This window comes from Streptococcus sp. 3.1, assembly GCF_016648915.1.
GTDB classification, from domain to species: domain Bacteria; phylum Bacillota; class Bacilli; order Lactobacillales; family Streptococcaceae; genus Streptococcus; species Streptococcus salivarius_E.
On the sequence record NZ_JACLQV010000002.1, the window covers coordinates 115,344 to 173,014 of the forward strand.

A 57,671-nucleotide genomic window follows, 5' to 3' on the forward strand; every position below is an offset into this window, starting at 1 on the left:
CTCATTGGTATTGTACTAGTTTAAGATAGAAATATCAAAATAAGATTGTATCTCTAATGTAAAGCGACACTCTAGGTTAGATGTCGCTTTTTTTGCGCTTTGATGATAAGATAGAAGTGCTATAAGAAAATTCTTTAGATTGGTACTCTTTGTCTCCTTTGAATCCATGATTGACCTTGAGTCACCACTAGAATCTGTATGAAAAATCTAGAAAGACACTCGCCTGCAAATTCGTCTGTGAGTGTGTGTAATTTATGACTAAGAAAGTAGGAGTGGGCAAAGCTCACAGTAAGATTATTTTGATGGGGGAGCACTCGGTCGTTTATGGTCATCCTGCCCTTGCCCTCCCTCTTAAGGATATTGAGGTTGTCTGTCAGATTCAGGCGGCTGAAACTCCTTTGACGCTCAAGGCTCAAGATCCCTTGACGACAGCGATTTTTTCAGCGCTTAATTATCTGGAAATCAAGAATCAGCCTATCAGCTATGCTATTAAGTCTAGTGTCCCTGAAAAGCGTGGCATGGGTTCGTCTGCGGCTGTAGCCATTGCGGCAATTCGAGCGGTCTTTGATTATTTTGATCAGGAGCTTAGCCAGGAGACCTTGGAAATGCTAGTCCATCAGGCGGAGACCATTGCCCATAGTAAACCTAGTGGTTTAGATGCAAAGACCTGCTTGAGTGACAAAGCTATTAGCTTTACGCGTAATATCGGTTTCAAGGAAATCGAGGTCAATTTAGGTGCCTATCTGGTCATTGCTGATACGGGTATCCATGGAAATACCCGTGAGGCCGTGGAAAAGGTTGAGGCTATTGGTTTAGATGCCTTGTCAGATCTCAACCAACTGGGCGAATTAAGTCAGAAGGCAGAACGTGCCCTCAAAGCCAAGGATCAAAAGCTTCTTGGTCAGCTCATGTCTCAAGCCCATAATCACCTTAAATCTTTAGGGGTGTCTTGTGATTTGTCGGATCTTCTAGTAGCAACTGCTCTGGAGCATGGTGCACTGGGAGCCAAGATGTCAGGTGGAGGATTGGGTGGTTGCATTATTGCCCTAACAAGTACTAAAGACCAAGCCCGAACGATTGCTAAAAAACTTCAAGAAAAAGGAGCCGTAAACACGTGGATAGAAAGCCTGTAAGCGTCAAATCGTACGCAAATATTGCTATTGTCAAATACTGGGGTAAGGCGGATGCGGAGCGTATGATTCCTTCAACCAGTAGTATCTCACTGACTTTGGAAAATATGTATACGGAAACCAAGTTATCTTTTCTGCCTGATGATGCGACTGGTGATGTCATGTATATCGATGATGAGCTCCAAGGGGAAAAAGAAACAACCAAGGCCAGCAAGGTTTTAGATCTCTTCCGTACTAATCCAAACCAACATGTCAAGATTGAAACTTGGAACAACATGCCAACAGCGGCGGGTCTATCCTCAAGTTCCTCAGGGCTTTCTGCCCTAGTTAAAGCAGCTAACGAGCTCTTCCAAGTCGGAAAAACGCAGTCTGAATTAGCTCAAATTGCCAAGTTTGCTTCAGGTTCGTCATCACGTTCCTTCTTTGGACCATTGGCAGCTTGGGATAAGGATAGCGGTGAGGTTTACCAAGTTGAAACAGGCCTCAAATTGGCCATGATTATGCTGGTTTTAACAGATCAAAAGAAACCCGTATCAAGCCGTGATGGTATGAAATTGTGTACCGAAACATCGACCTCTTTCCCAGAGTGGATTAAACAGTCTGAGCAGGATTACAAGGATATGTTGGCTTATCTCAAGGCTAATGATTTCCAAGCGGTCGGTGAGCTCACTGAAGCTAATGCTCTTCGTATGCACCAAACAACAAGTACGGCTAACCCTCCATTTTCATATCTAACGGAAGCCTCTTATCAGGCTATGGACAAGGTTAAGGCCCTCCGTGCCTCTGGTGAGCAGTGTTACTTTACTATGGATGCAGGACCAAATGTTAAGGTGCTCTGTCTGGAAGAAGACCTAGACCGCCTAGCAGACCACTTCCGTAAGGACTATCAGGTCATCGTTTCACGCACTAAGGAGTTGCCAGATGCCTAAGCAGTCGGTCAATCAGGTCACAGTAAAAACAGGTGGGAAACTCTACATTGCTGGAGAATACTCAGTCTTAACAGCTGGGCAGACAGCCCTAATCCAATTTATTCCTATTTTCATGTCAGCAGAGGTCAAGGAAGCACAAACTACCCAGTTGTCCTCAGACATGTTTGACTATAGTGTTAGTCGTGAGCCAGCCGCAAATTACGCCCTCATTCAAGAGTCTTTGAATACTTTTGAGGCCTTTTGTGGTGAGAAGTTACCCGCTCTGGACCTTTCCATCACTGGAAAGTTGGAACGAGATGGGGTTAAATTTGGTATTGGTTCTTCGGGTTCTGTTGTGGTATTGACCCTCAAGGCCTTGGCAGCAGCCCTTCAGAAAGACTTATCCAAAGACATTCTCTTTAAGCTAGCTAGCTACACCCTCCTCAAGCAGGGAGATAATGGTTCTATGGGAGATTTAGCTTGTATCGTATACGAGGATCTGATTTCCTATCGTTCCTTTGACCGTGAAAAAATAGCAGAGCTTATAGACCAAATAACTCTATCAGAGCTTTTGGAAAAAGACTGGGGCTATCGTATCAGTCCTGTAGTGCCAGTTCTCAAAGCTCACTTTTTGGTGGGGTGGACCAAGCAAGCTGCCATTTCAAAAGACATGGTTAAGATGGCTAAATCTCGCATATCAAGCAAGTATTTAAGTGAAACAGAAGTTGCCGTCCAAGATGCCATCAAGGCTCTGGTAACAGGAGATAAGAACTTGCTTAAGGGCAGCCTTCAAACTGTCAGTGACCAGTTGGAATCACTTAGTCCAGATATTTATGTGGACAAGCTGAAAAAACTCAAAGAAGCTGAGCAAGGCCTAGATGCCATTGCTAAGTCCTCTGGAGCAGGAGGTGGCGACTGTGGTATCGCCTTTGCCTTTGACCAAGCAAGCCGAGATAGCCTAGTTGATCGCTGGCAACAGGAAGGTATAGAGCTCTTGTATGAGATTTAGGGATCAGCTAAGTAGACATTATCACGCAAGAAAGTAAAGAAATAACCTATGACAAATCGTAAAGACGATCACATCCGTTATGCCCTCAAGTACCAGTCGCCCTACAATAGTTTTGACGATATGGAACTTATCCACAAGTCTCTACCGACTTATGATTTAGATCAGATTGACTTGTCCACACATTTTGCTGGACGAGATTGGGATTTTCCCTTTTATATCAATGCCATGACAGGTGGTTCTGCCAAGGGTGGTGCTGTCAATCGAAAACTAGCTGAGGTGGCCAGCCGCACAGGTATTCTCATGGTGACGGGTTCCTACAGTGCTGCCCTAAAGGGAGAAGAACCAGAATCCTTTGACTATCGCCAAGAGTTTCCAGACTTAGACCTAGCGACTAATATCGGTGTGGATAAGTCTGTGGACCTGGGCATTAAGACGGTGGAAGCTATGAAACCAGTCTTTTTACAGCTCCATGTTAATCTTATGCAGGAGCTTCTCATGCCTGAGGGAGAGCGTATTTTCCATACCTGGAAGGAAAATGTGGCGGCTTATGCACAGAAAATAGAGGTTCCTCTTGTGCTTAAGGAGGTCGGCTTTGGTATGGATGTGGAAACCATTCGTTACGCCATGTCTCAGGGCATCAAAACTGTGGATATCTCAGGTCGTGGTGGGACTAGCTTCGCCTATATTGAAAATAGTAGAGGTGGTGACCGTGATTACCTCAATGACTGGGGACAAAGCACCGTTCAGACCCTCTTGCAAGCCCAAGACCTTCGTGATAATGTGGAAATCCTAGCCTCTGGTGGCGTGCGGAACCCACTTGATATGGTCAAATGTCTGGTTCTAGGAGCAAAAGGTGTAGGCCTCTCACGAACTGTCCTTGAATTGGTGGAACGTTACCCTGTGGATAAGGTTGTGTCTATCGTTAATGGCTGGAAGGATGACCTTCGTCTTATCATGTGTGCCCTTGATTGTCGAACTGTTGATGAGCTCAAGTCTGTGGATTACATCTTACATGGTAAGCTACAAGGGATTTATATCAAGCAAAGAAAGTAGGAAAGAGCCAAGTGCTCTTTTTTAATTTTTAAAGATGGTAAAACAATTTCTCTAGGCGATGATATTATGGAGACATCATTTTAACACCGGTCAAGGATAAATAATGACATTCTTGATTTGATTTGTTTCTAGCGAGCAAAGCGAGCACTTAATGAGACTTTCCGCTGTGAGAAAAGTTCTAGAAATACTTGTATTTCTAGAACTCGGAATTTTTGAGAGTAAAACAGTTTGGGGAACTGTTTTAGCCTGAGCCTAGAAATTAAAAAGTGAAGGGGCTCAAAAATTAGTCATGGAGCTTCGAAGAAGTTCGCTGACGTCCGCACTCACTTAAGGAAAGTCTAAAAAAATCCATTTTACAAAAGAATATCTTACAAAAAAGAGCGGAAGCTCTTTTTTTATTACCCACTCAAGCAAAAAGTAACTTTTCCCCTTGACAAGTTACCGCCTTAGGAGTATTATTTTCAGTGAAATACGGTAGGTGAGGCTACCACAAGGATACGGATGACTACCGCAAAGCAGTGGAGACACTACTCGTTGGTCAACAGTCCTGATCGTCAAGGTCAAGACTAAGCTCATTTCATCGCCTTGCGGAGCTAAAGCTTGAACGGTCCATTTTTTGACAGAATCTATTAAAAAATCAACCTCGAGTTTATAGAGTCTTACCTGTATATGGGTAGGACTCTTTTCTTTTGTCTGAGGTCCACCCACTATGTAAAAAAATGAAAGGAGAAACCTATGAGACTAATCGACGATCACCCCGAACCGCACCTAACCAGTCAATCGCTGATTAGTGTCTTAGGGACTCCATAAGTGATTGGCTCCTGATTAAATAAGGAGATTCCAATGTCAACAAATAAAGAAAGACTTATTGCTGCTCTTCAAGAGCCACTTGAAACAACCCTTACTCGCTACAAGACTCATTTGGATGGCTTGAAGGAAGACCAAGTAGAAGAAAACCGTGACCTTTATGGGGAAAATGTCATAACCAAAGGACAAGAGGATTCTATCATCAAAAAGATTTATGAATCTATCATCAATCCCTTTACTGTCATTCTCTTAGTCATTGCTCTGGTTTCCTTTATCACCAATGTCTGGCTTGCTAAACCGGGTGAAGAAGACCCAACGACTTCTATCATCATTGTCACTCTAGTTTTGATATCTGGTGGTATCCGTTTTATTCAAGAACTTCGTAGCGACAAGGCTGCCAGTAATTTGTCTCGCATGATTGTCAATACAGCAACAGTACTTCGAGATGGCAGTGAGCAAGAAATCCCAATTGATGAAATTGTGGTTGGTGATGTGGTCAAACTAAGTGCGGGAGATATGATTCCGGCTGATGTGGTCTTACTAGATTCTCGTGATTTCTTTGTTCAACAGTCTGGCTTGACAGGTGAAAGTGATGCTGTGGAAAAAGCTTGTCTGGCTAAAGCAGATGGTCAAAATCTAGAGAGCCTGCTTGAAAGTGAGAGCCTTGCTTTCATGGGAACTAATGTTATCTCTGGTCGTGCAACAGCCTTGGTTTTAGTTGTTGGTGATGAAACCATGATGGGAGCAATTGAGCAGACCATCAATACTTATGACGAACCAACTTCATTTGAACGTGAGATGAATTCCATTTCTTGGCTCTTGATTCGACTCATGTTGGTTATGGTTCCTGTTGTTTTTGTGATTAACGGTTTAACAGATGGGGACTGGCTTGAAGCCGGCGTCTTTGCCCTTAGTGTGGGAGTCGGTTTGACCCCAGAAATGTTGCCGATGATTATCACAGCCAGTCTTGCCAAGGGTTCTATCATTATGGCCAAGGAAAAGGTGGTCATCAAAAAACTTAATGCTATTCAAGACCTAGGGGCTATCGACATCCTTTGTACGGATAAGACAGGAACCCTGACTCAGGATGAAATCGTTCTTGAGTACCCTCTTGATATCCATGGTGACCTTGACCTATCAGTACTTCGGAGAGCCTATCTTAATTCTTATTTCCAAACTGGCTTAAAAAATCTTATGGACCGTGCCATTATTAGCCGAACTGAAAGAGAAGCTAAGAAACATGACATCGTTCGTGACCTTGACCAGACCTTCCACAAGATTGATGAGCTACCTTTTGATTTTGAACGTCGTCGCATGAGTGTCATTGTTCAAGACACTGATGGATTTGTTAGCATGGTGACAAAAGGTGCCCTTGAAGAAATGCTCTCTGTTTCTAACTATGTGGAATACAAGGGAGACATTATCCCATTGACTGACGATGTTCGTGAGGAAGTCCTTGCGGAAGTTGCACAGTTGAATGAACAAGGTTTGCGTGTTCTCGGTGTTAGCTACAAATCACAGCTTAATGAAAATGACGTCTTTAGTGTCGAAGATGAAAGTGATATGATTTTGACGGGATATCTTGCCTTCCTTGACCCACCAAAACCATCAGCAGCACCTGCTATCAAGGCTTTGGCGGAATATGGTGTGACCACAAAAATTTTGACTGGAGACAATGATAAGGTGACACAGGCTGTCTGTGAAAAAGTTGGTCTAGATGTGACGCACATTCTACTTGGAAGTGATCTTGATACCATGTCAGATCAAGATTTGGCTAAGGCTGTGGAAACGACAACAGTCTTTGCTAAGTTATCCCCAGACCAAAAGGCACGAATTATCCTAAGCCTTAAGGAAAATGGGCATAAGGTAGGCTATATGGGTGATGGTATCAACGATGCCCCATCCATGAAGGTGTCAGATGTGGGGATTTCTGTGGATACAGCTGTTGATATCGCCAAAGAAACTGCAGATGTTATCTTGCTTGATAAGGATTTAATGGTCTTGGAAAAAGGTTTGGTTGAAGGACGGAAGGTCTATGCTAATATGACCAAATATATCAAGATGACCGTTTCTTCAAATTTCGGGAATATCTTTTCTCTCCTCTTTGCCAGCATTTTCTTACCATTCCTACCAATGGCACCTGTGCATTTGATTGTCCTAAATCTTGTCTATGATATCTCTTGTATCGCCCTTCCATTTGACAATGTGGACAAGGAATTTCTTAAAGAGCCACATATCTGGGAAGCTAAATCAATCATGCGTTTCATGGCTTGGATAGGACCTATTTCGTCCGTATTTGATATTTTGACATATATCTTGCTCTATTTCATCATTGTGCCAATGATTTTGGGGCATGGCTATGTTCATGGTTCACCAGAAGCAGCAGCCTTTATCATTATTTTCCAAACAGGTTGGTTTATCGAATCTATGTGGTCTCAAACCATGGTTATCCACATGTTACGTTCACCAAAACTACCATTTATTCAAAGTCACCCAGCACTATCAGTTGTTGTGACAACCTTATTTGCTGCTTTCTTTGTGACTTCTCTTCCATACAGTCCATTGGCTAGTCTCTTAAAACTCAGCCATCTAAACGGTCTCTATTTCATTCTCTTGTTTATCATCATTACTTTGTATATGCTTAGTGTTACCTTTGTGAAGCATATCTATATTAAGAAATACAAAGAATGGTTATAGGATAACTATTCTTATAAAAAGAGCGTCAGCTCTTTTTTCATTACCTTTCATTCTGCCAAAACCTTTTCATTTATGGTATAATAGGGCGATTATAGATAATCAGAGGCCCTAAAAAACGTCAGTTATGAGGACATATTTTCTAAGAAATGAGAGACTATGTTTTCAAGGCCCCTTTCTTTCGTAGGCTATCCCAGTGGGAGGTTGAGGCCCTGAGATTTGGGGCTCAAGGCTAAGACCGCCTCGAAGGAAACCATCACAAATAAATCTTAAGAAGGAAAAAGAAAATGAGTAATTACGCTATTATCCTTGCTGCGGGTAAAGGAACTCGCATGAAATCAGATCTTCCAAAAGTATTGCACAAGGTTTCAGGCATCACTATGCTTGAGCATGTCTTCCGTGCAGTTTCAGCCATTGATCCAGCTAAGAACGTTACTGTTATTGGTCACAAGGCTGAACTTGTTCGTGAGGTTTTGGATGGTCAATCTGCCTTCACTATGCAAACTGAGCAGTTGGGGACTGGTCACGCAGTAATGATGGCTGAAGATGAGTTGGCTGGACTTGAAGGTCAAACGCTTGTTATTGCTGGTGACACGCCTTTGATTACTGGTGAAAGCCTTAAAAACCTTATTGATTTCCACGTTAATCACAAAAATGTTGCCACTATCTTGACTGCAACTGCGGACAATCCATTTGGTTATGGTCGCATCATCCGTAACGAAAATGGCGAAGTGACTAAGATTGTTGAGCAAAAAGATGCCAACGAGTTTGAACAACAAGTCAAAGAAATCAATACAGGGACTTACGTTTTTGACAATAAACGTCTTTTTGAAGCACTTAAAAACATCAACACTAACAACGCTCAAGGGGAATACTATTTGACTGATGTTATTTCTATTTTCCGTGAGAATGGTGAAAAAGTAGGTGCCTTTACTCTTCGTGACTTCGAAGAAAGCCTTGGGGTTAATGACCGTGTTGCCCTAGCTACAGCAGAAGATGTTATGCGTCGTCGTATCAACAAGGCTCACATGGTCAACGGTGTTACTTTCCAAAATCCAAACGCTACTTATATCGACGTGGATGTGGAAATTGAGCCAGATGTTGTCATTGAAGCTAATGTGACACTTAAAGGACAAACTAAGATTGGTGCAGAGTCAGTGCTTACTAATGGTACTTATATTGTTGATTCAACTATCGGTGCCAAAACGGTTATCACTAACTCTATGATTGAGCACTCAGTGGTTGAAGAGGGCGTTACCGTTGGTCCATTTGCCCATGTTCGTCCAGATTCAACCCTCAAAAAAGATGTTCATATCGGTAACTTTGTTGAGGTTAAGGGTTCTACTATCGGTGAAAATACCAAAGCTGGTCACTTGACCTACATTGGTAATGCGGAAGTTGGTTCTGACGTTAACTTTGGTGCTGGAACCATTACCGTTAACTATGATGGCCAACACAAGTTCAAGACACAAATTGCTAACAACGTCTTTATCGGAAGCAATTCAACCTTGATTGCACCGCTTGAAATTGGGGCTAACGCTCTTACAGCGGCTGGTTCAACCATCACAGATGATGTTCCAGCTGACAGCGTAGCCATTGGACGTGGCCGTCAGGTCAATAAAGAAGGCTATGCCATTAAGAAACCTCACCACCCAAGCCAACAAAAGTAGGCTTAAGGCTATCTGAGCTTGGTTGTTCTTATAAAACCAGCTTAGAATGAGGTCAGAAGTAAAAGGAGTCAATTCATGGAGTTTGAAGAAAAAACACTTAAACGTGAGTCAAAATTTAAGGGACATATTTTTGAAGTTGCAGTAGACGAAGTCCTCTTGCCAGACGGAAAGACAGCTGGTCGTGAACTCATCTTCCACAAGGGAGCAGTAGCTGTTTTAGCGGTTACCCCAGAAGGGAAAATCATTATCGTCAAGCAATACCGTAAGGCTATTGAGGCGGTTTCCTACGAGATTCCTGCGGGTAAACTGGAAGTCGGTGAAGCTGGCGATGAAATGGCTGCAGCAGCGCGTGAACTTGAAGAGGAGACTCAGTATAAGGGTGATCTCGAATTGATTCATGAGTTTTACACAGCCATTGGTTTCTGTAATGAAAAAATCAAGCTCTATGTGGCGACCAATCTTAAACCTGTGGAAAATCCACGTCCACTTGATGATGATGAGTTCCTTGAACTCTATGAATTGACTTATGAAGAGTGTATGGAACTTGTAGCGTCAGGGGCTATCCAGGATGCCAAAACTATCATCGCACTCCAATACTATGCACTTCATTTCGGAGGAAAATAAGCTATGGGAAAACCACTTTTGACCGAAGATATCATTGAGCAGGCCAAGCGTGGGGAAATCGATTTAGAGGAACATCCTTATTATGAGGACTATGATCAAGAGTTCTACGATGAGGATTATGAGGCTGATTACCAGCCTTCTGCCTACAAGAGCCGTCGAATTGAGAATGCTAAACGCAATCAATTTCAACACAAGCTTAATCGCATCCTCTTTTGGGTTGTGGTCCTCTTGATTATTCTCTTCATTGCTGTCTTTTATTTCTAAAAAGTCTATGAGTCAGATAGCCCTAGCTACTTATTCAGGAAAGATTACAAGCTGAAAAGGAACTATATGAAAATCGGAATTATCGCTGCCATGGAGCAGGAGTTAGTGCTTCTAGTGGAGCAATTGGAAAATAAGGTTGAAGAAACTGTTCTTGGCAATACCTACTACACAGGACGCTTAGGAAAACATGATGTTGTTTTGGTGCAATCAGGTGTTGGTAAGGTTATGTCAGCCATGTCTGTGGCTGTCTTGGCAGACCATTTTGGCGTTGATGCCCTCATTAACACTGGTTCTGCTGGAGCAGTAGCACCTGGACTTAAAATTGGAGATGTGGTTGTGGCGTCAAAATTAGCCTATCACGATGTTGATTTGACAGCCTTTGGCTATGATTATGGGCAAATGTCTATGCAGCCACTTTACTTTGAAAGTGACTCTACCTTCGTAGAGACTTTCGAAAAGGTCTTGGCTCAGGCTTCCATTGATTCTAAGATTGGGCTTATCGCTACGGGTGATAGCTTCATTGCGGGTCAAGACAAGATTGATGCTATTAAGGGGCATTTTCCAGAAGTCTTGGCTGTAGAGATGGAGGGAGCAGCTATTGCTCAAGCCGCACACAGTGTCAAAAAGCCTTTCATCGTTGTACGTGCCATGAGTGATACAGCTGCTCATGATGCTAACATTACCTTTGATGAATTCATTATTCAGGCGGGAAAACAATCAGCTGCTATCTTGGTTGAGTTTCTCAAAGAACTTGCCTAAAATACATTAAATGAGTGCTTATGCTCATTTTCTTAATTAATTTAAAGACGACTGCTATTCATTTAAGAATGGCAGTTTTTTTCTGCTTTTAGATAAGAAAACCTTCTCATTTTTTAAAGAAAAAATCTGAATTTTAGCATTTTTCAGACGGAAATTTAATTAAAATTATGTCAATAAAATGAGAAAGAAAAACAATATTAAAAGAGAGACTCCGATAGAAAGCTTATAATATAAGGGTTTGAAAATTTCACTATCTATTGATATCTTAGAAAGCTTTACAAAACCTCCAAAGGGGTAAATAATTATCTTGCAAAGTTCTGAAAATAGTGTATAATTCAGAATGAAAAGGGTTACAAAAATGTTAAGATTTGTAAAAATGGGAGGATAGAATCATGAATAACCGATTCGGTGATTCGAGGCAGCGTTTCTCCATCCGTAAGTTTACGGTGGGCGTTGCGTCGGTCTTACTTTCGTCTGCAGTTTTTGGCGTTAGTACCGCTAAAGCAGAGCAGGCTGAAGAACCTACAGGGCAGCCAGCTACGAGTGTACTTGAAGAAGCTAATGTGTCTGATGATGGGGGTCAAAGGGCAAACACTAGCTCATCAAGCCAGGAAGTGACAGCTGAACCTACCGTTCAAGCAGAAAGTACCAGTGCTATCTCAGTGACTGCTGTTTCTAGTGAAGTTACGCTTCAAGAGCAAACGGTTGCAAGCTCTGAACAAAAGAGTACATCACAAGATAAGACTAGTGAGGGGCTCAGTGAGAAGCCAGTTACAGTCAATGAAACACGAGAAGCTAGCGCTAGCGACCTCGCTGCAGCAAACAATACGAGTTCCGCTTCGTCAGATAATTTCGGACTTAAGGTTACCAACCTAAGTCGCCCGATTCCAGCGGATGTCAAGGTGACAAAGACAGGAACTGAAATCACTGTTCAAAATCCTGATGTGGAAATGGAATTTCCGAACGGAAATAGTAAGTACGCTACTAGCAAGGTTGTCTACCACAATATTCCTTTCCCTGATGATATGACCATCAATGAAGGGGATCAGGTCATTTTTAATTTGCCTGAGCAGTTGCGATTCCGTACTAGCTACGATATCAATGTCTATAATCCAGACAATCAAATTGTAGGTCTGGCTCAAATTGATCCTGAGAAGAATCGTGTCACTACGACCTTTAATAACTATTTCCAAACACATCCTAACAATAAGCTCATGAGTTTGGAGTTGGATACCCTTTATTCTGAAGAAGTAGATGAAGGGGAACATCTTACTCTTGATTTTGAGGGACGTATCATTCATGTTTCAGTGGGTAAAGTGCAGTCACCTCCTCCAGGTCAAGAGGTTATTTCTAAGTGGGGTAGTCAAGACAAGCATGATCCAACTATCCTAAATTGGCAGATGCGTCTTAATTACTCACGACGTCTCCTTAACAACTTGAAACTGGTTGATACTTGGTCTGACAATCAAAGATTTGTGGACGGTTCTTTGCAACTTCGCTACATTGATTCGGCAGATCCTTGGATTGACAAGGGTTCAGCTATGGATTTGATTAAGAGTTTCTCTTATGATGATAGCCATTTTGAGCTTAAACTCAATCAGTTGGACCGCATGGTTTATGTTTGGTATCAAACCCGTTTGACACAACCTGTTGAAGAATCAGCTAACCCTGTCAACCGTATTAAACTTCATGCTGATGTTGTTTCCGATTCTTACAAGTCAACTATTCGCTTGGTTGGTGGCCGAGGAGATGCCATCGGAGATAACCTCGCTCATTTCAATCTTGAGCTTGAGAAGGACTTGACGGGTAGAGACCTTAAGGATAAAGAATTTACATTTAAATTAGTTGATGTGACTGATAGTGCCAATCCTGTTGACTTAGGGGAAACCACTAATGATGGCAAGGGTAAAATCGTCTTTTCAGATCTCTCACTCAGTAAGCCAGGTATCTATCATTATCGTGTGACAGAGGTTCCAGGTAATGACGAAGATGTGGTCTATGACAAACTAGAGGCCAATATCACCATTCAGGTTGTTCGTGAAACTGTGGACAATCAAGTCAAATTAGTTGCCAAGGTTGCCTATCCAGAAGACATTATCTTTAACAATAAATTGGTAACACCAGCCAAGGCCAAAATTGCATTTGGTAAGGAATTGACCAAGGCAGGCGTTAAACAAGATCTAAAAGCAGATCAATTCCAATTTGTTCTCAAAGACCGTTTTGGAAAAGTCCTTGAAACTGTTGGCAATACAGCTGATGGTCAGGTTGCCTTTAGTGAGTTAACCTTTAACAAGGTAGGTACTTACAACTACACTGTTGAAGAGCTTACAGGTAAGGATGATTCAATTGTTTATGACAGCATGAAAGCTGCTGTTTCTATCACGGTAACACGTGATGGCGACGCCCTTGTTTCAACCGTGGTTAATCCTAAAGACACTATCTTTAACAATAAGTTTGTGACTCCAGCTAAAGCCGCTATTCAGTTCAGTAAGGAATTGACTAAGGCAGGTGTCAACCAAACTTTGACTGCTAATGAGTTCCAATTTGTTCTCAAAGATAGTGCCGGTCATATTGTCGAAACAGTTGGTAATACAGCTGATGGTCGTGTTGCCTTTAGTGAACTTCACTTTGATAAGGCAGGAACTTACACTTATACTGTTGAAGAAGTTAAGGGAACTAACGAAGATATCATCTATGATGGTATGAAAGCGACTGTCTGGATTACAGTGACACGAGATGGTGATGCTTTGGTATCAACAGTCGCTAATCCAAAAGATACTGTTTTCAATAACTATGTGAAAGACGTGCAACCAGCTAAGGCCAAATTCGAATTGACCAAGGTTCTTACAGGTCGCAACCTCAAAGATGGTGAGTTCAGTTTCGTCCTCAAGGACGACAAGGGTAATGTTATCCAAACAGTGACCAATAATGCACAAGGAAACATTAGTTTTGAAAATATTGTCTACGACAAACCAGGTGTTTACTACTACACTGTTGAAGAAGTCAAGGGCAATGAAGCTGACGTGGTTTATGATAACATGGTGGCTAAGTTCCAGGTGACCGTTACTAAGACTGTAGGTGAAAAGGAAAATCTGCTTGTAGCAGCTGTCCTTCTTCCTTTGGATACAGAATTTAACAATAGTTACATTCCTCCAAAACCTCCTACACCGCCAACACCACCGACACCACCAAGTGTCCCACCTAAACCACCAGTGGTTCCGCCAACACCACCAACTCCGCCTACTCCACCGGTGACTCCAAAACCAGCTAAGCCAGTTCAATCCTCTGAGAAATCAGGACCTCAACTTCCAGAGACTGGTCAAGCTAACGATACTGCCTTGCTTGCCCTTGGTGTGGCAGCAGAAGTGGCAGCAGTCATGGGTGTAGCATATAGCCATCGTCGCCGTAAAGACGTTTAAGATGATGACCTAAAAGATCGAGTATTCTCGATCTTTTTTAGTATTTGGCCACCCATCTCATTAAATGAGAAATCAAGATAAAGCCAACTGCAAGATGAAATTTCTACTAAATTAAGCTATAATGAAGAGTATGAAAGTTCTACTTTATCTTGAAGGAAAATCGGTTCTTGAAAAATCAGGAATCGGACGGGCTCTCCACCATCAGATGCATGCCTTGGACTTGGCGGGGATTCCCTATACAACGGACATCTTGGGTGATTACGATGTCGTTCATATTAATACTTATGGGCCACGCAGCTTGATGTTGTTGCATGCTGCAAAACGCCGTGGCAAGAAGGTCATCATGCATGGTCATTCGACACGTGAGGACTTTGAGAATTCATTCATCGGTTCTAACCTTTTGGCCCCACTTTTTGGAAAATATTTGGCCCACATGTACCAAAAGGCCGATTACGTGATTACGCCATCTGAGTATTCCAAAAAATTGATTCAGTCTTACGGAGTTACCACACCAATCATTGCTGTTTCAAATGGGATTGATTTGAAAAAATACGGTAAGGATCCACGTAAGGAAGAAGTTTTCCGAGACTACTTTGGTATCGAGGAAGGACAGCCAGTGGTTATTTGTGCGGGGCTTTATTTCCAACGCAAGGGAATTGAAGACTTCGTCAAGGTGGCCGAAAAGATGCCTCATGTTCGTTTTATTTGGTTAGGTAGCATCAGCAAATGGTTGATTCCTAAGAAGATTCGAGACATTGTCAATGGTAAGCATCCTGATAATGTCAGCTTCCCAGGTTATTTCAAGGGAGCCGTCTTCCAGGGGGCTATGAGTGGTGCTAATGCCTTCTTTTTCCCATCTTACGAGGAAACTGAAGGGATTGTGGTGCTAGAAGCCTTTGCTAGTCACCAGCATGTAGTTTTGCGTGATATTCCTGTTTATGAAGGTTGGGTTGATGACAAGTCGGCCTCATTTGGGCACAACGTGGACGAATTTGTAGTAGCCTTGCAAGATATTATCGATGATAAAGTGGACAAACGTGAAGAAGGCTATAAGGTTGCAGAAAGTCGCTCGATTGATGATGTCGCCCAAAAGCTTGTTGAAGCCTACAAAGAAGTATTGGAGATTTAAATGCGTATCGGATTGTTTACAGATACCTATTTTCCACAGGTATCAGGTGTTGCGACCAGTATTCGCACGCTGAAGACGCAGTTGGAAAAAATGGGACATACAGTCTTTATCTTTACCACCACTGATAGAGATGTTGACCGCTATGAAGACTGGCAGATTGTCCGTATTCCGAGTGTGCCTTTCTTTGCTTTTAAGGATCGCCGTGTAGCTTATCGTGGCTTTTCCAAGGCACTAGAGATTGCTAAACAATATAAGCTTGATATTATTCATACGCAGACAGAGTTTTCATTAGGTCTGCTAGGGATTGCCATTGCACGCGAACTTAGGATTCCTGTTGTGCATACCTACCATACTCAGTATGAAGACTATGTCCGCTATATTGCCAAAGGTATGGTTATCCGTCCAAGTATGGTTAAGTACATTGTTCGTGGCTTTATGAGCGATTTAGATGGAGTCATCTGTCCGAGTGAGATTGTTTATGACCTTTTGCTCAAGTACAAGGTTGCAGCTGAAAAACGTGTCATTCCAACTGGCATTGAACTTGAAAAGTTCCAACGTCCAGAGATTACTGAAGATGATGTGACGGACTTGAGAACTAAGCTTGGTATCGCCTCTGATGAGACTATGTTGTTGAGCCTTTCTCGTGTGTCCTATGAGAAAAACATCCAGGCTGTACTGGCTGCTCTCCCTTCTGTTTTGGAGGAAGACGACAAGGTGCGTTTGGTTGTGGCTGGTGACGGTCCTTACCTACCAGATCTTAAGTCTCAAGCCAAAAAACTTGGTATTCAGGACAAGGTGGTTTTCACTGGTATGATTGCGCCTAGTGAGACAGCACTTTATTATAAGTCTGCTGATTTCTTCATTTCGGCATCAACCAGTGAGACTCAGGGCTTGACCTATCTGGAAGCCTTGGCTAGCGGTACCCCTATCATTGCCCACGGAAATCCTTATTTGGATAATGTGATTACAGACCAGATGTTTGGAACGCTCTATTATCATGATAATGATTTAGCCGGGGCCATTTTGGAAGCTGCCATTGCAACACCAGAAAAAGACGAAACTAAGTGGGCTGACAAGCTTTATGAAATTTCTGCGGAAAACTTCGGAAAACGTGTCTATGAGTATTACTTGGACCTTACGATTTCTAAGGATTTCCACAATGACTTGAATGGTGAAGACAGTACCATGAAACGCTTGACGCGTATGGTAACTTATTTGCCGACTAAGGCTATTACCTTGCCTGTTAATGGCTCTGTTCGTATCCTTAAAGGATCAGCCAAACAGGTCAAGAAAATCAGAAATATCACGAAACTTTTGGATTAGGAAAGCTACCAGATTTTCCTAGTCAGATAAAATCTTAGAATTGATTAATAAAAGAGATAATTAGCTTGAAAAATTACAGTTTCATGCTATAATAACGCATAGAGACATATCAGTCATGGGAAATCTTTCAGAGAGCGTGTGGTGCTGGAAATCACGCAGAGGACATGATTGGGACTACTCGATTAACTTTTTATGCAAACATAAAACGGTGGCCACGTTAGAGCCAATCAGAGGTGTAGGACAGACTCGTTTTTTGTCGTACATGAACTAAGGTGGAACCACGTTGCGACGTCCTTTTTAGGATGTCGCTTTTTGTATTGTTTGGTATGCTTTACAATTTTTAGAATGTCTAGTTTAGATAGAAAAGCTTTACTTTGTGACTGAATATTTTCTCTTTGATTACTAAAAGGATTGTTTAGAACGGGGTGACACTATCTTTTTAGTTGAGGGAGAATTTTATGGGGTTCAAATATGAAGCTATCAAGGCCTACCTGATTGACCACGGTGTGGATGCTAGTCTTGCTGAGACCATGCACGCTATCTATGCTACTAGGAGAATCGGTAGGTCAACTTTTGAGTATTTCCTAATTGTTTTTACAGAAACAGAGGTTTTGATTATTTCTCTTACTCTTTTAGGAAAATTAGGAGATATTATCGCCAAATTTCCTGAAGAGACGATTAAGTCTTATCAGTTTAAAAAACGCTTGTTTATTGGTTATAAACTTCGCATTTTTCTAAATGATGGCAGGGAGCTAGACTTTAATGTCAACAAGATATTGATTGGAGCGGGTTGGCATAAGACGGAATTGCAAAGCATCCTAGAAACAAACTATTACAACAAAAACATTAAATAGAAAGGAAGAAGGGGCTCATCCTTTAGAGCTCTGACATCTTAATTATGATTAACATTACTTTCCCAGATGGCGCTGTTCGTGAATTCGAATCTGGCGTTACAACTTTTGAAATTGCACAATCTATCAGCAACTCTTTGGCTAAGAAAGCACTTGCTGGTAAATTTAACGGTAAATTGATTGACACAACTCGTGCGATCACTGAAGATGGAAGCATCGAAATCGTGACACCTGATCACGAAGATGCCCTTCCAATCTTGCGTCACTCAGCGGCTCACTTGTTTGCCCAAGCAGCTCGTCGCCTTTTCCCAGATATTCATTTGGGTGTTGGTCCAGCGATCGAAGATGGTTTCTACTACGATACAGACAATGAAGCTGGTCAAATTTCTAACGAAGACCTTCCTCGTATCGAAGAAGAAATGAAGAAAATCGTTAAGGAAAACTTCCCATCAATCCGTGAAGAAGTGACTAAAGACGAAGCGCGTGAAATCTTCAAAAATGACCCATATAAATTGGAATTGATTGAAGAACACTCAGAAGACGAAGGTGGTTTGACTATTTACCGTCAAGGTGAGTATGTTGACCTTTGCCGTGGCCCACACGTGCCATCAACTGGTCGTATCCAAGTCTTCCACCTTTTGAATGTTGCAGGTGCTTACTGGCGTGGAAATAGCGACAATGCTATGATGCAACGTATCTACGGTACAGCTTGGTTCGATAAAAAAGATCTCAAGGCTTACCTTAAACGCCTTGAAGAAGCTAAAGAACGCGACCACCGTAAACTTGGTAAAGAACTTGATTTGTTCATGATTTCTCAAGAGGTTGGTCAAGGTCTTCCATTCTGGTTGCCAAACGGTGCGACAATCCGTCGTGTCTTGGAACGCTACATCGTGGACAAGGAAGTAGCAGCAGGCTACCAACACGTCTACACTCCACCAATTGCCTCAGTTGAGCTATACAAGACTTCAGGTCACTGGGATCACTACCGTGAAGATATGTTCCCAACAATGGATATGGGAGATGGTGAAGCCTTTGTTCTTCGTCCAATGAACTGTCCTCACCACATCGAAGTTTACAAACACCATGTGCATTCTTACCGCGAATTGCCTATCCGTATCGCTGAAATTGGTATGATGCACCGTTATGAAAAATCAGGTGCCCTTACAGGACTTCAACGTGTGCGTGAAATGTCACTTAATGACGGTCATACTTTCGTAACACCTGAACAAATCAAAGATGAGTTCCAACGTACGCTTCAATTGATTATCGACGTTTACGAAGATTTCAACTTGACTGACTATCGTTTCCGTTTGTCATACCGCGACCCTAAAGATACTCACAAATACTTTGACAATGATGAAATGTGGGAAAATGCTCAAAGCATGTTGAAATCAGCTATGGATGACATGGAACTTGACTACTTTGAAGCAGAAGGTGAAGCTGCCTTCTACGGTCCAAAACTTGATATCCAAGTGAAGACTGCCCTTGGTAATGAAGAAACCCTTTCTACTATCCAATTGGACTTCTTGCTTCCAGAACGTTTTGACCTTAAATACATCGGAGCTGATGGAGAAGAACACCGTCCAGTTATGATTCACCGTGGGGTTATCTCAACAATGGAACGCTTTACAGCTATTCTTATTGAAAACTACAAAGGAGCCTTCCCAACTTGGTTGGCACCTCAACAAGTAACTGTTATCCCAGTTTCAAATGAAGCCCACACAGATTATGCTTGGGAAGTTGCTAAACAACTTCGTGACCGTGGTATCCGTGTTGAAGTGGATGAACGTAACGAGAAAATGCAATACAAGATTCGTGCGTCTCAAACACAAAAAATCCCTTATCAATTGATTGTTGGTGATAAGGAAATGGAAGACGGAACTGTTAACGTTCGTCGTTATGGACAAAAACAAACACATACAGAAGCTGTGTCAGAATTTGTAGAAAATATCCTTGCTGATATCGCTCGCAAATCACGCCCAGATGCCGAATAAAAAAGGGTCGGTTAGCTAAGCTAACTGACTTTTTAGTAGGATAAACCATGCATGTTTTTATGAAAAGACTTTTATTTCTGATGGGAGCAGTTCTAGTCTTGTTACTGGCTAGCTTTATCTATCATAGATTAGCCTTGCAAAGAGAAAAGGCTTCTCTCAACCCTATGGGGCAAATGGTGTCTGTGAATGGCCATGACATGAGCGTCTTTGTGAAGGGAAATGGTCCACAAACCTTAGTTTTTCTATCTGGTGCTGGAACGGCCTCTCCCATTCTAGATTTTAAAGACTTGTATGATGGGCTTTCTAAGCAGTATAAGATAGTCGTTGTAGAGAGAGCTGGCTATGGTTATAGTGAGGACACATCTAAGTCCAGAGATGTGTCTGAGGTTCTTTCTGAGACACGTCAAGCCCTAGCCAAGGCACAAGTATCAGGTCCTTATATTATTCTTTCTCATTCGATGGCCTCCTTAGAAACGCTTTTGTGGCAAGAAAAATATCCAAGTGAAATACAGGCAGTCATCGGCTTAGATTGGGCTCTACCAGAGAGTTATTCACAATTGAGAATGCATTCCCAGATTTTACGTATGGCTCGTTTGGGAAGTCAATTAGGTCTTTTAAGGTATATACCGAGTCGCTTATATGTGCCTAATGAAAATCTAAGTAGTAGTGATCGACGCCTCTATCAACGAATAGCTTATCGTCAAATACTGTCACAAGCTATGTTAAATGAGAGCCTATCTGTTAAGGAAAATGCTAAAAAGGTTGATGATAAGATAGATTCACAAATCCCCACCTTACTTTTGGTTTCTAATGGAGAAGGCACGAGTTTTAGCAAGGAGGAGTGGCGAAATTATGCGGCCAGATTTGCAAAGGACCAGAAAAATATCGCACTGACTTTTTATGATGCCCCACATTATCTTTATCACTATCAGACCAAAGAGGTAGTTGCTAAGATAGAGGACTTCATAAAAGGGACCACTGATTAAACTAACTTATGTTATTGAGGAGAGATGAGATGCTCATAGGCTCAAAAGCCTTTTCTAGCTTATGGAAGGAATGGCAAAAGGAATACCAGCCACTGCAGGTGCTGAAGTTATTGCTTGCTTATATAGAGATGCCAGAGGATCTATCTGGGGAGATAAAGGAAACTCAGCGTTTATTATCCTATTTTGACCCTGACTTGGCGCCTCATGATGCTTTCTGGAAGGATGTTGCCAGGTTAGTAGATTTGGCTTTTCCTGAGGACAGCTTATCTAAAAAATTCTCTATTGAGCGACAAATCCATCAGTTACGTTACCTGATTTCTAGTCAACAGGCCCAGTATGTGAGGACACATTATAAAAAAACAGGGATGACAGACAAAGAAGCTTTAGCTGTCTATCTCAGATGGAAACCTTTCACCATGTTTGATCAGGGGCGTCTGCACCAAAAGATTTCTTTCTGTGATGGCAAGGGGATTTATCCAGATGGAATTCCTAGTGTTAATTTAAAAATTCTTCTCTATAATCGGATTGAGTTTATTTTGGATAGTCAGGGAAATTTTCTCAATGAGGTCGATGCGGAGCAGGTGACTGAGAGTGGAGTGGTTAATGGTGCTAGTTTCAACTATGGCAATTTCAAGCGCCACTGGCAACTGGATGTGGAGCCGGTTCAACCACATGATCCTGCCTTTCGTAATCGGATGACCAAGGGTTTTCGATCACCCAACAAATTGAGAAAGAAGTGGGGCCGAAAAGAGCCTGAGCATTTTGACAGGTCTTTTTACAATCCAAATGGTATCTATGCTCAGTCACACAGATCTTTGGCTAATGATGTCAAACGTCAAGCCAGACTTTTTCTCGCCATGGTTTATGGCTTTAAACCAGTTCAGAAAAAGCAAATAAAGGAGGTTCATATGTCTAAACAACCACAAAACAATAAAGGAACAGCAGTTCTAGGATCACTAGTATTTATGGCCTTATACGCCCTAGGTATTTGGCACAATGCTGTCCGAGGAAATATTCCCTTTCTCATTCTTTGGAGTGTTTTACTCCTTGTTAATGTCAGCTATTTGATTTTCCGCTTGAGAAAATAAAAAAAGAAAGTGATATGGACCTAAATGGTAAGAAATTTAGGTCTGTATCACTTTTTTGTATATTCAATTACAGCTTACCACTTGCTTTCTTCTGGGATAATAATCCAGCAAATGATGTAGAAAAGAAAACCTGTTCCAAATAAGAAGATCGCTGCAGCCCAAATAAGGCGAATAATGACAGGGTCAATGTCAAGATATTTAGCGATACCAGAACAAACACCGGCAATAATTTTGTTGTTTGGATCTCTTCTGAGTTCTTTTTTCATATGATTTACCTCCGTACTTCCTTATTATACCATAACACCTTGATGTCTTTGACTTTAAGGAAGCATAAAGTAGACAATCCCCATATATTGAAGAGCCGAAGCCAACATGATGAAGAGGTGCCAGATCATGTGGAAGTATGGTTTTTTCTTAGCATAGAAAGCTGCACCAACCGTGTATGACAATCCTCCAGCAAGCATGAGTCCCCAAAAGGCAGGTCCTGTCTTAGTGACGATAGCTGGAATAATGAAGATAACCAACCATCCCATCATCAGATAGAGGAAGAGGGAGAATTTTTCATTGATTTTTTTAGCAAAGATTTTGTAGAGAATACCAAAAATTGTTGTTCCCCATTGGAGGACGATGATGCTGTAGCCTAGCCATCCGCCAACCAGTGAGAGGGCAACAGGGGTGTAGCTTCCAGCAATGGCGATATAAATCATGCTGTGGTCAATAATTCTTAGAACCATCTTGTGGGGTGAGTTATAATCCATAGCATGATAGATGGCTGAACTCAAAAACATGAGGAAGAGACTGATGACAAAAACGGACATCCCGACGGCAGCAGTCATGCCGTAGCCGTTGTTGGCATGAACAGCAGTAATTGGCAATAAGACTAGCATAGCCATAGCTCCGACGGCGTGAGTCACGCTGTTAGCCACTTCCTCACCAAAGCTAAGTTTTTTACTGAGTTTGAGGTTGGGAGAAGTATTAAAAGTAGCAGTATTAGACATTGTTTTCTCCTTCAAGGTCGTTCAAAAGTTGATGGGTAGCTCGGTAGCATTGAAGCGTCTGACAGGCTGAGAGTATGACTTGCGGAGCCTCTTGGGGAAACTGACCATTCATACAGGCTACAAAGTCATTGTAGTAACTCTTTTGACTTTCAGCATCTGAATGTAGGATTTCCAAGGTTTTAGCAATCTCAGAAATCTCAAAGACGGTCTTCAGACTAGTGATGACAATAAGCCTAGCTACCTGAGCAGCATTATATTTTTTCTTGATGGGTTTTGCGACATGGCCATGTTTGACATAATTATTGACCATAGAGGCGGTTAGCCCCTTGTCGTTTGGCCCCAAAGTACTTTGGGTGACCTGATTGACATAGAGCAAAACCTGATCCAAATAGAGTTCAATCTCTGGTAATTCTTCCCAGAGAGGGTATTGTTGTGTTGTCAAATTATAAAAACCTCTTTATCTAGTTTTCATAACCAGATTATAACATTATAGAAATTTAAGTCAAGTCAGAACTTACGGGAAATGAAAAAGATGCTGAGATAATATGTTCAACATCTTTATTTCTTATGTGATATGGCAGAGTTATTTTTTAAAACTGCGTCAGTATCTTTTTTTATGGGGTTCTAAGTTTCTCCAAAATTGCTTGTGCAGTTTCTTGATTCATATGTTTGGCCTTGAGAAGTTCAGCCAAAACGTGAGGCATTTCTTCAGGACTAGCACCGGCTAGTAGGGCTAGAGATTTGGCCTGAAGTTTCATATGTCCTGCTTGGATACCTGTTGAAGTCAGAGCTTTGAGAGCAGCCAGATTTTGTGCCAAACCAAGAGAAACGATGATACTAGCTAGGGTTTTGGCATCTGGATGGTTAAGTAAGTCGTGGGCGATAGAAACACTAGGGTTAAGTCCTATTGAACCGCCACGGGTTGCAATTGGCATGGGGAGGGTTAATTCTCCCACCAATTCTTTAGCCTCCTGGTCATAAGTCCATGTGGACAGGCCACGGTAGCTACCATCCTTGCTAGCATAGGCATGGCTACCAGCCTCAACTGCTCGCCAATCATTGCCAGTCGCAATAACTAGGGCATCGATACCATTGAAAATTCCCTTGTTATGGGTAGCTGCTCGGTAAGGGTCCACTTGAGCCAACTGGCTAGCCATCTCCATTTTCTTAGCAAAATCATGAGCGTCTTCCTTGTTACGACTGAGGAAGCGTGTGCTAAGACGACAAGTTGCTGTCACTAGACTCTCGGTGGCAAGATTTGAGAGAATGGCCATGAGACTTTGACCTTCTGAGAGATTTTCCAGTTCTGGCACCAGTGCTTCCATCATGGTGTTGACCATATTGGCTCCCATGGCTTCTTTGGTATCAACGGCTAGATAGACAATGAGGAAGTCTCCCTTAGCCTCAGTCCAGAGCCTGCGAGGGCCACCCCCACGCTTAACAATAGAAGGATGAGCCTCTTTGGCAATCTCTATGAGGTCCTGATTAGCTGCTTGAATTTTACTTGAAGCAGTGGCTTTATCAGGAACGTCAAAAAGGGCAACTTGGCCAATCATTTGACGATTATGAATCGTAGTCGTGAAACCGCCAGAGCGCTTAATGAGCTTGCTAGCATAGGAAGCAGCGGCGACAACAGAAGGCTCCTCGGTAACCATAGGAACCTGGTAGGTTACACCGTCTACCAATACATCTGGGCAAACGGCAAAGGGAAGTGTAAATCGACCAATAACATTTTCAGCCATTTGGTTGGCTGTTTCAAGGGTAAGTTGTTGGTCCTTATCCAGAAGATCTTGATTTTCCTGAGACAAAAGAGCATTCTTTTTCAAATGCTCTTTACGTTCTTGCGGTGTCTTCTTGGAAAAACCAGTCCAAGAGAGTTTAGTCATATTAATTTCCTTTATAGATACGTTGGTGTTCAGAGATTTCAGTTAAACGGAAAGCTCCGGTTTGGTAATCAGTGAATTGAGTAGAGCCAGTGTCATCCAACTGCGCCTCTTCATAGAAAAGTTTTTCATAATCAGCAACGCTCAAGGGTTGACGTTTGGCAAAGGTATCTAGACGGTCTGAACGAAGCAGGTCTTTGTAGCCCTCAACCAGACGTCCTGAGAAAATTTCGGAGACGGCTCCAGAACCATAAGAGAAGAAGCCAATCTTATCTCCTGCTTTAAGGTCTTGCGACTGTTCAAGCAAAGAAAGGAGCCCAAGGTAAAGTGACCCTGTATAGATATTTCCAATTTGGCGACTATAGGTAATTGAAGCATCAAAGTTGTTTGTTAAACGCTCTTTATTCTCGGGATTCAAATCTTTTGGAATGATTTTATTAAGTCCCTTAAGAGCTAGCTTAGGATAAGGAAGGTGGAGACAAAAAGCTGTAAAATCAGCAAAGTCAGCCTGATGACGCTCTTGGTAAGCTGCCCAAGTTGTCTTCAAGCTGTCAAGGTACTGCTTGGTTGAATAGATGCCTTGAACATAAGGCGTTGAACTGTAGTTTGGGCGCCAGAAGTCCATGACATCACGAGTTTGTGCTACATTGTCATCAGTAAGCTCCAAAATACGTGGATTCTGACTGACTAGCATAGCTACAGCACCAGCTCCCTGAGTTGACTCCCCAGAAGATCCGACACCATAGCGGGCAATATCACTGGCAATAACCAGAACTTTGCTCTCTGGGTGGGCTGCCACGTGCAATTTAGCATAGTTAAGTCCAGCAGTTGCAGCATAACAAGCTTCCTTCATTTCAAAAGAACGGGCAAAAGGTTGAATCCCCAAAAGACTGTGAACATAGACAGCAGCAGCCTTTGACTGGTCAATGGAAGACTCAGTAGCCACGATGACCATATCGATAGCTTTTTTGTCGTCGTCATTTAAAATATCAGCCGCCGCATCAGAGGCAAGCGTCACGATATCTTCTGTAATCGGCGTAATACTGGTTGCATCAAGCATCAGCCCCTTGCTGAATTTTTCAGGCTCTGCCCCACGGGCAAGAGCGAGATCAGCCATGTTTAGAACATATTGACTGGTCGCAAAACCAATCTTATCAATTCCAATAGACATATGATGTTTCCTTTTTTTCTTCATTGTAGAGTATCCAGAAGATACTAATCTATAGTGATTTTACCATAAAAGAGCGCTTTCGCCTTGAAAAAACTTTGATAGTTAGTTATATCTTCTGTTTCGATAGGAACTAGAGGATTTCACAAGACTTTCCTTTGGGGAACATGACCCTTTTGTTTCTCATTTAAAGCAGAATAGGGTAAAATTGAAATGGCACTCCACTAGTTTTTTAGCTATGTTAGAAAAGTAAAATTGTTGTTATATATTGAAATCATTGCGAGCGTTAAGTGAGACTTTCCGCTGTGAGATAAGTGTCTGTAAATAAAGTGTTTTGTTTACAGACACTCGGAATTTTTGAGACCATAGGCTCATAAATTAGTCTTGGAACTTCGAAGAAGTTCGCAGACGTCCGTAATCACTTAAGGAAAGTCTCAAAAAATACTTTGTTTTCAATTGAATAAAGAGGAAAATCATGACAAAAGCAGACACTATTTTTAAAGAAAATATCACTAAAATCATGGAAGAAGGCGTTTGGTCAGAGAAAGCACGTCCTAAATACAAGGATGGCACCACAGCCAACTCCAAATACATCACTGGAGCTTTTGCAGAATATGACTTGAGCAAGGGAGAGTTTCCAATTACCACTCTCCGTCCTATTGCTATCAAATCTGCTATCAAAGAAGTGTTCTGGATTTATCAAGACCAGACAAACAGCCTAGATGTCCTTGAAGACAAGTATAACGTGCACTATTGGAATGACTGGGAAGTTGAAGGCGTGCCTGCCAATAATGGGGACAAGCGTTCGATTGGTCAGCGTTATGGAGCGGTTGTTAAGAAGCACGATATCATTAACCGTTTGCTGGCTCAGTTGGAGGCTAATCCGTGGAATCGCCGTAATGTCATCTCTCTTTGGGATTACGAGGCCTTCGAGGAGACCGCAGGACTTCAGCCTTGTGCCTTCCAAACTATGTTTGACGTTCGTCGTGTGGGCGAGGACATTTATTTGGACGCCACTTTGACACAGCGTTCTAACGATATGCTGGTGGCTCATCATATTAATGCCATGCAGTATGTGGCTCTTCAGATGATGATTGCCAAGCACTTTGGTTGGAAAGTTGGTAAATTCTTTTATTTCATCAATAACCTCCATATCTATGACAATCAATTTGAGCAAGCCGAGGAACTTCTCAAACGTCAGCCAGCTGATTGCCAACCACGTTTGGTCCTCAACGTTCCTGATGGAACTAATTTCTTCGATATCAAACCGGAAGATTTTGAATTGGTTGACTATGATCCTGTTAAACCTCAACTCAAATTTGACTTAGCAATTTAATAAACGTTGATAATTTAAGTCCATAAAGAGCTGGCAAAGTTTTTTCCAAGCTCTTTTTCTCTTTTTTTGTTAGAATGGATTGTAAACTTAAAAAGAAAAGGAAATACTGTGTCTAAACAACTCATTGCTATTTGGGCGGAAGCTCATAACCATGTTATTGGGAAGAATCACACCATGCCTTGGCATTTGCCTGCTGAACTGGCACATTTCAAGAAAACGACCATGGGCTCAGCAATTCTCATGGGGCGTGTGACCTTTGATGGCATGAACCGTCGTTGTCTGCCAGGACGTGAAACCTTGATTTTGACACGAGACAAGGACTTCGACTGTGAGGGTGTGACGACCGTTACGAGTGTTGAGGAAGCCCTAGCTTGGTTTGAACAGCAAGATAAGGATCTCTATATTGCTGGTGGTGCTGGTGTCTATAAGGTTTTTGATGGGCATTATGATGCACTCATCAAGACAACTATTGAGGCTGATTTAGAGGGAGACACGTATTTTCCACAACTAGATATGACGGCATTTAAAGAGGTATCACGTGACCGAGTGGCCAAGGATGATAAAAATGCCTACGACTTTAGCATAAGTCGCTATGAAAAAGAAGGAGACTAGGTTCATGCAACGTAGTGTTTTTGGGTTATTTACTGCATTATTGGGAGTACTTTGTGTGCTCTCTGCCATTCCTGCCTTTCGCAAGAAACGTTATGGGTTAGCAGTTTTTCTCTTTTTAAATGCTTTTACCAACCTTGTCAATACTATTCACGCCTTCTATGGCACCCTATTTTAGAAAAGAGTGAGGAATAAATGGCTGGAAATCGTAATGAAGAAATGGTTTATTGTTCATTTTGTGGCAAAAACCAAGAAGAAGTAAAGAAAATTATCGCTGGGAATGGCGTCTTTATCTGTAACGAATGTGTGGCCTTGTCACAAGAAATCATTCGTGAGGAAATGGCAGAAGAAGTTTTGGCTGACTTGGCTGAAACTCCGAAGCCAAAAGAACTTTTAGATATTTTGAACAACTATGTCGTGGGGCAGGACCGTGCCAAACGTGCCTTGGCGGTAGCTGTTTACAATCACTATAAACGTATCAATTTCACAGAAAGTCGTGAAGACAATGATGTGGATTTGCAAAAATCAAATATTCTCATGATTGGACCAACTGGTTCAGGGAAGACTTTCTTGGCTCAGACCTTGGCTCGTAGCTTGAATGTTCCATTTGCGATTGCGGATGCAACATCATTGACAGAGGCAGGTTATGTGGGTGAGGACGTGGAAAATATCCTCCTCAAACTGATCCAAGCGGCAGACTTCAATATCGAACGTGCGGAACGTGGTATCATCTATGTTGACGAGATTGATAAGATTGCTAAAAAGGGTGAAAATGTATCAATCACTCGTGACGTTTCTGGTGAAGGGGTTCAACAAGCCCTCTTGAAGATTATCGAAGGAACAGTAGCCAGCGTTCCCCCTCAAGGTGGTCGTAAACACCCTAACCAAGAGATGATTCAAATTGATACTAAGAATATTCTCTTTATCGTTGGTGGTGCTTTTGATGGTATCGAAGATATCGTTAAGCAACGTCTTGGTGAGAAAATCATTGGTTTTGGTCAAAATAATAAGGCAATTGATGATGACTCATCATACATGCAAGAAATTGTGGCTGAAGATATTCAAAAATTCGGTCTTATCCCTGAGTTTATCGGACGTTTGCCAGTCCTTGCGGCCCTTGAACAGTTAACGGTTGACGACTTGGTTCGTATCTTGACAGAGCCTAGAAATGCCTTGGTTAAACAGTACCAAACCCTCTTGTCTTATGATGGGGTTGAACTGGAGTTTGACCAGGATGCTCTTGAAGCTATTGCAAGTAAGGCAATTGAACGTAAGACCGGTGCGCGTGGCCTTCGCTCTATCATTGAGGAAGTCATGATGGATGTCATGTTTGAGATTCCGAGTCAGGAAGATGTTACTAAGGTTCGTATTACAAAAGAAGCCGTTGACGGCACAGCTGCTCCAGTTTTAGAAACAGCATAAGGAGGTTCTATGGCTGAAGAACAAGTCCTAAATACGCACAATGCTGAGATTTTGCTCAGTGCGGCGAATAAGAGCCACTATCCCCAAGATGACCTCCCTGAGGTTGCCCTAGCAGGACGCTCGAATGTTGGTAAATCAAGCTTTATCAATACACTTCTTGGTCGTAAAAACCTAGCACGTACTTCTGGGAAACCAGGGAAAACTCAGTTGCTTAATTTCTATAATATTGACGATAAGCTTCGTTTTGTGGATGTGCCAGGTTACGGTTATGCCCGTGTGTCTAAAAAAGAACGTGCCAAATGGGGCAAAATGATTGAGGAGTACCTCGTGACTCGAGATAATCTTCGTGTCGTTGTTAGCTTGGTTGACCTCCGACATGAACCAACTCAAGACGATATCCAAATGTATGAATTTCTCAAGTATTATGAAATTCCGGTCATCGTTGTAGCGACTAAGGCTGACAAGATTCCTCGCGGAAAATGGAACAAGCACGAATCAATTATTAAGAAAAAACTCAATTTCGATAAAAATGACCATTTCATCGTCTTTTCATCTGTCACACGTGACGGTTATGATGAAGCATGGGATACGATTTTAGCAGAATTATAAAAAGAGCTCGGAGAAATCCGAGTTTTTTTTGCGATAGTTTTTGTCTATCTCTTTGATAGTTTCCACCTATTATCCAAGGGGATGATATTGTGATAAGCTTGTTTTATTACATCTATTGGAGGAATCTATGGAAAACCATAATTATGAAAATGAAGGTCAGTTTCAACGGAAGATGACCTCACGCCACCTCTTTATGCTCTCGCTAGGTGGTGTCATTGGTACCGGTCTCTTTCTTAGCTCAGGCTATACGATTGCACAAGCAGGCCCTCTTGGTGCGATACTATCTTATCTTGTGGGGGCTATCGTTGTTTACTTAGTCATGCTTTCATTAGGTGAGCTAGCTGTTGCTATGCCAGTAACGGGATCCTTTCACACCTATGCCACTAAATTTATCAGTCCGGGAACCGGCTTTACGGTAGCTTGGCTTTATTGGATTTGTTAGACGGTAGCCTTGGGAACAGAATTTCTGGGTGCGGCCATGCTGATGCAACGTTGGTTTCCATCAGTTCCGGCTTGGATGTTTGCGGCATTCTTTGCCTTGGTGATTTTTGGAATTAATGCTCTGAGCGTAAGGTCTTTTGCGGAAGCGGAATCTTTCTTTTCTTCTATAAAGGTTATTGCTATCTTGGTTTTTATCATCCTAGGTCTGGGGGCTATGTTTGGTTTGGTCAGCTTTGATGGTCATCGTGAAGCTATTATGTTCAAGCATTTGACGGCTAATGGTCTCTTTCCAAATGGTGGTCTTGCCATTGTGTCAGTCATGTTGGCGGTTAACTACGCCTTTTCGGGAACAGAGTTAATCGGTATCGCAGCTGGTGAGACAGATAATCCTAAAGAGGCTGTTCCACGTGCTATTAAAACGACCATTGGACGCTTGGTGATTTTCTTTGTCTTGACCATTGTGGTATTGGCTTCGCTTCTTCCCATGAAAGAAGCAGGGGTATCTTCAGCGCCTTTCGTTGATGTTTTTGACAAGATGGGGATTCCATTTGCGGCAGACATCATGAACTTTGTTATCCTGACAGCTATTCTTTCTGCTGGGAATTCGGGACTCTACGCTTCAAGCCGTATGCTTTGGTCTTTGGCCAATGAGGGAATGCTCAATAAAAAGCTAGTGAAAATCAATAAACATGGAGTTCCAATGACAGCCCTTTTGATTTCCATGGCAGGAGCAGTTTTATCACTCTTTTCAAGTATCTATGCTGCAGATACGGTTTATCTAGCTTTGGTATCAATCGCTGGTTTTGCAGTTGTTGTTGTCTGGCTCTCCATTCCTTTGGCACAAATCAACTTCCGTAAACAGTGGAAGCTAGAGCATTCTGAGGACGAGTTAGACTATAAGACACCGTTTAATCCAATCCTCCCTTATATCACAATTGTTCTCTTGGCCATTTCTGTGTATGGGATTGCTTGGGATAGTTCACAACGTGCGGGACTTTACTTCGGTATTCCTTTCATGATTTTCTGTTACCTCTATCACTACCTTCGCTTTAAAAAATGGTAAGGAGGCCTTGTATGGCAACATTTAAAGATTATTTGGAAAATAAATCTCCCCTCATTCTTCATGGAGCTCTAGGAACAGAGATGGAAGCCTTGGGGTATGATATTTCAGGTAAGCTCTGGTCAGCTAAGTACCTTATTGAAAAGCCAGAAGTTATTCAAAAAATCCACGAAACCTATGTAGCCGCTGGGGCTGACTTGATTACCACATCATCTTATCAAGCGACCTTACCTGGCTTGGTAGAGGCAGGACTTACTGAGAAAGCAGTGGAGCAGATTATCGCCCTGACGGTTCAGTTAGCAAAGGCTGCACGTGATAAGGTATGGGCAGCATTAGATGAGACTGAGAAAGCAAAGCGTCCTTATCCATTGATTTCTGGGGATGTTGGTCCTTACGCAGCTTATTTGGCTAATGGTTCTGAGTATAGCGGTGATTATGGTCAAATTACTATCGAGGAGCTTAAGGAGTTTCATCGGCCTAGGATTCAAATTCTCCTAAATCAAGGTGTGGACTTGTTAGCTTTGGAAACTATTCCAAATCGTTTAGAAGCACAAGCCTTGATTGAACTCCTGGCTGAAGAATTTCCAGAATCAGAAGCTTATCTCAGTTTTACAGTCCAAGAATCAGCCACTATCAGTGATGGGACTTCTTTAGATGAGATTGCCAAGCTTGTTTCCCAGTCAGACCAAATCTTGGCCCTAGGAATCAACTGTAGTTCGCCTCTTCTTTATGATCAGGCTCTTGCTATTCTTAAAGATGCTGGAAAAGCCCTCATTACTTACCCAAACTCAGGTGAGGTTTATGATGGCAGTACGCAGACTTGGAAACCTAAGGATAAGGATGCTCTACCCTTAGTTGAACATAGTAAAGATTGGCATGCTCAGTTTGGAGTTAAGATTTTAGGTGGCTGCTGCCGCACACGTCCAAATGACATTAAAGCCTTATATAAAGAGTTTAGAACCTAGTCAAATTTCTAATTATTTGTTATAATAGGAGACTGTAAGGCTATGAGCTCTACACATTATTAGTAGAAAATGAAGCCAGCGTTAAGCTGGTTTTTAAAATGAAGAGGAAAATATGACCTACGAACAAGAATTTCTAAAAGACTTCGAAGCCTGGGTTGTTACCCAAGTTAAAGTAAACGAAACGGCCTTGGCCGCTAGCAAGAAAATCTGGGAAGAAGACGGCGATGAACGTGCACGTGATGCAAGTTACCGCTATGAAGCTAAATTGGATGCTTACAATTTCCTAATTGGTAAGTTTGCCAACTATCGTGCTGGCAAAGGTTTCCATGATATGCCAGATGGCTTGTTCGGGGAACGTCACTATTAATAAAGGATGAAAAAGAAAATGGCGATACTACTTTATAGAAAGGTATCGTCTATCAAAATAGGAGAAAACTAAACATGGCTAAAGTAAAAAATAAAAAGAAAGCTTTTAAACACCGTTTGAAAAAACAAGGACTTTTCAATAATGTTAAAGCCCCTGTTCCACCTGTTCCACCAGTGCCACCAGTAGCACCACAACCTGTTGCTGAAACTAAGACAGTTGCTAAGGAAGAAGTGGTAGCTACAGATCTTAGTCTTGAAGCCTTTGCAGAACTTTCAGAGGTTGAAGGCCTTCGTTCAAACCTTGTAGAAACTCTTTATAATGAAGGTTTGACTTCAGTAGAGGCTTTTGCTACTGTGACTGAAGAAGAAGTTCTTGCCCTCAAGGGTGTCGGACCTGCGACAGTTAAAAAATTGAAAGAAAATGGTGTTAGCTTCAAAGCTTAAGCCTAAAAAAGATCCGAGGTGTAGCCTTCGGATTTTTTATTGTTTTAGAAAGCATTGCTTGATTAGAAAAACAAGAAAACCACTAGTAAATCTAGTGGTTAGTAGGTCTGGATTGTTTATTTCTTTGGATTTTGTTTGGTTAAATTAAGTCCAAAAGGTACCAAGTTTTCTTGATGCCTGCGGATGCGCCCCATATTTTCAGTGTGGCGGAAGATGATAAGCAAAGCCATGATGGTAAGAACCCCAGTGAAAATAAGGTCATAGCCATCTAGTAAGAAATGGATGGCCGGAAACACAGCTAAGGTAATAAGTCCAACAATTGCTGCAGTGACACTTGAAAATGAAATCATGCTGGTTAGATAGAGTGTTAGGGCAAAGACCAAGAGTAGGAATACACAGTAGAGTGGGGCAAAGCCAAGAAGCACCCCTGCACTTGTCGCTACAGCCTTCCCGCCTTTAAATCCAGCAAAGATTGGAAAAACATGTCCGATAATAGCAAAGAAACCAATGATTAGAGGTGAAACCTCTGTAACACAAAGCCAGATAGGTAGAAGAACAGCCAAGGTCCCCTTGAACATATCAACCAAGAAGGTGATGGTACCAGCAGTCTTACCTAGAACACGAAAGGTATTGGTTGTTCCAGTATTTCCAGAGCCGTGCTCACGAAGATTGGTATGGAAGAATAGTTTCCCAATCCAGAGGCCGGTCTGAATGGAACCTAACAAGTAGGCGATTAGGATTAACAATAAGATTTTCATGAGATAATTATAGCATACAGCCTAGTAATTGACAAAGTCAGTCAGCCTTAAGATATCTTTTGGACTTTCTTGATTTCTTTTGCAAATTCTTCTGAAAACTTATAAAATAATAAGGATGAAAATTTTGGAGGTCACTCTTGGCTAAAAAAGAAATAAATGTAAATAATTATAATGATGATGCCATTCAGGTACTAGAAGGGTTGGATGCGGTTCGCAAGCGCCCAGGAATGTACATTGGCTCAACGGATGGAACAGGACTTCACCACCTAGTTTGGGAGATTGTCGACAATGCGGTCGATGAAGCTCTTTCTGGTTTTGGTGATGTCATCGCTGTCACCCTAAATAAGGATGGTTCCGTTTCTGTTTCTGACTCTGGACGTGGGATGCCGACAGGTATGCATGCCATGGGTAAACCAACAGTTGAAGTTATTTTCACTGTTCTCCACGCGGGTGGAAAATTTGGACAGGGTGGTTATAAGACTTCTGGTGGTCTTCACGGTGTGGGTTCTTCAGTTGTTAATGCGCTATCTAGCTGGCTTGAGGTAGAAATTACCCGTGACGGTAGTGTTTATCGTCAGCGTTTTGAAAATGGGGGTCACCCTGTAACAGGACTTGAAAAAATCGGCAAGGCACCTAAATCTAAGACAGGTACAAAAGTTACCTTTATGCCTGATGCTAGTATCTTTTCAACGACTGATTTCAAATTTAACACCATTTCAGAACGTCTCAAAGAATCAGCCTTCCTTCTTAAGAATGTCACTATGACATTGACAGACTTGCGTGGCGAAGAAGAAGTTCGTGAAGAATTCCACTATGAAAATGGGGTTCAAGACTTTGTATCTTACTTGAATGAGGACAAGGAAACGCTGACACCAGTCATCTATATTGATGGGGACCAGCAGGATTTCCATTTGGAATTAGCCCTTCAGTATAATGACGGTTACTCTGACAATATCCTTTCCTTTGTCAATAATGTCCGTACTAAGGACGGAGGTACCCACGAAACGGGCTTCAAATCTGCCATTACCAAGGCTCTTAACGACTATGCTCGTAAAACAGGTCTTCTCAAAGAGAAGGATAAGAACCTTGAGGGGTCAGATTATCGTGAAGGTTTATCAGCAGTTATCTCGCTCTTGGTTCCTGAGGAACACCTTCAGTTTGAGGGCCAAACCAAGGACAAACTTGGATCTCCTTTAGCTCGTCCCATTGTCGATAGTATTGTTTCAGAGCACTTGACCTACTTCCTTATGGAAAATGGAGATCTGGCTTCTAACTTGGTGCGTAAGGCTATCAAGGCCCGTGATGCCCGTGAAGCTGCCAGAAAAGCTCGTGATGCCAGTCGAAATGGCAAGAAAAATAAAAAAGACAAGGGGCTCTTGTCAGGAAAATTGACGCCAGCCCAGTCTAAAAATGCTAAGAAAAATGAGCTTTATCTGGTCGAAGGGGATTCTGCCGGCGGTTCAGCCAAACAAGGCCGTGATCGTAAATTCCAGGCCATTCTTCCTCTTCGAGGGAAGGTCCTCAACACTGAGAAAGCCAAAATGGCAGACATTCTCAAAAACGAAGAAATCAATACCATGATTTATACTATCGGTGCTGGAGTTGGAGCTGACTTTAACCTTGACGATATTAACTACGACAAGATTATCATCATGACCGATGCCGATACCGATGGAGCTCACATCCAGACCTTGCTTCTTACTTTCTTCTATCGTTATATGCGTCCACTAGTGGAAGCAGGACACGTTTATATCGCTCTGCCTCCTCTTTACAAGATGTCCAAAGGGAAAGGTAAGAAGGAAGTTGTCGAATATGCTTGGACGGATGGGGAACTTGAAGAACTTCGTCAAAAATTTGGTCGTGGAGCTATTCTCCAGCGTTACAAGGGGCTTGGTGAGATGAATGCTGACCAGCTTTGGGAAACAACTATGGATCCAGAGACCAGAACGCTTATCCGAGTAACTATTGACGACCTAGCGCGTGCCGAACGTCGTGTCTCAGTTCTTATGGGAGATAAGGCTGCACCACGCCGTCAATGGATTGAAGATAACGTTAAATTTACGCTTGAGGAAAGTGGCGCATTTTAGGTTGCAGACCAGAAGGGAAAGTAATAAGATAGAGTCAGGGAGAGCGCTTACTATCAATAGCTACTAGGGTTTATAAAAATTAAGTTAATTATTTTCTACATAGTTTATTAACTATTTACAGTGTCATTGACTAGAAATCAATGGAGGTAGAAAAATGGATTTTAATGTTATCGATTATCTAGCTTACCATGCAGATGTAGCTATTCCGGCTATTATTCTTATGGTTATTGTTTCTGCTATATACTTAATTTTTTATGGCATACGTCCTATAAAATCACGCTTTTTGATCCTTTTTCTCTTATCTATAGTCTCCCTCATAATCTTCGTGCTGGATAACCCCCTCTATTATTATTTGGGTAGTCCATACTCAGGCTTATTATTTGGCTTTTACTACCTGATGGTCTTTACAGTGTTTTATGTACCATTCTCGCTAATAGCTTTTATAAAAAGTCTTCTACATTTAATACGCTTTCAAACCAAATATTCAATTTTACTAGTTATTAATAGTTTCTTTGCCACATTACTGGCTTTCCTCAACCTGCTTTTTTTACAAGGGTCTTTGGAATTTCTCCTACATTCATCCATGTACTTTATTTTTATCCTCCTAGCGGCAAGTGGTATTGCTCAAACTATAATAGGGAGAAAGGAAAACGAAAAAAATAAAGATTATATGGTTGAGTCAGGAAAAGACAATGTGAGGTAGACCTATGTTATCTAAGGTATTAAGTTTTTTACTTTACTATCCTCAAGTAGTCCTTCCTGTTTGTGGAGTGGCAATAGCTTATTTAAGTGTTTATAAAAAGCGACCAATAAAAACACGCTTTTTGCTCCTTCCTATACTAGTAGTGATAACCTTCCTTCTATCTTTGATTGATAATCCATTCTCAGATAGAACCTACTCGGGTTTGTTATTTGTTTTCTATAATGTGTATGTTTTTACTCCTTTAAGTGTTGCGTGTAGTATCACATCACTTTTAAAAAGTATCTATCATTATAGATTGTTTCGTATCCCGCTAGCTACTGTTCTCGTGATTAATGGCTCCATAATGACCGGTCTAACAATCTTAAACCTTATTTTATTCTTTGGGGAACTTTCTACTTCATTGACATTATCTTGTGTATTTTTCATTTTAATTGCGATAAGTACAGTCGTTCAATTTGTGGTTGGTGAAATAGAAATTAGAAAGGTTAAAACCATTCTTCTACAGTTGCAAAATCAAGGAAAGACATTGTAAGGCGTGGCAGTGAGGTAGGAAAGTTACTATTTGTCTTTCACATTATTTTAAATCATTACTTAAACTAAAAAATAAAGAGAAATCTTATGTCTAATATTCAAAACATGTCCCTTGAGGACATCATGGGGGAGCGTTTTGGACGCTACTCCAAATACATTATTCAGGAGCGTGCGCTTCCTGACATTCGTGACGGTTTGAAACCCGTTCAACGTCGTATTCTTTATTCCATGAATAAGGATGGCAATACTCATGACAAGGGCTATCGTAAATCTGCCAAGTCGGTGGGTAACATCATGGGTAATTTCCACCCACATGGTGATAGCTCTATTTATGATGCCATGGTGCGTATGTCTCAGGACTGGAAGAATCGTGAAATCTTGGTTGAGATGCACGGTAACAACGGGTCTATGGACGGTGATCCACCAGCGGCCATGCGTTATACAGAGGCACGCTTGTCTGAGATTGCGGGCTACCTTCTTCAAGATATCGATAAAAACACCGTTCCTTGGGCTTGGAACTTTGACGATACAGAGAAGGAACCGACCGTTTTACCTGCAGCCTTTCCAAACCTTTTGGTTAATGGGGCTACAGGGATTTCTGCTGGTTATGCCACAGACATTCCACCACATAATCTGTCAGAGGTCATTGATGCTGTTGTCTACATGATTGATCACCCATCGGCTAAACTGGATAAATTGATGGAATTCTTGCCTGGCCCTGATTTCCCAACAGGGGCTATCATTCAGGGCAAAGATGAGATTCGTAAGGCTTACGAAACTGGTAAGGGCCGCGTCGTTGTGCGCTCATGTACTGAAATTGAACAACTCAAAGGTGGTAAGGAGCAAATCATTGTTACTGAAATTCCTTACGATGTTAATAAGGCAGTTCTTGTTAAAAAAATCGATGATGTTCGTGTCAATAACAAGGTTCCTGGCATTGCAGAAGTTCGTGACGAGTCTGACCGTACAGGGTTGCGTATTGCTATCGAACTTAAGAAGGATGCTGACAGCCAAACTATTCTTAACTATCTTTTGAAATATACGGATCTTCAAGTCAACTACAATTTCAACATGGTAGCTATCGACAATTTCACCCCACGTCAAGTGGGCTTGCAAAAGATTTTGTCTAGCTACATTGCCCACCGTCGCGATATTATCGTTGCCCGTTCAAAATTTGATAAGGAAAAAGCTGAAAAACGTCTTCATATTGTTGAAGGGTTGATCCGTGTCATCTCTATTTTGGATGAGGTTATTGCCCTTATCCGAGCTTCTGAAAATAAGGCAGATGCCAAGGAAAATCTTAAGGTCAGCTATGATTTTTCAGAAGAACAAGCTGAAGCCATCGTGACCTTGCAACTTTATCGTTTGACCAATACGGATATCGTTACTCTCCAAAATGAGGAAGCTGATTTACGCGAGCAAATTGCGACCTTGGCTGCCATCATTGGTGACGAGCGCACCATGTTTAATGTCATGAAGCGTGAACTCCGTGACATTAAGAAGAAATTTGGTAATGACCGTCGTTCAGAGCTGCAAGCGGAAACCAAGACTATTGAAATTGATACCGCAAGTTTGATTGTTGAGGAAGAAACCTATGTCAGCATCACTCGTGGTGGCTATGTCAAACGTACTAGCCCACGTTCTTTCAATGCTTCAACGATTGATGAAGTCGGAAAACGTGATGATGATGATTTGATTCTGGTTCAGCAGGCTAAGACAACACAGCATCTCTTGATGTTCACTAACCAGGCCAATGTGATTTATCGTCCAATCCATGAGTTGCCAGATATTCGTTGGAAGGATTTGGGAGAGCATTTATCACAAACCATCACTAATTTATCTAAGGATGAAGAAGTGCTTTACGCCGAAATCCTGGATGATTTTGAAGCTGGTACTTACCTAGCAGCTACCAAGCTGGGTCAGATTAAACGTTTCGAACGCAAGGAATTTACGCCATGGCGTACCTACAAGTCTAAGTCGGTTAAATACGCTAAACTCAAGGATGATAGTGATTTTATTGTCACAGTCACTCCAATTCAATTGGATGATATCATGATTATCACTCAAAGAGGTTATGCCCTTTGCTTTAGCGCGGACGAAGTGCCAGTAGTTGGGGCCAAGGCAGCAGGTGTTAAGGCAATCAATCTTAAGGATGATGATAGCGTTCAGGCTGTTTTTGTGGCAAATACTCAAAGTTTCTACCTTCTAACACAAAGAGCCAGTCTCAAACGTGTGGCTACAGCTGATATCCCACAGGCTAAGCGAGCTGGTCGAGGTCTCCAGGTTCTTCGTGAGCTTAAGACGAAACCACATCGCGTCTTTACGGCTGGTCCAGTCTTTACAGAAAATTCTGGTGGTGAGATAGATCTTCTAGCAACACCAGCAGAGGAGACTCCTCAGACCTTGCTTGTGACAGCCACGACAGGTGAAACTGCAGAGGTTGATTTGTCCCTTCTAAATCTTTCAGATCGTACTAGCAATGGAAGTTTTATTGAAGGGTTAGCAGACAAAGAAGTCTTTTCTGCTAAGATTATTGAAAAATAATGATAAGAAAGCTTTGTTCTCTTACTAGAGAGCAGAGTTTTTTTCTTTAAGAGACTAAAGAACTATTTTAAAAAGAATTGTCAGAATTTTGCAACACAACCTTGAAATTTTCAATGAAAAGGACTATACTAGAAAGCACATAGTAACAGAAAAGAGGACATACACATGACAGTTGATTTAGACTGGGAAAATCTAGGATTTAATTACCGTAAACTTCCATTCCGTTATATCTCATATTTCAAAGATGGCAAATGGGACGAGGGGCAATTGACTGAGGATGCAACTTTGCATATTTCAGAAGCATCTCCAGCCCTTCACTATGGTCAAGAAGCTTTTGAAGGACTCAAGGCTTACCGTACTAAAGATGGCTCTATTCAATTGTTCCGTCCAGATGAAAATGCCAAACGTTTGCAACGTACTGCTGATCGTCTTTTGATGCCACAAGTTTCTGTCGACAAATTTGTAGATGCATGTAAACAAGTTGTGCGTGCCAATGAAGAATACGTTCCACCATATGGTACAGGTGCTACACTTTATCTCCGTCCACTTTTGATTGGGGTTGGTGATATTATTGGTGTGCATCCAGCAGATGAGTATATCTTTACTATTTTTGCAATGCCAGTAGGAAACTACTTCAAGGGTGGTTTGGCTCCAACAAACTTCCTTATTCAAGATGATTATGACCGTGCTGCGCCACATGGTACAGGTGCTGCTAAGGTTGGTGGTAACTACGCAGCAAGTATGTTGCCAGGTAAGATTGCACATGACCGTAACTTCTCTGATGTTATCTACCTTGATCCAGCAACTCACACTAAGATTGAAGAAGTGGGTTCTGCAAACTTCTTTGGTATCACAGCTGATAACGAATTCATTACACCACTCAGCCCATCTATCTTGCCATCTATCACCAAGTTCTCATTGCTTCACTTGGCTGAAAATCGCTTCGGTATGAAAGCTATCCAAGGTGATGTTAAGATTTCTGAATTGGATAAATTTGTTGAAGCAGGTGCCTGCGGTACAGCTGCCGTTATCTCACCAATTGGTGGGGTACAACATGGTGATGACTTCCATGTCTTCTACTCAGAAACAGAAGTAGGTCCTGTAACACGTAAACTTTATGATGAGTTGACAGGTATTCAATTTGGTGATGTTGAAGCACCAGAAGGATGGATTGTCAAAGTTGACTAATTCTTAATAGATAAATGATTATTTTAAGGCTTGCTCTTGCAAGCTTTTTTCTTTTTCGGTAGAATTAAGGAGATACATTAAGAAAGGATGGCTCGAGCCAAGTATCGGGTATAAATCTATGAGTAAAAAAGATAAAAAAATTGAAATCCAAATTAATGATGCTAAAGTAGTCGTCAACAAGGCAACCATCGAAGGTTTTGAACTTCTTGTTGGCAAGAAAGTGATTGGACAAATTGTAGAAATTGATGGTAAGTTTGCCGTTGTTGACAAGGAAAATGTTGTAGGTTTCCACAAAAAAATGGATGATGCAGTAGCTGCCATTATTGAATCGTACAATCTTAATCATTAAAATCCAAAGTAAAGGCTTGCTTTGGTCAAGAAACTGTGATATACTATTTCTTGTTCTTAAGGAGAGATAGCGAAGAGGCTAAACGCGGCGGACTGTAAATCCGCTCCTTCGGGTTCGGGGGTTCGAATCCCTCTCTCTCCATGTCTAAGAAACTGAATCGGGATAGTCGATATCAAGTACTTAGATGTTTTTTTATAGCATTTTGCTATTGGGGTATAGCCAAGCGGTAAGGCAAGGGACTTTGACTCCCTCATGCGTTGGTTCGAATCCAGCTACCCCAGTAAAAGGTATCGGGTGCATTGGCACCGTCTATGTTAACCATTGTCTTTGCGGGTACCTTTAAAAATATATTGTTATCAAGGGTCAGAATTGGCTGGCTCTTGTTGGAGGATCTTTTTAGAATGAACGAATTTGAAGAATTGCTAAACAGTGTTAGCGAAGTTAACACAGGTGACGTTGTAACAGCTGAAGTTATCTCAGTAGATAATGATCAAGCAAATGTTGTTATCGAAGGAACTGGTATCGAAGGTGTTTTGACACGTCGTGAATTGACAAACGACCGTGACGCAAACGTTGCAGACCTTGTTAAAGTTGGTGAAACACTTGAAGTGCTTGTTCTTCGTCAAGTTGTTGGTAAAGATACTGATACTGTAACTTACCTTGTATCTAAAAAACGCTTGGAAGCTCGCAAAGCTTGGGATAAACTTGTTGGTCGTGAAGAAGAAGTTGTTACTGTTAAAGGAACACGCGCTGTTAAAGGCGGACTTTCAGTTGAATTTGAAGGTCTTCGTGGATTTATTCCAGCTTCAATGATCGATACTCGTTTTGTTCGTAACACTGAACAATTTGTAGGTCAAGAATTTGACGCTAAAATTAAAGAAGTTGATCCAGCTGAAAACCGTTTCATCCTTTCACGTCGTGAAGTTGTTGAAGCAGAAGCTGCAGAAGCTCGTAAAGAAGTCTTCTCTAAACTTGAAGTTGGTTCAATCGTAACTGGTAAAGTTGCTCGTTTGACAAGCTTCGGTGCTTTCATCGACCTTGGTGGTGTTGACGGACTTGTTCACGTGACTGAATTGTCTCACGAACGTAACGTTTCACCTAAATCAGTTGTATCTGTAGGTGATGAAGTTGAAGTTAAAGTTCTTGCTATCGACGAAGAAGCAGGACGTGTATCACTTTCACTTAAAGCAACAACACCTGGACCATGGGATGGCGTTGAACAAAAACTTGCTGCTGGTGATGTAATCGAAGGTAAAGTTAAACGCTTGACTGACTTCGGTGCTTTCGTTGAAGTATTGCCAGGTATCGATGGACTTGTTCACATCTCTCAAATTTCACACAAACGTGTAGAAAATCCAAAAGATGTTCTTTCAGTAGGTCAAGACGTTACTGTTAAAGTTCTTGAAGTAAACGCTGATGCAGAACGTGTATCGCTTTCTATCAAAGCTCTTGAAGAACGTCCAGCTAACGCTGAAGGCGAAAACAACGAAAAACGTCAATCACGTCCACGTCGTCCAAAACGTCAAGAAAAACGTGACTACGAACTTCCAGAAACTCAATCTGGATTCTCAATGGCGGATCTTTTCGGAGATATCGAATTGTAAGATAAAAAAGAGGCATGGAAACATGTCTTTTTTTCTATTTTAGAGTATGCTATAATAGTATACTGTTAGCACCCTTAGTGTAATGGATATCACGTAAGATTCCGGTTCTTGAGATAGGGGTTCGATTCCCTTAGGGTGCAAAAAGAAAAACGTTGAAAGACTTGTTCGCTCAACGTTTTTTTCTTGCTAAGTTTTAGAGAAATTATTATGTAAAATCTTTTAGTGTTGAAAGGAAAAAGGCAAACATACAGATGAATGGCTACTAGCTTATCCTAAAATCAAAGTTGACTACTGTATTAGCGTCTCTATAGTGGATTTATTGGGGGAGACAGTTTGGCTAATCTTTTGCAATTTATTAAATAATTTGATATAATACTCAGTATCTCATATTGGGGTCGTTACGGATTCGACAGGCATTATGAGGCATATTCTGCGACTCGTGTGGCGACGTAAACGCTCAGTTAAATATAACTGCAAAAAATACTAATTCTTACGCTGTAGCAGCCTAAACACCTGCTCGCGTGACTTCTAGCAGATTGCTTATGTTTGTTTAGAGGTTTTATTGATTTATAAGCTACGTTTGACCATTGCCTAGCTGGTTGAAAAGAGATTTATAGGCTCGCAGATAGAAGGCTTGAGTTATGTGTCGTCTATCTGTTAAATGAAAGACATAACCTATGGTTGTAGACGAATATGTTGGCAGGTGTTTGGACGTGGGTTCGACTCCCACCGGCTCCATAAATACTTGAGGCGTCAGCCTTTTATTTGTGTATATAGGAATTTATTATGAAAAAACTTTTGTCTTTGACCGTTTTAGGTCTCTCACTTTTTACTCTAGCTGCTTGTGGAAAATCTTCGTCTAAAACTGAGACGAAGGGATCTCTGGATAATGAGGCTTCAAAGATTTTAACTGTTAAGCATGGGAATGTTCGCCAGAATTTTGATAAAATCACCATGGCAAATGCTTCTCAAGAATTCTCAGGAGGCTCAAATCTTGATAGCTTGAAGGGCTGGTTTGGTGAACCCTCATCAACTGGTCAAGAGCAAGCAGGAGATGCTAAGCTTGATGTTTATAATTGGCAGTATGACAATGTTGTGGTTACAGCGAAACTCTTTAACAATAGCACTGTCGTTAAGTCAATTTCAAACTTTTCTTACGTCCGTGATCCTAAAATCACACTGAAGGTGTATGAAAACCTCAAAAATGGAACTAGCTATGATGATGCTGTCAAAACGCTTGGCACACCCGATGTTTATTCAATCGCTGTCTCTTCAGATGCAACAATGACACAGGCTCTCTGGTCTTCGAATCTTGTCGCTAAGAAGGGTGAAACAGGTAGCCTTACCCTTAACTTTAAAAATGGTGCCTTGGAAAACAAGTCACAAGCAAATTTGATTAACAAGTAATCACAGTAAAAAATGCCTTTCTAAATCAATGAAGGCATTTTTTTGTTATAATAAAAGGAGTGATTAAAATTGTGGAGATGTAATGACCAAAAAAAGACTATTTTTTATAGGGATAGCAGGTTTAATACTGGTGTTCTTATGGCCTCTTTTAAATAACTTCATCCCCTTAATCAAGGAATGGATCAACGCTAAGCATGATCAAGCCTTTTTAAGAGAAGTTTTTAAGCAGGCTAATTTCCAAAATGCACTTATCCTTATTAGTCTTATGATTTTGTCATCAGCTATTCCTGGAGTTTCAAGTTCTATTTTTTGTATTTTTGTTGGGCTACTCTATGGCCCTTTGCTTGCGATTCCGATGAATATTATTGGTAATACTTTTGGAAATTTGACTAGTTTTGAAATTCTGAGAAGACTTGAAAAGCCAGAGAAGTCCAAACGTATGGAGAAACTCCTAAACTATATTGAAAACTTTAAGCATCGTTTTATTGGGATTTCTTTAGCCTTCTCTATTCCTTTTATACCATCAGCTCTGGTCAATTATGCCTGTGTTCAGATGAATTTACCCACAAGGACGAGGATTTTAGCAACCCTTATTGGAGTGACGCCAGTCTCGATTGTTTATGCAGTTAGTGGAGATTTGTTGCTTAATATCCGTCCGATTCGAATACCATTAGTGGCAGTACTTGCCATCTTGCTCTTTATCTCACTCGTCATTTACTTTATCCATTTTAGGAAGGAAAAAAATGAGCTTCATTCAAGTAACTAAAGAAGAATTTAACACACATGCTCAACAAGTGTCTGAGCGTTCTTTTATGCAAACGGAGGAAATGGCTAAGCTTCTTGAAAAACGTGGATTTAGCATTAGCTATGTCGCTTGGAAAGAAGGAAAACAACTAGAAGTCTCAGCAATTGTCTACAGCATGCCTATGACTGGTGGGCTTCGTATGGAGGTGAATTGTGGACCGATTCACTTAAATACAGCTCATCTGAGTGACTTTTATCAGGGTTTGAAGGATTATGCTAAGGCAAATGGTGCTCTTGAGCTGTTAATCAAGCCTTATGATACTTATCAAACTTTTGATAGTAATGGTGAACCAACTGGTGAAGAGCAGAAGCAATTGATTAGTCAATTGACAGATTTAGGCTATAGCTTTGATGGTTTACAGACAGGTTATCCTGGTGGTGAGCCTGACTGGCACTATGTTAAGGATTTATCTGGGATTGAAGAAAAAGATCTTATCAAGTCTTTCAGTAAAAAAGGGAAGCCTTTGGTTAAAAAAGCCAAAACTTTCGGGATTAAGTTGAAAAAACTGAAACGTGATGAGTTATCTATTTTTAAAGAAATCACTTCGGCGACCTCTGATCGTCGTGAGTATAGTGACAAGTCCCTAGATTATTACCAAGATTTTTATGATGCTTTTGGTGACAATGCTGATTTTATGGTGGCTACCTTGAATTTTCAGGATTACTATAACCATTTGGAAAGTGATCAAGCGAAGTTAGGAGCTAGAATTGTCAAATTACAGGCTGATTTAGAGGCTAACCCAAAATCTGAGAAAAAACAAAACCAATTAAGAGAGTTATCAAGTCAGTTTGAGACCTTTGATGTTCGAAAGGGCGAAGCGACTGCTTTTATTGATAAATATGGTCAGGAAGATATTGTTTTGGCTGGCAGTCTTTTTGTCTATACTCCTCAAGAAGCTGTTTATCTTTTTAGTGGATCTTATCCGGAGTTTAATAAGTTTTATGCGCCAGCACTCTTACAAGAGTATGTGATGACCCAAGCCATTAAACGTGAGATTACTTTCTATAACTTCCTTGGTATTATGGGGATCTTTGATGGTTCAGATGGGGTTTTGCGATTTAAACAAAACTTTAATGGTTATATCGTTCGCAAGATGGGAACCTTCCGTTATTATCCACAACCGCTTAAATATAAAGCGATTCAAGGAGTTAAGAAACTGCTTGGCCGTTCTTAAATTTTAGAGGGTTTCTATTTGAGTCCTCTTTCATTATAGTTCTGTTTATAGAATTACGCCGTATAGTAAGAGAGTTTAGAGGAAGAAGGAGGTAAGTTGATGAAACTTGCATTATTAGGTACAGGGATGATTGTGACAGAAGTTCTTCCTGTGTTAACGACTATTGAGAGCATTGAGCTTGAAGCTATCTTGTCGACACCACGCTCACTTGATAAGGCTGAAGCCCTAGCTAAGCAATATGGTTTGTCTCAGGCGACTAGTGATTATGAGGCAATTTTGTCCAATCCAGAAGTTGATACGATTTATGTGGGAACTCCCAACCATACCCACTATGACTATGCTAAGAAAGCGCTTTTGGCTAGCAAGCATGTTATCTGTGAGAAACCCTTCACCTTACATTTGGAAGAGTTTGAAGAGCTAGCTAAGCTTGCTCAAGAAAAAGAGCTTCTCTTGATGGAGGCTATTACCAATCAATATTTGGCTAATTTTACAGCGATTAAGGAAGCCTTGTCTGATATTGGGGATGTTAAGATTGTGAATATCAATTATTCACAATATTCGTCACGTTATGATGCCTTTAAGCGAGGAGAGATTGCTCCTGCCTTCAATCCTGAAATGGGTGGGGGAGCACTTAGAGATTTGAATGTCTATAATATTCATCTTCTTGTTGGCCTTTTTGGTAAGCCTAATCGTGTGGAATATCTCCCTAATGTGGAGCGAGGAGTGGATACGTCAGGAATTCTAGTTTTGGACTATGGTAACTTTAAGGCTGTTGCCATTGGAGCTAAAGACTGTAGTGCGGAGATTCGTTCAACTATACAAGGTGATAAGGGAGCTATTACCATTTTTGGTGCAACCAACACTCTCCCTGAGATTGGCGTCACCCTCAATGGTCAGAAAGAGAGAGTCGTCAATCTCAATAGTCTACAACATCGTATGCATGATGAATTTGTGGCTTTTGAAAAGATGGTGGCGACCAAGGATTTTGACAGTGTTGCCAAGCAGTTGGAACATAGTCGTCAGGTTATGGAAGTACTGGATCAAGCTTCGAAAGCTTTGTAATATACTAAAAAACAAGCAGTGGTATTAGCCATTGCTTGTTTTGTCTTATACAGTTGTTGGGAATGAAATCTCAATCAATTTGTCAGTGTGTACTGTTCTAAGTTTGTCCATCAAAACGATATCCTTGTCGATTTTTCGTTTGAGGAAGAATTCACGGATAACTTCTAATTCATTGTCTTTAACAGCACGGTGTTTATTTGAAATCAAGAGTTCATAATGCTTAGGTGCTTGTGTAAAGACAACATCAGTATTCCCAGCAGAGTAGGTCTCTACGAGAAAGGCATCCGTATTGTCTAGTTGGTTTTGAACAAGTTCTTGGTGTGTACGGGTCGTATTAATGAGTTTCATAGTTTCCTCCTAGGATTTGCCAGTTATTGTGTTGTTTGCTTTCCATTGTTCGATTCCCCATTTATGACTGCCACGTTTAAGTTTAGCAATGGCTTCGTCAATTGGAAACCAGGCCAGGTTATTGAAATCTTCGAGAGGTTTGCCAATTTTTGAAAAATCTACAACTTCATAAATATAGGCTGGATTGTAATAGTAAGTGTCACGGTGGCTTGAATAGAAGTATTCATCGGCCTGGCCATAGTACTGGCCTAAAGTGGCTGTAAACCCAAGTTCTTCAATTAACTCGCGTTCTAATGCACTATAGTGATCCTCGCCTGCTTCGATTTCTCCACCTGGGAGAAACCAAGCTCCGTTAGGAGCCTGGACTAAAATAATCTTTGTCTTTTCTTGGTTAGGAATCACAGCATAAACACCGTAACGTGTTTGATAATGAGCTCCCTCAACCTTGTCACCAAATGTTGGATTCATGAGTTGCTCCTTACGTTTATTTGCCTATATTATACTAAAATTTTGCTCATTTTCCTATTGATTTAGGCAGAATTAGGGATAAATTTGAAAATAGGAAATGAAAAGATAAATAAACCAAGTCGTAATGACTTGGTTTATTTGTTTAATCAGATTCTTTTGCTGCCTCAGCTTTTTGAGTAGCTTTTTCGGCTTTTTTAGCAGACTTAATGGTAATGTGGCCTTTTGAAGTCATGACTGCCTTGAGATCTTTTTCGTTTGGATTTTCAAGGTAGAAGTCGGTAATAGCATCTTCAATGTGATCTTGGATAGTACGACGTAGTGGTCGAGCACCCATCTTAGGATCGTAACCAAGATCAACCAATTTTTCCTTAACTTTCTCAGTTACACTGAGGTGGATACCGTTGTTAGCCAAGCATTGGTTGACATTATCAAGCATGAGGTCCACGATAGTAAGGAGATTTTCTTTGCTAAGGGCAGAGAATTCGATAATACCGTCAAAGCGGTTCATAAATTCAGGACTGAAGAAATCTCCAAGTTGGTTAAGAACAGAATTGGTACGATTTTCACGAGTAGCTCCAAAGCCAACGCTAGCTTCAACTTTACCAGTACCAGCATTTGATGTCATGATGATGATGGTATCCTTGAAGCTTACAGTGCGCCCTTGACCATCAGTCAAACGACCGTCGTCAAGTACTTGGAGGAACATGTGAAGAACGTCTGGGTGAGCTTTTTCAACCTCATCTAAAAGAATAAGTGAATAAGGATTACGGCGGACTTTTTCAGTCAACTGACCAGCTTCGTCGTAACCAACATATCCTGGGGGGGCACCAACCAATTTAGCAACAGCGTGTTTTTCCATGTATTCTGACATGTCGAAACGAATCATACTGTCAGCTGAACCAAAGAGTTCAATAGCCAATTGTTTAGAGAGCTCAGTTTTACCGACTCCTGTAGGACCTACGAAGAGGAAGCTACCAATTGGGCGGTTTGGAGCACCCAATCCAACACGATTACGGCGGATAGCTTTAGCAATCTTATCAACTGCAGCATCTTGTCCGATAACATGTGATTTAAGATCATCGGCAAGACTAAGAAGTTGTGATTGTTCTTTTTCTTTCAAATCACCGACAGGAATATTGGTTTTTTGTTCCACAATAGCTTCGATATGTTTTTCGGTGATGACAGGCATATCCTGGTCTTTGATGGTTTGCTTTTGCATTTCCTTGTATTTGGCAATTTGGTCACGGAAATAGGCAGCCTTTTCAAAGTCCTCGTCACGAGTAGCTTGAGCCTTGAGGTTTTCAGCCTCAATCAAACGTTTGTCGATATCTTTAGGATCAACAAAGTTGAGGGTCAAGTTCATCTTCGAACCAGCTTCATCCAGAAGGTCGATGGCCTTGTCTGGCAAGAAGCGGTCTTGAATGTAGCGGTTGGACAATTCTGCAGCTGCAGTAATCGCTTCGTCCGTATATTTGACGTGGTGGTAGTCTTGATATTTAGGCTGAATCCCACGCAAAATAGTGATGGTTTCCTCAACAGTTGGTTCGTCAACCTTAACTGGTTGCATACGACGCTCAAGGGCAGCATCTTTTTCGATGATGCGGTATTCGTTGAGTGTTGTTGCTCCGACCAGTTGAAGTTCCCCACGAGCAAGGGCAGGTTTTAGGATGTTTCCAGCATCCATATTGCCATCTCCAGCATTACCAGCTCCTACGATTTCATGAATTTCGTCAATAAATAGGATAACATCCTGACGTTGACGAATTTCTTCCATGAGTTTTTGCATGCGTTCTTCAAATTGGCCTCGGATACCAGTCCCTTGAACCAAGCTGACCACATCAAGACGGATAACTTGTTTGCCTTGGAGTTTTTGAGGAACGCTACCATCTACAATTTTTTGAGCTAGTCCTTCAACGACAGCAGTCTTACCGACACCGGGTTCACCGATGAGGACGGGATTGTTCTTGGTACGGCGGTTAAGAATTTCGATGACACGAATGATTTCCTCGTCACGACCAATGACTGGATCGATGTCTCCACGACGAGCGATGTCAGTGATGTTAATGCCGAACTCTTCAAGAAGACCTTGTGGCTGTTGAGGAGCTTGTTGGCGTGGTCCTCCTGGGCGGCCTGGCCCTTGTGTATTGTCACCGTTTCCTCGGTTACCACCTTCTTGTGTTGGAGGTGTATTGGGAAGATCACCGTTAGAAGAACGGAAGTTATTTAGGTCGCTGAAGAAATCATCGAAGAAGTTGGAACCTCCAGTTTGATTGAATTGATTAAGGGGGTTCTCTGGGTCAGATTTCATGATTTTATAACAATTTTGACAGAGGTCAACTTGTTGCTGATTACCATTTACATTGGTATACAAATGAATACTAGCTTCATTAAGGTTACAGTTTTGACAGAGCATATCAGTACCTCTTTTCTATCTGAATTGGGAAAGACCTTTTTTGAAAATATTCTTGGTCAAAAAAGGTCAAATCTATGACTCCATTATAGCATGCGGGAGATAGATTGCAAGTAAAAAGCATCTAGAATTGGCACTCTCTTGGCAGGAGTGCTAATGTTGAATTTTAATCCAAAATCACTTGTTTATAATGTATAAATATTATATAATGTTTTTATATTATTCAGAACGAAAGAGAGATACCTATGACACAAGCTAAATCCTTTTTGAAAGAAATCGACTTTACCAAGCAAGAACTCGAGGAGTTAATTGATTTATCTTTAAAATTTAAACAGTTAAAGAAGGAAAGAATTCCGCATAAATATTTAGATGGCTTAAATATTGCCTTGATTTTTGAAAAAACATCTACCAGAACTCGCTCAGCTTTTACAGTGGCCGGTCAGGACCTAGGTATGAATGTGACCTACCTTGGTGCTGGAGACATTCAGTTGGGTAAAAAGGAATCTGTAGTTGATACGGCTAAGGTTCTGGGATCTATGTTTGATGGAATCGAGTACCGTGGTTTTAAGCAAGAAGATGTCGAGGAATTGGCTAAGTACTCAGGTGTTCCGGTCTGGAATGGTTTGACGGATACCTGGCATCCAACGCAAATGATTGCGGATTTCATGACTTTGAAGGAGCGTTTTGGTAGTTTGGAAGGCTTGACCATCGCCTATATTGGAGATGGTAGAAATAATATGGCCAACTCACTTTTGGTCACTTCGGCTATTTTAGGCGTTAATGTCAAGATTATTGCCCCAGAGGTGCTGCAACCCGAAGATGAGATTGTAGCCTTAGCTCAGAAACATAATAATGGTGCCGACTTAACCATTACAGATGATATTTCAGAGGTCAAGGGAGTGGATATGCTTTATACGGATGTTTGGGTATCTATGGGTGAAGAGGTAGATTTTAAATCTCGTATTGATTTACTCTTGCCTTATCAAATTAATGCAGACCTACTAGCCAAGACAGAAAATCCAGATGTTATTGTTATGCATTGTCTCCCAGCCTTTCATGATCTCAATACCCAAATTGGGAAAGAAATCTATGACAAATATGGTTTGGCAGAGTTAGAAATTACAGATCAAGTCTTCCAAAAATACAGTGACATCATCTTCCAAGAAGCTGAGAATCGTATGCATTCTATTAAGGCCATTATGTACAATTCCTTGAAAAATATTTAAAATTTCCCCATTTTTCCCATAAGTGTGATAAAATAAGTAAGAAATACACAATTAATAGGAGAAATAACATGGAATCACATTTGGTGAGAATCATTAACCGTCTTGAAATGATGGCGGCTGATGGTGGTAATTTGAAACGTAATTTTGAACGTGAAGGAGTGGTTGTTGCCGAAGTATCATTTAGCAACGATCCTGAAAATGGTCCAGTTTTCACATTGCGTGACGTTGAAGCACGTGAATCTTATTCATTTGATAGCATCGACTTGATTGCAATGGAAATCTACGATTTGCTTTACTAATAAATCATTTGGGGACTTTACAAGGTTCCAAAAATTCAGAATGCCTGAAACTCGATAGTTTCAGGCATTTTTATCAGGATGAAAGCATCGGGTAATGCTTGTATGGGTTACCAAAATAGGCAGTATTTCAAATCATTGACAAACCTTTTGGGAAGATGTCATCTTAGGAGGACTTGAGGTGTCTTGCTTGAGAGATTTAATAGCGATGTCTATAACTTAGTTTTTATACTGAAATATCGCATTTATAAGAAAATACTTTATTTTTATACAGTCTTCTGATATAATATTGAAGAATATTAGTAAGGAGTATCTAGATGAATTTTTCATTTCTACCGCAGTTTTGGTCTTACTTTAACTATGGTGTCTTAGTAACAATTATGATTTCGGTCTGCGTGGTCTTCTTCGGAACCATCCTCGGGGTTTTGGTATCCTTGGCCAAGCGTTCTGGAATCAAACCTTTGGAGTGGCTAGTAAGCCTTTATGTTTGGGTTTTCCGTGGGACTCCTATGGTTGTGCAGATTATGATTGCTTTTAACCTCATCCACATGAACCTTCCAACTGTGCAGTTTGGGATTTTAAACCTTGATTTGTCACGTATCGTTCCGGGTATTATCGTCCTTTCTTTGAACAGTGGTGCTTATATTTCTGAGAGTGTACGTGCAGGTATCGAGTCTATTCCTAAAGGTCAGATTGAAGCAGCCTACTCACTTGGTATCCGTCCATGGAATACCATGCGTTATGTGGTCTTGCCTCAAGCTATTAAAAATATCTTGCCTGCCTTAGGTAACGAGTTTGTCACTATTATCAAGGATAGTTCGCTCTTGCAAACCATTGGGGTTATGGAATTGTGGAATGGTGCACAAACTGTTGCAACAACGACCTACTTGACTTTGACGCCGCTCTTGTTCGCAGCCTTCTATTATTTGATTGTAACAACAGCTATGACGGCACTCTTGAAACAAATGGAACAACGACTTGGGGAGGGACGTAAATAATGGCAAAAACAATTATTGAGATTAAAAATCTTCACAAGTATTTTGGTAAGAATGAAGTTCTCAAAGGGATTGATCTAGATATTAAAAAGGGTGAAGTAGTGGTTATCATTGGTCCTTCAGGATCAGGAAAATCAACTTTCCTACGCTCAATGAACTTGCTTGAGAAACCTACAAAAGGCGTTATTTCTTTTGAAGGTGTGGATATTACAGATAAGAATAACGACATTTTCAAGATGCGTGAAAAAATGGGAATGGTTTTCCAACAGTTTAACCTCTTCCCGAACATGACAGTTAAGGAAAATATCACCTTGTCACCGATTAAAACCAAGGGTGTTTCAAAAGCTGATGCGGACGCGAAAGCTATGGAACTTTTAGAAAAGGTTGGCTTGAAAGATAAGGCAGATGCCTACCCAACAAGTCTATCTGGTGGTCAGCAACAACGTATTGCGATCGCACGTGGTTTGGCTATGGATCCAGATGTTCTCTTGTTTGACGAACCAACATCAGCCCTTGACCCAGAAATGGTTGGTGAAGTTCTTGCAGTTATGCAGGACCTTGCTAAATCAGGGATGACAATGGCAATTGTTACCCACGAAATGGGCTTTGCTTATGAGGTGGCTGATCGTGTTATCTTTATGGATGGTGGTGTTATTGTAGAAGAAGGAACACCACAAGAGATTTTCGATAATACTAAGGAAGATCGTACTAAGGATTTCTTGAGTAAGGTTTTGTAAGATATTCATTAAGTATGTATACATTGTTTGTGAAGGCTGGAACTTTTCCGGCCTTTTCTTTTTGTGTTCTGCTTTTCTAGAATTATTCTTGTTTAGGATAATTTTGCGGAAAAGATGGATAAATATGCTATAATGATGCCATATCAAAAATAATAAAGTAGGTCAAGAAATATGCTCATATATGATGCGGCCTTAAAAACGCCTTACCGGATTCTTGGCATTAACCTCCCTAAGGATAGTCTTTTGCACTTATCTAACCTAGGGCTGGCTGCCGGTGAAATGATTGAGGTGGTAACTAAGACCAAGAACAGTGCTATTATTATCGTGAAGGGGAGTCGCTTAGCCTTTGATGCTTCGATTCTAGATAAGATTGATTTGGCACCTGCAGAGGAAGATCAGGAAAAGATACCTCTTTCTGAATTACCAGTTGGACGTTCGGCTATCGTTACTGATATTTTTTCAGCAAATGAGACCAAACGGCGTCTTATGGATATGGGAATTACAAAGCGTACTCGGGTCTTATTGCGTAAGGTAGCCCCTTTGGGAGATCCTTTAGAAATTAGCTTGAGAGGGTATGAATTAACCCTACGCAAGTCGGAAGCGCAAATGATTAGTGTGGTCATGCTGGACGAGGGAGAGGAAAAATGACAGAAATTTCATTAATAGGTAATCCTAATAGTGGTAAAACCAGTTTATTCAACCTGATAACAGGGACCAATCAGCGTGTTGGTAACTGGCCGGGTGTTACTGTAGAACGAAAAAGTGGTCTGGTCAAAAAGAATAAGGATTTAGAAATCCAGGATTTACCAGGGATTTACTCAATGTCACCCTATAGCCCTGAAGAAAAGGTAGCGCGTGACTATTTGTTGAGCCAAAGGGCCGAAAGTATTCTAAATGTGGTTGATGCGACTAATTTGGAGCGTAACCTTTATCTGACAACGCAGTTGATTGAGACAGGTATTCCAGTCACTTTAGCGCTTAACATGAGTGATGTTTTAGAGGCTCAGGGAAAACAAATTAATGTTGATAAATTATCTTATCATCTAGGCGTCCCAGTAGTAGCTACTAGTGCTCTCAAGCAAACTGGTGTGGATCAGGTAGTGAAGAAGGCAGCCCATACGACGACTTCTACAGTCGGTGATATTGCCTTTCCAATTTATGATGATAAATTAGAAGCTGCTATTTCACAAATTTTGGAAGTCTTGGGAAATTCGGTGCCGCAAAGGTCTGCGCGTTTTTATGCCATTAAACTTTTTGAACACGATGCTTTAGTTGAGGCTGAGCTAGACTTGTCCCCATTCCAACGAAAAGAAATCAAAGATATCATTCGTATCACTGAGGAAGTTTTCACTGAAGATGCGGAGTCAATTGTCATTAATGAGCGTTATGCCTTTATCGAACGTGTTTGCCAGATGGCTCAAAGTCATACGGAAGATTTTGCCCTGACCTTGTCAGATAAGATTGATAGGATTGTTACCAACCGTATTTTGGCTTTACCAATTTTCGCAGCAGTTATGTATTTGGTTTATTTCTTATCTATCCAAACTGTTGGAACCATGTGGACAGACTGGGCTAACGATGTGCTTTTTGGTAAGTATGTTCCAGATTTGGTAACTTCTGGTCTTGACTTTCTTCAAGTTCAGGACTGGCTTAAGTCTTTGATTATTGATGGTATCGTCGCTGGGATTGGGACAGTACTAGGATTCCTTCCTCAAATTTTTGTGCTCTTTATCTGTTTGGGTGTGCTTGAGGACATTGGATATATGAGTCGTATTGCCTTTGTTATGGACCGTATTTTCCGACGTTTTGGGCTTTCTGGAAAATCCTTTATTCCCATGTTGATTTCGACAGGTTGCGGGGTTCCAGCGGTTATGTCTAGTCGAACTATTGAAAATGAAAGGGACCGTCGCATTACCATTATGACGGCAACCTTCATGCCTTGTTCGGCCAAGTTGGAAATAATTGCCTTGATTGCTGGAGCTTTCTTCCCTAGTAACTCATTAATAGCACCAAGTACTTATTTTATTGGGATGGCTACCATTATCTTATCAGGTATTGCCCTCAAAAAGACGAGTTTTTTGGGTGGCCTAACCAGTCCGTTTATAATGGAATTGCCTGCTTACCATTGGCCTAAAGCCATGTCAGTTTTGCGCTATGCCTTTGGTAAGGCTATGAGTTTTGTCAAACGTGCGGGAACCATCATTTTCAGTTTGACAGTTCTTATCTGGTTTATGTCTAACTACAACTTTACGCTACATACGGTAGATACGGAAGCCAGCATTTTGGCGACTCTCGGTAGGAGTTTGTCTTGGATTTTTGATCCGCTTGGATTTGGAAATTGGAAGGCAACAGTTGCGGCTCTTACAGGCTTAGCTGCCAAGGAGACTGTTGTTGCCACCTTTGGTATTCTCTATCATAATAGCAGTGAAGCTGGTTTAGCTGCGGCTTTACGAGGAGATTATTCTTCCCTAGCAGCTTATTCCTTCTTAGTCTTTAATTTACTTTGTGCCCCATGTTTTGCGGCTATTGGAGCTATTAAGCGTGAAATGGCCAATCTTAAATGGACGGTTGGTGCTATCGGTTTTCAAACAGGTCTAGCTTATTGTGTGAGTTTAATTCTTTATCAGTTTGGCCAAGTTATACTCTACGGTAAACCATTAACACTTTGGACTCTCGTGGCAGTCTTGCTTTTAGGCACTTTGACTTATTTTGTCCTTCGTAAACCACGTCAGATTAAGGATACAATCATAAGCTTGGATAATCTTCAAGAAGCCCATATTTAGGAGGAATTGTTATGTCTACCTTTATCATTGCTTTTATTATTTTTGCTTTAGCTGGTCTTGGCATCCGTCACTATATCAAAGGAAAAGGTTCTTGTGGCGACTGTGAGTGTTCTTGTCCGGTTAAGGAAGAAATGCATAAGGTTAATCGCTAATAATATATAGAAAAATGGTCTCTTAAATGAATAAGAGACTATTTTCTTACGATTGTAAGAAATGTATAAAGGTATGTAGGTTGGAAGTATGATACTATAAGATAGATAAATAATCTAAATTTTTAACAAAAAAGGGAGATGTATAAGGAATGGTTTTGAACAGAGAGATTGTCCTAATTCATGGGACCTGGTGTGATGGCAATGTTTGGGGAGAATTTGCGACAGGTCTACGTCAAATGGGATACAAGGTGCATACACCTAGCTTTCGTTACCATGACCTACCTTATCAAGAGTGCCTAGCTAAAGTTGGGACTGTTACCCTGCAGGACTATCGAGATGATTTAGTGGCTTTGATTGAAAGTCTAGACCAACCACCACTCATTTTAGGGCACTCTTTAGGCTGTCTGGTGGCTCAAATGGTTGCTGAAAAGACAGAAGTTGCTGGTATGATTCTCATGGGACCTGCTCCGACAGCAGATATTTATGCCTTTTATCCAACCATGTTAGCTTGTTTTGGCAAACACTTTTTACGCTGGGGGTTTTGGAAAAAAGCCATGCCCCCTTATAAAAAGGAGTTTTTCAAGTATTGCATGAATGAACAAGAGGAAACTTTGAAAGAGGAAGTTTTTGCTGGTCTGGTTCCTGAATCAGGAAAAGTTTATACTCAGATGGCTCTTCATTGGTTTGATAAGACAAAGGCAGCTTATGTGGACTTTAGTAACATTTTATGTCCTGTTCTCGTCATTTCAGGAACCAAGGATAAGATGACTCATCCTAATATTGCTAGAAGAACAGCTAAGAACTACCGTGATTCTGTTCTCGTTTCCTTAACAGGTGCAGATCACATGTATGAAAGTGGCAAATACCAGCAGAAGACCTTGAAGGTTATTAAGGGTTGGAGCCAGCAAAATGATTTTGTGGATTAGTCACGAAAGATAATCAGAAGAAGTTGGAAGGCAATTCCAGCTTTTTTAGTTTTCACTTGAAACGTCTTTTTGAAAATTTAGAAAATTTAGTCACAAAGAGTCCTCACTA

General features: G+C 41.2%; 51 protein-coding genes, 3 tRNA genes, 1 other RNA gene, 2 pseudogenes and 1 riboswitch. Of the genes and pseudogenes, 48 read left to right on the forward strand and 9 right to left on the reverse strand.

What is annotated here, in order from left to right; translation table 11 throughout:
* The first annotated feature begins 254 nt into the window (after nt 1-254).
* From mvk to H7U02_RS01920, 16 genes are all read left to right on the forward strand, one after another.
* The gene (gene mvk / locus H7U02_RS01845) at nt 255-1,133 is read left to right on the forward strand and encodes a mevalonate kinase (RefSeq protein ID WP_155198083.1); all 879 of its coding nucleotides are present in this window, start codon (nt 255-257) and stop codon (nt 1,131-1,133) included.
* Nucleotides 1,115-2,059 (forward strand): diphosphomevalonate decarboxylase, encoded by a 945-nt coding sequence (gene mvaD / locus H7U02_RS01850; protein WP_173018046.1) that lies wholly within the window; start codon nt 1,115-1,117, stop codon nt 2,057-2,059. Before mvk ends, mvaD begins: the two co-directional genes overlap by 19 nt.
* Complete coding sequence (locus H7U02_RS01855; protein ID WP_155198084.1) at nt 2,052-3,047, forward strand: phosphomevalonate kinase; 996 nt, start codon at nt 2,052-2,054, stop codon at nt 3,045-3,047. The genes mvaD and H7U02_RS01855 overlap by 8 nt, the downstream gene beginning before the upstream one ends.
* A 48-nt stretch (nt 3,048-3,095) precedes the next feature.
* Nucleotides 3,096-4,100: a type 2 isopentenyl-diphosphate Delta-isomerase gene (gene fni, locus H7U02_RS01860; protein ID WP_201042682.1), complete on the forward strand. Its 1,005-nt coding sequence runs from the start codon at nt 3,096-3,098 to the stop codon at nt 4,098-4,100.
* 463 nt (nt 4,101-4,563) lie between these two features.
* Nucleotides 4,564-4,719: riboswitch (M-box (ykoK) riboswitch) on the forward strand.
* A gap of 224 nt (nt 4,720-4,943) precedes the next feature.
* Nucleotides 4,944-7,604, forward strand: a complete 2,661-nt coding sequence (mgtA, locus tag H7U02_RS01865; protein WP_002890316.1) for a magnesium-translocating P-type ATPase — start codon at nt 4,944-4,946, stop codon at nt 7,602-7,604.
* A 284-nt stretch (nt 7,605-7,888) separates the two neighbouring features.
* Complete coding sequence (glmU, locus tag H7U02_RS01870; RefSeq protein WP_084914859.1) at nt 7,889-9,271, forward strand: bifunctional UDP-N-acetylglucosamine diphosphorylase/glucosamine-1-phosphate N-acetyltransferase GlmU; 1,383 nt, start codon at nt 7,889-7,891, stop codon at nt 9,269-9,271.
* Nucleotides 9,272-9,346: 75 nt separating this feature from the next.
* On the forward strand, nt 9,347-9,895 hold the full coding sequence (locus tag H7U02_RS01875; protein WP_110981143.1) for an NUDIX domain-containing protein: 549 nt from the start codon (nt 9,347-9,349) through the stop codon (nt 9,893-9,895).
* 3 nt (nt 9,896-9,898) lie between these two features.
* Nucleotides 9,899-10,159: a cell wall synthase accessory phosphoprotein MacP gene (gene macP, locus H7U02_RS01880; protein ID WP_070654957.1), complete on the forward strand. Its 261-nt coding sequence runs from the start codon at nt 9,899-9,901 to the stop codon at nt 10,157-10,159.
* 66 nt (nt 10,160-10,225) lie between these two features.
* Nucleotides 10,226-10,918, forward strand: coding sequence for a 5'-methylthioadenosine/adenosylhomocysteine nucleosidase (locus H7U02_RS01885; protein WP_002886153.1), 693 nt, complete (start codon nt 10,226-10,228; stop codon nt 10,916-10,918).
* A gap of 392 nt (nt 10,919-11,310) precedes the next feature.
* Nucleotides 11,311-14,337 carry a Spy0128 family protein gene (locus H7U02_RS01890; protein WP_110981142.1) on the forward strand — a complete coding sequence of 1,009 codons (3,027 nt, stop codon included), beginning with the start codon at nt 11,311-11,313 and terminating at the stop codon, nt 14,335-14,337.
* 130 nt (nt 14,338-14,467) lie between these two features.
* Nucleotides 14,468-15,466: a glycosyltransferase family 4 protein gene (locus tag H7U02_RS01895; protein WP_041817259.1), complete on the forward strand. Its 999-nt coding sequence runs from the start codon at nt 14,468-14,470 to the stop codon at nt 15,464-15,466.
* A complete protein-coding gene (locus tag H7U02_RS01900) occupies nt 15,467-16,789 on the forward strand; it encodes a glycosyltransferase family 4 protein (protein WP_013990954.1) in 1,323 nt (440 codons plus the stop codon).
* Between the two features lie 458 nt (nt 16,790-17,247).
* Nucleotides 17,248-17,643, forward strand: a complete 396-nt coding sequence (locus H7U02_RS01905; protein ID WP_013990953.1) for a hypothetical protein — start codon at nt 17,248-17,250, stop codon at nt 17,641-17,643.
* Between the two features lie 44 nt (nt 17,644-17,687).
* Complete coding sequence (gene thrS / locus H7U02_RS01910) at nt 17,688-19,634, forward strand: threonine--tRNA ligase (RefSeq protein WP_002890325.1); 1,947 nt, start codon at nt 17,688-17,690, stop codon at nt 19,632-19,634.
* A gap of 47 nt (nt 19,635-19,681) precedes the next feature.
* The gene (locus tag H7U02_RS01915) at nt 19,682-20,620 is read left to right on the forward strand and encodes an alpha/beta fold hydrolase (RefSeq protein ID WP_110980891.1); all 939 of its coding nucleotides are present in this window, start codon (nt 19,682-19,684) and stop codon (nt 20,618-20,620) included.
* 29 nt (nt 20,621-20,649) lie between these two features.
* Nucleotides 20,650-21,708: a DUF3114 domain-containing protein gene (locus tag H7U02_RS01920; RefSeq protein ID WP_110980890.1), complete on the forward strand. Its 1,059-nt coding sequence runs from the start codon at nt 20,650-20,652 to the stop codon at nt 21,706-21,708.
* Nucleotides 21,709-21,782: 74 nt separating this feature from the next.
* On the opposite strand, the gene H7U02_RS01925 is transcribed toward H7U02_RS01920, so the two are convergent.
* The 5 genes from H7U02_RS01925 to H7U02_RS01945 all read right to left on the reverse strand — a co-directional run bounded on the left by H7U02_RS01925 (nt 21,783) and on the right by H7U02_RS01945 (nt 25,760).
* Complete coding sequence (locus H7U02_RS01925) at nt 21,783-21,974, reverse strand: PspC domain-containing protein (RefSeq protein ID WP_002886147.1); 192 nt, start codon at nt 21,972-21,974, stop codon at nt 21,783-21,785.
* A 54-nt stretch (nt 21,975-22,028) separates the two neighbouring features.
* Nucleotides 22,029-22,706 carry a PAQR family membrane homeostasis protein TrhA gene (trhA, locus tag H7U02_RS01930; protein ID WP_037597545.1) on the reverse strand — a complete coding sequence of 226 codons (678 nt, stop codon included), beginning with the start codon at nt 22,704-22,706 and terminating at the stop codon, nt 22,029-22,031.
* A complete protein-coding gene (locus H7U02_RS01935) occupies nt 22,699-23,148 on the reverse strand; it encodes a DUF1836 domain-containing protein (RefSeq protein ID WP_201042683.1) in 450 nt (149 codons plus the stop codon). The genes trhA and H7U02_RS01935 overlap by 8 nt, the downstream gene beginning before the upstream one ends.
* 172 nt (nt 23,149-23,320) lie before the next feature.
* Complete coding sequence (locus H7U02_RS01940; protein WP_201042685.1) at nt 23,321-24,592, reverse strand: hydroxymethylglutaryl-CoA reductase, degradative; 1,272 nt, start codon at nt 24,590-24,592, stop codon at nt 23,321-23,323.
* 1 nt (nt 24,593) lies between these two features.
* Nucleotides 24,594-25,760: a hydroxymethylglutaryl-CoA synthase gene (locus H7U02_RS01945; protein WP_201042687.1), complete on the reverse strand. Its 1,167-nt coding sequence runs from the start codon at nt 25,758-25,760 to the stop codon at nt 24,594-24,596.
* Nucleotides 25,761-26,232: 472 nt separating this feature from the next.
* Here H7U02_RS01945 and H7U02_RS01950 point away from each other — a divergent pair, with 472 nt between their 5' ends.
* From H7U02_RS01950 to H7U02_RS01990, 9 genes and pseudogenes are all read left to right on the forward strand, one after another.
* Complete coding sequence (locus H7U02_RS01950) at nt 26,233-27,093, forward strand: thymidylate synthase (RefSeq protein ID WP_201042689.1); 861 nt, start codon at nt 26,233-26,235, stop codon at nt 27,091-27,093.
* 108 nt (nt 27,094-27,201) lie between these two features.
* Nucleotides 27,202-27,705, forward strand: a complete 504-nt coding sequence (locus H7U02_RS01955; protein ID WP_201042691.1) for a dihydrofolate reductase — start codon at nt 27,202-27,204, stop codon at nt 27,703-27,705.
* A gap of 4 nt (nt 27,706-27,709) precedes the next feature.
* Entirely contained in the window at nt 27,710-27,880 is a 171-nt protein-coding gene (locus H7U02_RS01960) for a hypothetical protein (RefSeq protein WP_002886174.1), read from the forward strand.
* 17 nt (nt 27,881-27,897) lie between these two features.
* Nucleotides 27,898-29,124 (forward strand): ATP-dependent Clp protease ATP-binding subunit ClpX, encoded by a 1,227-nt coding sequence (gene clpX, locus H7U02_RS01965; RefSeq protein ID WP_002890340.1) that lies wholly within the window; start codon nt 27,898-27,900, stop codon nt 29,122-29,124.
* A 9-nt stretch (nt 29,125-29,133) separates the two neighbouring features.
* Nucleotides 29,134-29,733, forward strand: coding sequence for a ribosome biogenesis GTP-binding protein YihA/YsxC (yihA, locus tag H7U02_RS01970; protein ID WP_002885996.1), 600 nt, complete (start codon nt 29,134-29,136; stop codon nt 29,731-29,733).
* Between the two features lie 127 nt (nt 29,734-29,860).
* Nucleotides 29,861-31,237: pseudogene (locus H7U02_RS01975) on the forward strand (amino acid permease).
* A gap of 11 nt (nt 31,238-31,248) precedes the next feature.
* A complete protein-coding gene (gene mmuM / locus H7U02_RS01980; protein ID WP_201042693.1) occupies nt 31,249-32,199 on the forward strand; it encodes a homocysteine S-methyltransferase in 951 nt (316 codons plus the stop codon).
* Between the two features lie 112 nt (nt 32,200-32,311).
* Entirely contained in the window at nt 32,312-32,566 is a 255-nt protein-coding gene (locus H7U02_RS01985) for a DUF1912 family protein (RefSeq protein ID WP_002886199.1), read from the forward strand.
* Nucleotides 32,567-32,640: 74 nt separating this feature from the next.
* The gene (locus H7U02_RS01990; protein WP_201042695.1) at nt 32,641-33,009 is read left to right on the forward strand and encodes a helix-hairpin-helix domain-containing protein; all 369 of its coding nucleotides are present in this window, start codon (nt 32,641-32,643) and stop codon (nt 33,007-33,009) included.
* A 116-nt stretch (nt 33,010-33,125) separates the two neighbouring features.
* Here H7U02_RS01990 and plsY read toward each other — a convergent pair whose 3' ends face one another.
* A complete protein-coding gene (gene plsY, locus H7U02_RS01995) occupies nt 33,126-33,767 on the reverse strand; it encodes a glycerol-3-phosphate 1-O-acyltransferase PlsY (RefSeq protein WP_073689886.1) in 642 nt (213 codons plus the stop codon).
* Between the two features lie 137 nt (nt 33,768-33,904).
* On the opposite strand from plsY, the gene parE reads away from it, so the two are divergent.
* The 15 genes and pseudogenes from parE (at nt 33,905) to H7U02_RS02070 (ending at nt 47,221) form a co-directional block, all read left to right on the forward strand.
* Complete coding sequence (parE, locus tag H7U02_RS02000; protein ID WP_073689885.1) at nt 33,905-35,854, forward strand: DNA topoisomerase IV subunit B; 1,950 nt, start codon at nt 33,905-33,907, stop codon at nt 35,852-35,854.
* A gap of 154 nt (nt 35,855-36,008) precedes the next feature.
* The gene (locus tag H7U02_RS02005) at nt 36,009-36,557 is read left to right on the forward strand and encodes a hypothetical protein (protein WP_201042697.1); all 549 of its coding nucleotides are present in this window, start codon (nt 36,009-36,011) and stop codon (nt 36,555-36,557) included.
* Nucleotides 36,558-36,561: 4 nt separating this feature from the next.
* A complete protein-coding gene (locus tag H7U02_RS02010; protein ID WP_070839789.1) occupies nt 36,562-37,089 on the forward strand; it encodes a hypothetical protein in 528 nt (175 codons plus the stop codon).
* Nucleotides 37,090-37,175: 86 nt separating this feature from the next.
* Entirely contained in the window at nt 37,176-39,632 is a 2,457-nt protein-coding gene (gene parC / locus H7U02_RS02015) for a DNA topoisomerase IV subunit A (RefSeq protein ID WP_201042699.1), read from the forward strand.
* A 156-nt stretch (nt 39,633-39,788) separates the two neighbouring features.
* Nucleotides 39,789-40,820 (forward strand): annotated as a pseudogene (locus tag H7U02_RS02020) (branched-chain amino acid aminotransferase); the annotation flags it as partial.
* Between the two features lie 118 nt (nt 40,821-40,938).
* Nucleotides 40,939-41,169: a DUF2969 domain-containing protein gene (locus tag H7U02_RS02025; protein WP_002886057.1), complete on the forward strand. Its 231-nt coding sequence runs from the start codon at nt 40,939-40,941 to the stop codon at nt 41,167-41,169.
* A gap of 60 nt (nt 41,170-41,229) precedes the next feature.
* Nucleotides 41,230-41,310, forward strand: a tRNA-Tyr gene (locus tag H7U02_RS02030).
* 68 nt (nt 41,311-41,378) lie between these two features.
* A tRNA-Gln gene (locus H7U02_RS02035) sits at nt 41,379-41,450 on the forward strand.
* Between the two features lie 120 nt (nt 41,451-41,570).
* On the forward strand, nt 41,571-42,773 hold the full coding sequence (rpsA, locus tag H7U02_RS02040; protein WP_003094841.1) for a 30S ribosomal protein S1: 1,203 nt from the start codon (nt 41,571-41,573) through the stop codon (nt 42,771-42,773).
* A 68-nt stretch (nt 42,774-42,841) separates the two neighbouring features.
* A tRNA-Arg gene (locus H7U02_RS02045) sits at nt 42,842-42,913 on the forward strand.
* Nucleotides 42,914-43,164: 251 nt separating this feature from the next.
* Nucleotides 43,165-43,514, forward strand: a transfer-messenger RNA (tmRNA) gene (gene ssrA, locus H7U02_RS02050).
* 45 nt (nt 43,515-43,559) lie between these two features.
* Nucleotides 43,560-44,180, forward strand: coding sequence for a DUF3862 domain-containing protein (locus H7U02_RS02055; protein ID WP_070839795.1), 621 nt, complete (start codon nt 43,560-43,562; stop codon nt 44,178-44,180).
* A gap of 82 nt (nt 44,181-44,262) precedes the next feature.
* Entirely contained in the window at nt 44,263-44,946 is a 684-nt protein-coding gene (locus tag H7U02_RS02060; RefSeq protein WP_002890375.1) for a TVP38/TMEM64 family protein, read from the forward strand.
* Nucleotides 44,924-46,159 carry an aminoacyltransferase gene (locus H7U02_RS02065; protein ID WP_070839798.1) on the forward strand — a complete coding sequence of 412 codons (1,236 nt, stop codon included), beginning with the start codon at nt 44,924-44,926 and terminating at the stop codon, nt 46,157-46,159. The genes H7U02_RS02060 and H7U02_RS02065 overlap by 23 nt, the downstream gene beginning before the upstream one ends.
* Nucleotides 46,160-46,258: 99 nt before the next feature.
* Nucleotides 46,259-47,221: a Gfo/Idh/MocA family protein gene (locus H7U02_RS02070; protein ID WP_073950806.1), complete on the forward strand. Its 963-nt coding sequence runs from the start codon at nt 46,259-46,261 to the stop codon at nt 47,219-47,221.
* 45 nt (nt 47,222-47,266) lie between these two features.
* Here H7U02_RS02070 and H7U02_RS02075 read toward each other — a convergent pair whose 3' ends face one another.
* From H7U02_RS02075 to H7U02_RS02085, 3 genes are all read right to left on the reverse strand, one after another.
* Complete coding sequence (locus H7U02_RS02075) at nt 47,267-47,569, reverse strand: DUF1827 family protein (RefSeq protein WP_002885967.1); 303 nt, start codon at nt 47,567-47,569, stop codon at nt 47,267-47,269.
* A 9-nt stretch (nt 47,570-47,578) separates the two neighbouring features.
* A complete protein-coding gene (locus tag H7U02_RS02080) occupies nt 47,579-48,037 on the reverse strand; it encodes an NUDIX hydrolase (RefSeq protein ID WP_073950808.1) in 459 nt (152 codons plus the stop codon).
* Nucleotides 48,038-48,179: 142 nt separating this feature from the next.
* Entirely contained in the window at nt 48,180-50,450 is a 2,271-nt protein-coding gene (locus H7U02_RS02085; protein ID WP_201042702.1) for an ATP-dependent Clp protease ATP-binding subunit, read from the reverse strand.
* A 242-nt stretch (nt 50,451-50,692) separates the two neighbouring features.
* Between H7U02_RS02085 and argF the strand changes: the two genes are divergently transcribed.
* The 8 genes from argF to H7U02_RS02125 all read left to right on the forward strand — a co-directional run bounded on the left by argF (nt 50,693) and on the right by H7U02_RS02125 (nt 57,562).
* Nucleotides 50,693-51,673: an ornithine carbamoyltransferase gene (gene argF / locus H7U02_RS02090; RefSeq protein WP_201042704.1), complete on the forward strand. Its 981-nt coding sequence runs from the start codon at nt 50,693-50,695 to the stop codon at nt 51,671-51,673.
* Between the two features lie 68 nt (nt 51,674-51,741).
* The gene (locus H7U02_RS02095; RefSeq protein ID WP_002885970.1) at nt 51,742-51,972 is read left to right on the forward strand and encodes a DUF1797 family protein; all 231 of its coding nucleotides are present in this window, start codon (nt 51,742-51,744) and stop codon (nt 51,970-51,972) included.
* Between the two features lie 314 nt (nt 51,973-52,286).
* Nucleotides 52,287-52,967, forward strand: a complete 681-nt coding sequence (locus H7U02_RS02100) for an amino acid ABC transporter permease (RefSeq protein ID WP_002890385.1) — start codon at nt 52,287-52,289, stop codon at nt 52,965-52,967.
* Nucleotides 52,967-53,701: an amino acid ABC transporter ATP-binding protein gene (locus H7U02_RS02105; protein WP_073686440.1), complete on the forward strand. Its 735-nt coding sequence runs from the start codon at nt 52,967-52,969 to the stop codon at nt 53,699-53,701. Before H7U02_RS02100 ends, H7U02_RS02105 begins: the two co-directional genes overlap by 1 nt.
* A gap of 171 nt (nt 53,702-53,872) precedes the next feature.
* The gene (locus H7U02_RS02110) at nt 53,873-54,349 is read left to right on the forward strand and encodes a ferrous iron transport protein A (protein WP_064523218.1); all 477 of its coding nucleotides are present in this window, start codon (nt 53,873-53,875) and stop codon (nt 54,347-54,349) included.
* Entirely contained in the window at nt 54,346-56,484 is a 2,139-nt protein-coding gene (gene feoB, locus H7U02_RS02115; RefSeq protein WP_201042706.1) for a ferrous iron transport protein B, read from the forward strand. Before H7U02_RS02110 ends, feoB begins: the two co-directional genes overlap by 4 nt.
* 11 nt (nt 56,485-56,495) lie before the next feature.
* Entirely contained in the window at nt 56,496-56,636 is a 141-nt protein-coding gene (locus tag H7U02_RS02120) for a FeoB-associated Cys-rich membrane protein (protein ID WP_155211674.1), read from the forward strand.
* A 149-nt stretch (nt 56,637-56,785) separates the two neighbouring features.
* Complete coding sequence (locus tag H7U02_RS02125) at nt 56,786-57,562, forward strand: alpha/beta fold hydrolase (RefSeq protein ID WP_155211676.1); 777 nt, start codon at nt 56,786-56,788, stop codon at nt 57,560-57,562.
* Nucleotides 57,563-57,671: the final 109 nt, after the last annotated feature.

Bases quoted from the DNA above. Each gene is read 5' to 3' on its own strand.
- mvk (WP_155198083.1), top strand. From the start codon at position 255: ATGACTAAGAAAGTAGGAGTGGGCAAAGCTCACAGTAAGATTATTTTG.
- H7U02_RS01855 (WP_155198084.1), top strand. From the start codon at position 2,052: ATGCCTAAGCAGTCGGTCAATCAGGTCACAGTAAAAACAGGTGGGAAA.
- fni (WP_201042682.1), top strand. From the start codon at position 3,096: ATGACAAATCGTAAAGACGATCACATCCGTTATGCCCTCAAGTACCAG.
- mgtA (WP_002890316.1), top strand. From the start codon at position 4,944: ATGTCAACAAATAAAGAAAGACTTATTGCTGCTCTTCAAGAGCCACTT.
- glmU (WP_084914859.1), top strand. From the start codon at position 7,889: ATGAGTAATTACGCTATTATCCTTGCTGCGGGTAAAGGAACTCGCATG.
- H7U02_RS01875 (WP_110981143.1), top strand. From the start codon at position 9,347: ATGGAGTTTGAAGAAAAAACACTTAAACGTGAGTCAAAATTTAAGGGA.
- macP (WP_070654957.1), top strand. From the start codon at position 9,899: ATGGGAAAACCACTTTTGACCGAAGATATCATTGAGCAGGCCAAGCGT.
- H7U02_RS01885 (WP_002886153.1), top strand. From the start codon at position 10,226: ATGAAAATCGGAATTATCGCTGCCATGGAGCAGGAGTTAGTGCTTCTA.
- H7U02_RS01890 (WP_110981142.1), top strand. From the start codon at position 11,311: ATGAATAACCGATTCGGTGATTCGAGGCAGCGTTTCTCCATCCGTAAG.
- H7U02_RS01895 (WP_041817259.1), top strand. From the start codon at position 14,468: ATGAAAGTTCTACTTTATCTTGAAGGAAAATCGGTTCTTGAAAAATCA.
- H7U02_RS01900 (WP_013990954.1), top strand. From the start codon at position 15,467: ATGCGTATCGGATTGTTTACAGATACCTATTTTCCACAGGTATCAGGT.
- H7U02_RS01905 (WP_013990953.1), top strand. From the start codon at position 17,248: ATGGGGTTCAAATATGAAGCTATCAAGGCCTACCTGATTGACCACGGT.
- thrS (WP_002890325.1), top strand. From the start codon at position 17,688: ATGATTAACATTACTTTCCCAGATGGCGCTGTTCGTGAATTCGAATCT.
- H7U02_RS01915 (WP_110980891.1), top strand. From the start codon at position 19,682: ATGCATGTTTTTATGAAAAGACTTTTATTTCTGATGGGAGCAGTTCTA.
- H7U02_RS01920 (WP_110980890.1), top strand. From the start codon at position 20,650: ATGCTCATAGGCTCAAAAGCCTTTTCTAGCTTATGGAAGGAATGGCAA.
- H7U02_RS01925 (WP_002886147.1), bottom strand. From the start codon at position 21,974: ATGAAAAAAGAACTCAGAAGAGATCCAAACAACAAAATTATTGCCGGT.
- trhA (WP_037597545.1), bottom strand. From the start codon at position 22,706: ATGTCTAATACTGCTACTTTTAATACTTCTCCCAACCTCAAACTCAGT.
- H7U02_RS01940 (WP_201042685.1), bottom strand. From the start codon at position 24,592: ATGACTAAACTCTCTTGGACTGGTTTTTCCAAGAAGACACCGCAAGAA.
- H7U02_RS01945 (WP_201042687.1), bottom strand. From the start codon at position 25,760: ATGTCTATTGGAATTGATAAGATTGGTTTTGCGACCAGTCAATATGTT.
- H7U02_RS01950 (WP_201042689.1), top strand. From the start codon at position 26,233: ATGACAAAAGCAGACACTATTTTTAAAGAAAATATCACTAAAATCATG.
- H7U02_RS01960 (WP_002886174.1), top strand. From the start codon at position 27,710: ATGCAACGTAGTGTTTTTGGGTTATTTACTGCATTATTGGGAGTACTT.
- clpX (WP_002890340.1), top strand. From the start codon at position 27,898: ATGGCTGGAAATCGTAATGAAGAAATGGTTTATTGTTCATTTTGTGGC.
- yihA (WP_002885996.1), top strand. From the start codon at position 29,134: ATGGCTGAAGAACAAGTCCTAAATACGCACAATGCTGAGATTTTGCTC.
- mmuM (WP_201042693.1), top strand. From the start codon at position 31,249: ATGGCAACATTTAAAGATTATTTGGAAAATAAATCTCCCCTCATTCTT.
- H7U02_RS01985 (WP_002886199.1), top strand. From the start codon at position 32,312: ATGACCTACGAACAAGAATTTCTAAAAGACTTCGAAGCCTGGGTTGTT.
- H7U02_RS01990 (WP_201042695.1), top strand. From the start codon at position 32,641: ATGGCTAAAGTAAAAAATAAAAAGAAAGCTTTTAAACACCGTTTGAAA.
- plsY (WP_073689886.1), bottom strand. From the start codon at position 33,767: ATGAAAATCTTATTGTTAATCCTAATCGCCTACTTGTTAGGTTCCATT.
- H7U02_RS02005 (WP_201042697.1), top strand. From the start codon at position 36,009: ATGGATTTTAATGTTATCGATTATCTAGCTTACCATGCAGATGTAGCT.
- H7U02_RS02010 (WP_070839789.1), top strand. From the start codon at position 36,562: ATGTTATCTAAGGTATTAAGTTTTTTACTTTACTATCCTCAAGTAGTC.
- parC (WP_201042699.1), top strand. From the start codon at position 37,176: ATGTCTAATATTCAAAACATGTCCCTTGAGGACATCATGGGGGAGCGT.
- H7U02_RS02025 (WP_002886057.1), top strand. From the start codon at position 40,939: ATGAGTAAAAAAGATAAAAAAATTGAAATCCAAATTAATGATGCTAAA.
- rpsA (WP_003094841.1), top strand. From the start codon at position 41,571: ATGAACGAATTTGAAGAATTGCTAAACAGTGTTAGCGAAGTTAACACA.
- H7U02_RS02055 (WP_070839795.1), top strand. From the start codon at position 43,560: ATGAAAAAACTTTTGTCTTTGACCGTTTTAGGTCTCTCACTTTTTACT.
- H7U02_RS02060 (WP_002890375.1), top strand. From the start codon at position 44,263: ATGACCAAAAAAAGACTATTTTTTATAGGGATAGCAGGTTTAATACTG.
- H7U02_RS02065 (WP_070839798.1), top strand. From the start codon at position 44,924: ATGAGCTTCATTCAAGTAACTAAAGAAGAATTTAACACACATGCTCAA.
- H7U02_RS02070 (WP_073950806.1), top strand. From the start codon at position 46,259: ATGAAACTTGCATTATTAGGTACAGGGATGATTGTGACAGAAGTTCTT.
- H7U02_RS02075 (WP_002885967.1), bottom strand. From the start codon at position 47,569: ATGAAACTCATTAATACGACCCGTACACACCAAGAACTTGTTCAAAAC.
- H7U02_RS02080 (WP_073950808.1), bottom strand. From the start codon at position 48,037: ATGAATCCAACATTTGGTGACAAGGTTGAGGGAGCTCATTATCAAACA.
- H7U02_RS02085 (WP_201042702.1), bottom strand. From the start codon at position 50,450: ATGCTCTGTCAAAACTGTAACCTTAATGAAGCTAGTATTCATTTGTAT.
- argF (WP_201042704.1), top strand. From the start codon at position 50,693: ATGACACAAGCTAAATCCTTTTTGAAAGAAATCGACTTTACCAAGCAA.
- H7U02_RS02095 (WP_002885970.1), top strand. From the start codon at position 51,742: ATGGAATCACATTTGGTGAGAATCATTAACCGTCTTGAAATGATGGCG.
- H7U02_RS02100 (WP_002890385.1), top strand. From the start codon at position 52,287: ATGAATTTTTCATTTCTACCGCAGTTTTGGTCTTACTTTAACTATGGT.
- H7U02_RS02105 (WP_073686440.1), top strand. From the start codon at position 52,967: ATGGCAAAAACAATTATTGAGATTAAAAATCTTCACAAGTATTTTGGT.
- H7U02_RS02110 (WP_064523218.1), top strand. From the start codon at position 53,873: ATGCTCATATATGATGCGGCCTTAAAAACGCCTTACCGGATTCTTGGC.
- feoB (WP_201042706.1), top strand. From the start codon at position 54,346: ATGACAGAAATTTCATTAATAGGTAATCCTAATAGTGGTAAAACCAGT.
- H7U02_RS02120 (WP_155211674.1), top strand. From the start codon at position 56,496: ATGTCTACCTTTATCATTGCTTTTATTATTTTTGCTTTAGCTGGTCTT.
- H7U02_RS02125 (WP_155211676.1), top strand. From the start codon at position 56,786: ATGGTTTTGAACAGAGAGATTGTCCTAATTCATGGGACCTGGTGTGAT.